This window comes from Mucilaginibacter sp. CAU 1740 (genome assembly GCF_039839285.1).
GTDB lineage: Bacteria > Bacteroidota > Bacteroidia > Sphingobacteriales > Sphingobacteriaceae > Mucilaginibacter.
In genome coordinates, this window is sequence record NZ_JBDOQS010000016.1 from 1 (window position 1) to 57,671 (window position 57,671).

At 43.8% G+C, this 57,671-nt stretch carries 35 protein-coding genes; 15 read left to right on the forward strand and 20 right to left on the reverse strand.

Going from position 1 to position 57,671, the window contains the following annotated elements; translation table 11 throughout:
- Nucleotides 1-39: 39 nt before the first annotated feature.
- Complete coding sequence (locus tag AAFN85_RS27255; RefSeq protein WP_347531115.1) at nucleotides 40-309, reverse strand: helix-turn-helix domain-containing protein; 270 nt, start codon at nucleotides 307-309, stop codon at nucleotides 40-42.
- A gap of 211 nt (nucleotides 310-520) precedes the next feature.
- Nucleotides 521-1,282: a hypothetical protein gene (locus tag AAFN85_RS27260; RefSeq protein ID WP_347531116.1), complete on the reverse strand. Its 762-nt coding sequence runs from the start codon at nucleotides 1,280-1,282 to the stop codon at nucleotides 521-523.
- A 361-nt stretch (nucleotides 1,283-1,643) separates the two neighbouring features.
- Between AAFN85_RS27260 and AAFN85_RS27265 the strand changes: the two genes are divergently transcribed.
- Entirely contained in the window at nucleotides 1,644-2,021 is a 378-nt protein-coding gene (locus AAFN85_RS27265; RefSeq protein ID WP_347531117.1) for a hypothetical protein, read from the forward strand.
- 346 nt (nucleotides 2,022-2,367) lie between these two features.
- On the opposite strand, the gene AAFN85_RS27270 is transcribed toward AAFN85_RS27265, so the two are convergent.
- Nucleotides 2,368-2,715 (reverse strand): helix-turn-helix transcriptional regulator, encoded by a 348-nt coding sequence (locus AAFN85_RS27270; RefSeq protein ID WP_347531119.1) that lies wholly within the window; start codon nucleotides 2,713-2,715, stop codon nucleotides 2,368-2,370.
- Between the two features lie 72 nt (nucleotides 2,716-2,787).
- A complete protein-coding gene (locus AAFN85_RS27275) occupies nucleotides 2,788-3,042 on the reverse strand; it encodes a helix-turn-helix transcriptional regulator (RefSeq protein ID WP_347531120.1) in 255 nt (84 codons plus the stop codon).
- A 202-nt stretch (nucleotides 3,043-3,244) separates the two neighbouring features.
- Here AAFN85_RS27275 and AAFN85_RS27280 point away from each other — a divergent pair, with 202 nt between their 5' ends.
- Together AAFN85_RS27280 and AAFN85_RS27285 are read left to right on the forward strand one after the other, a co-directional pair.
- Nucleotides 3,245-4,486, forward strand: coding sequence for a sodium:proton antiporter (locus AAFN85_RS27280; protein WP_347531122.1), 1,242 nt, complete (start codon nucleotides 3,245-3,247; stop codon nucleotides 4,484-4,486).
- The gene (locus AAFN85_RS27285) at nucleotides 4,479-5,819 is read left to right on the forward strand and encodes a TIGR00341 family protein (RefSeq protein ID WP_347531124.1); all 1,341 of its coding nucleotides are present in this window, start codon (nucleotides 4,479-4,481) and stop codon (nucleotides 5,817-5,819) included. Before AAFN85_RS27280 ends, AAFN85_RS27285 begins: the two co-directional genes overlap by 8 nt.
- Nucleotides 5,820-5,864: 45 nt before the next feature.
- Here AAFN85_RS27285 and AAFN85_RS27290 read toward each other — a convergent pair whose 3' ends face one another.
- Nucleotides 5,865-6,161, reverse strand: coding sequence for a DUF6799 domain-containing protein (locus AAFN85_RS27290; protein ID WP_347531125.1), 297 nt, complete (start codon nucleotides 6,159-6,161; stop codon nucleotides 5,865-5,867).
- A gap of 533 nt (nucleotides 6,162-6,694) precedes the next feature.
- Here AAFN85_RS27290 and AAFN85_RS27295 point away from each other — a divergent pair.
- The 5 genes from AAFN85_RS27295 (at nucleotide 6,695) to AAFN85_RS27315 (ending at nucleotide 11,266) form a co-directional block, all read left to right on the forward strand.
- Nucleotides 6,695-6,943: a hypothetical protein gene (locus AAFN85_RS27295; protein ID WP_243481449.1), complete on the forward strand. Its 249-nt coding sequence runs from the start codon at nucleotides 6,695-6,697 to the stop codon at nucleotides 6,941-6,943.
- A 103-nt stretch (nucleotides 6,944-7,046) separates the two neighbouring features.
- Nucleotides 7,047-7,295 (forward strand): hypothetical protein, encoded by a 249-nt coding sequence (locus AAFN85_RS27300; RefSeq protein ID WP_091207773.1) that lies wholly within the window; start codon nucleotides 7,047-7,049, stop codon nucleotides 7,293-7,295.
- 75 nt (nucleotides 7,296-7,370) lie between these two features.
- Nucleotides 7,371-7,601, forward strand: a complete 231-nt coding sequence (locus AAFN85_RS27305; protein ID WP_347531127.1) for a hypothetical protein — start codon at nucleotides 7,371-7,373, stop codon at nucleotides 7,599-7,601.
- Nucleotides 7,602-7,726: 125 nt separating this feature from the next.
- Nucleotides 7,727-8,923, forward strand: coding sequence for an HlyD family efflux transporter periplasmic adaptor subunit (locus tag AAFN85_RS27310; RefSeq protein WP_347531129.1), 1,197 nt, complete (start codon nucleotides 7,727-7,729; stop codon nucleotides 8,921-8,923).
- 3 nt (nucleotides 8,924-8,926) lie between these two features.
- Nucleotides 8,927-11,266: a peptidase domain-containing ABC transporter gene (locus AAFN85_RS27315; RefSeq protein ID WP_347531131.1), complete on the forward strand. Its 2,340-nt coding sequence runs from the start codon at nucleotides 8,927-8,929 to the stop codon at nucleotides 11,264-11,266.
- Here the strand turns inward: AAFN85_RS27315 and AAFN85_RS27320 are convergent.
- On the reverse strand, nucleotides 11,263-12,699 hold the full coding sequence (locus AAFN85_RS27320; protein WP_347531133.1) for a TolC family protein: 1,437 nt from the start codon (nucleotides 12,697-12,699) through the stop codon (nucleotides 11,263-11,265). The two genes, AAFN85_RS27315 and AAFN85_RS27320, sit on opposite strands and share 4 nt — an antisense overlap.
- 755 nt (nucleotides 12,700-13,454) lie before the next feature.
- Here AAFN85_RS27320 and AAFN85_RS27325 point away from each other — a divergent pair.
- Nucleotides 13,455-13,691: a helix-turn-helix transcriptional regulator gene (locus AAFN85_RS27325; RefSeq protein WP_347531134.1), complete on the forward strand. Its 237-nt coding sequence runs from the start codon at nucleotides 13,455-13,457 to the stop codon at nucleotides 13,689-13,691.
- A 471-nt stretch (nucleotides 13,692-14,162) separates the two neighbouring features.
- On the opposite strand, the gene AAFN85_RS27330 is transcribed toward AAFN85_RS27325, so the two are convergent.
- Entirely contained in the window at nucleotides 14,163-17,861 is a 3,699-nt protein-coding gene (locus AAFN85_RS27330; RefSeq protein WP_347531135.1) for an ATP-binding protein, read from the reverse strand.
- A 628-nt stretch (nucleotides 17,862-18,489) separates the two neighbouring features.
- On the opposite strand from AAFN85_RS27330, the gene AAFN85_RS27335 reads away from it, so the two are divergent.
- Entirely contained in the window at nucleotides 18,490-18,885 is a 396-nt protein-coding gene (locus AAFN85_RS27335; protein WP_347531137.1) for a response regulator transcription factor, read from the forward strand.
- Nucleotides 18,886-19,644: 759 nt separating this feature from the next.
- Here the strand turns inward: AAFN85_RS27335 and AAFN85_RS27340 are convergent.
- The gene (locus tag AAFN85_RS27340; RefSeq protein WP_347531138.1) at nucleotides 19,645-20,544 is read right to left on the reverse strand and encodes a flavin reductase family protein; all 900 of its coding nucleotides are present in this window, start codon (nucleotides 20,542-20,544) and stop codon (nucleotides 19,645-19,647) included.
- Between the two features lie 149 nt (nucleotides 20,545-20,693).
- On the opposite strand from AAFN85_RS27340, the gene AAFN85_RS27345 reads away from it, so the two are divergent.
- Nucleotides 20,694-21,809: an exo-alpha-sialidase gene (locus AAFN85_RS27345; RefSeq protein WP_347531139.1), complete on the forward strand. Its 1,116-nt coding sequence runs from the start codon at nucleotides 20,694-20,696 to the stop codon at nucleotides 21,807-21,809.
- Nucleotides 21,810-21,957: 148 nt separating this feature from the next.
- On the opposite strand, the gene AAFN85_RS27350 is transcribed toward AAFN85_RS27345, so the two are convergent.
- From AAFN85_RS27350 to AAFN85_RS27400, 11 genes are all read right to left on the reverse strand, one after another.
- Complete coding sequence (locus AAFN85_RS27350) at nucleotides 21,958-23,694, reverse strand: trypsin-like peptidase domain-containing protein (RefSeq protein WP_347531140.1); 1,737 nt, start codon at nucleotides 23,692-23,694, stop codon at nucleotides 21,958-21,960.
- Nucleotides 23,695-23,799: 105 nt separating this feature from the next.
- Nucleotides 23,800-25,809 (reverse strand): hypothetical protein, encoded by a 2,010-nt coding sequence (locus AAFN85_RS27355; protein ID WP_347531142.1) that lies wholly within the window; start codon nucleotides 25,807-25,809, stop codon nucleotides 23,800-23,802.
- Nucleotides 25,810-25,817: 8 nt separating this feature from the next.
- Nucleotides 25,818-32,255, reverse strand: coding sequence for a carboxypeptidase-like regulatory domain-containing protein (locus AAFN85_RS27360; protein WP_347531143.1), 6,438 nt, complete (start codon nucleotides 32,253-32,255; stop codon nucleotides 25,818-25,820).
- Between the two features lie 3 nt (nucleotides 32,256-32,258).
- A complete protein-coding gene (locus tag AAFN85_RS27365; protein ID WP_347531145.1) occupies nucleotides 32,259-33,953 on the reverse strand; it encodes a hypothetical protein in 1,695 nt (564 codons plus the stop codon).
- A gap of 628 nt (nucleotides 33,954-34,581) precedes the next feature.
- Nucleotides 34,582-35,784, reverse strand: a complete 1,203-nt coding sequence (locus AAFN85_RS27370; RefSeq protein WP_347531147.1) for a DUF4998 domain-containing protein — start codon at nucleotides 35,782-35,784, stop codon at nucleotides 34,582-34,584.
- Nucleotides 35,785-35,806: 22 nt separating this feature from the next.
- Nucleotides 35,807-36,985, reverse strand: a complete 1,179-nt coding sequence (locus AAFN85_RS27375) for a DUF4959 domain-containing protein (protein ID WP_347531148.1) — start codon at nucleotides 36,983-36,985, stop codon at nucleotides 35,807-35,809.
- A 48-nt stretch (nucleotides 36,986-37,033) separates the two neighbouring features.
- Nucleotides 37,034-38,980, reverse strand: a complete 1,947-nt coding sequence (locus AAFN85_RS27380) for a RagB/SusD family nutrient uptake outer membrane protein (protein WP_347531150.1) — start codon at nucleotides 38,978-38,980, stop codon at nucleotides 37,034-37,036.
- A 21-nt stretch (nucleotides 38,981-39,001) separates the two neighbouring features.
- A complete protein-coding gene (locus AAFN85_RS27385; RefSeq protein WP_347531152.1) occupies nucleotides 39,002-42,181 on the reverse strand; it encodes a TonB-dependent receptor in 3,180 nt (1,059 codons plus the stop codon).
- A 764-nt stretch (nucleotides 42,182-42,945) separates the two neighbouring features.
- Nucleotides 42,946-44,454, reverse strand: a complete 1,509-nt coding sequence (locus AAFN85_RS27390) for a RagB/SusD family nutrient uptake outer membrane protein (protein ID WP_347531154.1) — start codon at nucleotides 44,452-44,454, stop codon at nucleotides 42,946-42,948.
- A gap of 45 nt (nucleotides 44,455-44,499) precedes the next feature.
- Nucleotides 44,500-47,574: a TonB-dependent receptor gene (locus tag AAFN85_RS27395; protein ID WP_347531155.1), complete on the reverse strand. Its 3,075-nt coding sequence runs from the start codon at nucleotides 47,572-47,574 to the stop codon at nucleotides 44,500-44,502.
- Between the two features lie 207 nt (nucleotides 47,575-47,781).
- Nucleotides 47,782-49,080 carry a hypothetical protein gene (locus AAFN85_RS27400; protein ID WP_347531157.1) on the reverse strand — a complete coding sequence of 433 codons (1,299 nt, stop codon included), beginning with the start codon at nucleotides 49,078-49,080 and terminating at the stop codon, nucleotides 47,782-47,784.
- Between the two features lie 406 nt (nucleotides 49,081-49,486).
- Here AAFN85_RS27400 and AAFN85_RS27405 point away from each other — a divergent pair, with 406 nt between their 5' ends.
- From AAFN85_RS27405 to AAFN85_RS27420, 4 genes are all read left to right on the forward strand, one after another.
- Nucleotides 49,487-50,221: a GntR family transcriptional regulator gene (locus tag AAFN85_RS27405; RefSeq protein WP_347531158.1), complete on the forward strand. Its 735-nt coding sequence runs from the start codon at nucleotides 49,487-49,489 to the stop codon at nucleotides 50,219-50,221.
- Between the two features lie 73 nt (nucleotides 50,222-50,294).
- Nucleotides 50,295-52,097, forward strand: a complete 1,803-nt coding sequence (locus tag AAFN85_RS27410) for a class I mannose-6-phosphate isomerase (RefSeq protein WP_347531159.1) — start codon at nucleotides 50,295-50,297, stop codon at nucleotides 52,095-52,097.
- 53 nt (nucleotides 52,098-52,150) lie between these two features.
- Nucleotides 52,151-55,033, forward strand: coding sequence for a glycoside hydrolase family 38 C-terminal domain-containing protein (locus AAFN85_RS27415; protein WP_347531160.1), 2,883 nt, complete (start codon nucleotides 52,151-52,153; stop codon nucleotides 55,031-55,033).
- Nucleotides 55,034-55,040: 7 nt separating this feature from the next.
- Nucleotides 55,041-56,447: a sugar porter family MFS transporter gene (locus AAFN85_RS27420; protein WP_347531161.1), complete on the forward strand. Its 1,407-nt coding sequence runs from the start codon at nucleotides 55,041-55,043 to the stop codon at nucleotides 56,445-56,447.
- Between the two features lie 160 nt (nucleotides 56,448-56,607).
- Here the strand turns inward: AAFN85_RS27420 and AAFN85_RS27425 are convergent, their stop codons facing one another.
- Complete coding sequence (locus tag AAFN85_RS27425; RefSeq protein WP_347531162.1) at nucleotides 56,608-57,477, reverse strand: AraC family transcriptional regulator; 870 nt, start codon at nucleotides 57,475-57,477, stop codon at nucleotides 56,608-56,610.
- Nucleotides 57,478-57,671: the final 194 nt, after the last annotated feature.

Here is a 57,671-nt window from a genome sequence, read left to right on the forward strand (position 1 = left end):
TGTAACCGGCAAGTTCACTCACCGCAATTTTATGAGTGCTCATTGCAAACCTCCTTCCAGCAGCTTGTTGATGTCGTCGAGCTTGTAATACATAATACTGCCGATACGGGTAAAACTCAGTGTCCCGTTGATGCGCAGGTTCTGTAAGGTGCCCGGTGATATTTTGAGCAGCTTTCGGACCTCGTTACTTTTGAGCCATTTTTTGGATTGTCCCTGGCCGTCCAGCTGAACCAGTTTCTTGATTTCTGTTAACAGTTCGCTTTTAAATTCATTCAGATCTCCTTTAGTGATCAGTTCACTTGCTTGCATAATCGCCTCCTTCGTTAAATCATTACTTAATAGTTGTACCGCCCATACCGGGTACTAAGCAAAGGTGTAGGCAAAGCGACATCTTTCATTACCACAAGCCAAGCTATGGTAATGGCAATCAAAGCATAGTGCTGAAAAACAGCGTGCTGAATAGTTTCGCGACAATTGTTAACGTTTGCCTGCAAAAGAAAAATGAACCTAAAATCCGATCTTAACTTGCCCTGCGTTTTGCCGGAATGATGCTAAAATGCTGATTTTCGGAGGGAATAGAAGAAGACCTTCCACTCGGGTTACCTGCGTCACGCGGGTAATAGCGCCTTACACGGTCTAATTTAATCGGTTCACCGTCTTCCTGAAAGTACCGGCAAATTAGTTTGGCCCAGGTGATGGGCATCTGCGAAAATACCAATTCTTTATCGCCTATTTTTAGTGCTTCAATCTTCTTAAAAAGGTCCACCACAGTGAGGAAATGACCGCTGGCAATATTGATCGGGTAGTCGGTATCCAACTTCTCAGCCTCCCTGCGCTCATCCATCAGGCGTTGCACCTGTTCTTTGAGTATCTTGATCTGGCCTTCCTTTTCTGCAATGATCTCAGCCTGGGTACGGCCGAGGTTCCACTCATCGATACTTTGAAGATATTCTGAAAACCGGTTGAGGTGAAATTTATTCCGGAAGTTAAGGGCATGGCTGGAGGTGTATCTCTCCTTATGTCTTAATTGTGCAATGGCATCCTGTATAACCTCCCACACATACCTGAAGAACTCCTGTTCGGTTGCATCATCGTATTCAGAAAGGAAAAATTGCAGGTGATATTTATACAGTTCATCGAACTGTTGTTCACTTTTGCGATAAAGCAGGTTAAGAAAGTGGTTGTCCTCAACTTTTTTATTCCAAAAAAATGGGCGACCTATATCGTTAGAATCGTTATTAAAATCGAACGGTGCCCGGTGTTTAAAGTATTGTTCGCGCATAGTTTTGTCTTTACCTTAAAGTTAAGAACTCAGCTGAAAATTTGCATTCATAAAAACTAACCGCAACCTAATATTTCAAATATTAGGTCAATATAAGTGTGATTATTTAAGCTAAAGGATATTGTCAAAAGTTGATTAAAACTTGCCGATTCGCTCTTATCGTTAATATATTTAGGATTAGAGTGATAAAAAATAGCTTTACTAACAATGAAACTTTCGGAATGAACGATTAAGAGATAATTTTCAAAACCAATTTTATAGCTTGTAGTTTTAGTTAATATAGTCGCTATATAATGTCGGCTTCAAATTATTTAACGTTAATCAAATCAACTATACAAACCTGAAAAATAATTATCTTGTTATGAAATTGCTGTTGACACCTGAACTGCTTAAGTTCCTGAATAAACAGGGGTTTAAGTATTGCCTTTCTAAAACAACACTTTGTGAATCAAAAGATGCTGATCATTTAAATATTACGCTCACACCCGCACGATCACGTCCCAAATTGAAGCATCTTTCTCTGAAATATGATACCTATTTTTCCATAAATCGTGAACCGGCTCAGATGGCAATGGGAATTGATGACACTTTAGTACTTGTCCAGATGGATAAACAGCTGATTGTTGAATATTTGAACTCTATCCTTCTACAACAAGCCCCGGATAGTAAGCAGATGATTCAACGCAATTTTTATGTCATTACCGGATCGAAAAAGTATCAAAGGGCTGAAGATCGATAGCATTAGTGGTCAATTGGAGTGTCGAAGTTCTATTGTCTAATACAGGTTACATTGAGGACCTTGCCCGGTAACACATTGCTTTTATAAGAAGTGAATTCTTCTATTAAGATTGAATCATATAAAGAAAAATCGACTTCTTAAGCAATAAACATCTCAACGCTCTGACTCTCGAAAAGAGGCATCAAATCGAGCGACCTAAAAGAAATTACGAAGCTAACAAAACCAAAATTCGCGATAGAAATAATACTTAGCAAAGCGTTGCTGGAGGATCGCTTACAGGTAAAAACCGATTTTGGCCTTACTTATCAAGCTAATTGCCAGATTGCGTCATAGCGTATAACGACTATTAAATACTTTCATTTAAGCTATTTTGACGGATTTCTTCGTGAAGCTGAATTACTTTCTGTTGTAACTCCATTACCTCCACGTCCCGTGCCACCAACCGTTTGCTGATTAGTTGTACCTTAACTGCATCTGAACTTATTTCCATATCACTGTTGACATCAATCAGTTGCAATAAAGAAATCCCGAAAACATTGGCGATCTGTTCCAGGCGGGAGAGGTTAACATCAGTGACGCCGGTTTCTATTTTGGAGTAAGCGGGTATTGATATGCCTAATTTACCGGCAATATCGCCTTGGCTGCAACCTGCTTCGCGCCTGATTTTCCTGATGCGTTCGTTAAGTGCTTTCATTGTTTAATATTATTTTCTAAATAAATGGTTCTAACTGCGCACTTATCGGTTCTATTACTTATTGTGATTTTATTATTGCGATATTGCCAAGACTTGGGAATTATCGGAACACAATAAGTCATGCACGTCCACTTCTAATACTTCGGCAATCTGGATCAGTCTTTTGACTGTTAGTTCCACATGACCAAGTTCAATTTTACTGAAGGTATTTTGCGACATGTTCAGTTTCATGCCCATGTATTCCTGTGAATATCCTTTTGCTATCCGCAGGGATTTTATATTCGAAGCAATCCGGTTTATCCTTAGTTGTAAATCATAGATTTTCATTACCTGTAATTACGGATAATTTTAAAATTTAGATTTATTATTAATTAATAATTATTCATAGAATGATAATTTATTAATAGTGATATTCTGCAAACATTTTTGATAGATAGCACTTGTTAAATCTGTCACGGGCATCTCGTTGCTAATTTTATTTTATTATTGTTTCTACAAAGAAGGCCGCCATAGCTAACACCAATATTTCATGCAGACACAAGAGATTCTCACCATAACCATTGTTCTCGCGGCGCTGTTCGCTTACATGAACAATAAACTGATCAAATGGCCCCCTACGATAGGCATCATGGCCCTTTCACTGATATCATCAATATTATTGGCTACGCTCGGGTCGAGGTCAATCCTTTCGGATAAAGCAATTTTGCTGGCCTCCTCTGTCGACTTTCAGGATATCCTGATGAATTTTATGCTGAGTTTCATGCTTTTTGCAGGTGCCATCCATATCGACGCGGTTAAATTAAAGAAAGAGCGCTGGCCGGTATTGCTGCTGGCTACGCTCGGTATCCTCATTTCTACTTTTCTGATCGGCGGGGCGGTATGGTACCTGTTTCGTTTGTTTGGGCAGCCTATCCCTTTTATCTACTGCCTGTTGTTCGGTTCGCTGATATCACCTACCGATCCGATAGCCGTATTGTCGATTTTGAAACAAGCCAGGATCCCGGAATCGCTGGAGTTGAAAATCTCTGGGGAATCCCTGTTTAATGATGGGGTTGCAGTAGTTATTTTTATCACCATTGCTGAAGCAGCTCGCCCAGGTGCCGGTGATTTCTCCATGATAGAAACCGGTAAACTCTTTTTGCAGGAAGCAGCAGGAGGCCTGGCATTTGGCGCGATTTTAGGCTACCTCGGTTTTTGGGCATTACGTTCGGTAGACGATTACAAGGTAGAAGTACTGATCACACTTGCGCTGGTTATGGGAGGATATTACCTGGCCGGAAAACTGCATATCTCCGGACCGCTGGCCATGGCGGTGGCGGGTATTGTAACTGGTAATAAGTCGCGAAAGGAAGGGCTTTCGGATATATCTCGCGATTACCTGAATAAGTTCTGGGAACTGATCGATGAGATCCTTAACGCGGTGCTGTTCATGTTTATCGGGCTGGAAATGCTGATCATCAAAATAAACCCTGGTATTTTTCTAATCGGGATGATTTGCATCGGAATTTGTCTTCTGGCCAGATGGATATCAGTCATTTTTCCCGTCTTTCTTTTACGCTATAAGATCAGGTTTGAACAAAATGCTGTAGCCATGCTAACCTGGGGTGGCTTACGCGGTGGCTTGTCCGTAGCCATGGCCCTATCATTAAGTTCGGCCATGCACCGGGATGAATTTGTACTGATCACCTATATGGTGGTTGTATTTTCTATTATTGTACAGGGATTGACCATTGGTAAATTAGCCAAAAAATTACAGCAAAAACATGCCTGAGTTTATCGATAACATCCGGGAGTTCCTTTCATCCCGGTTTAACCTACAGGAAGGAAAAGCTGAAGAAGCGGAGATCACCGCCTCCGTAAGAGGCAATGTAGATTTTAAGGGGGTAAACCTGTGGACACTTATCTTCGCCATTTTTATTGCATCTATAGGCTTAAATGTCAATTCCACAGCAGTTATCATTGGGGCTATGCTTATTTCTCCCATTATGGGCCCTGTGATGGGCGTAGGACTTGGCGTTGGAATCAACGACCTGGAATTGGTGAAACGCGGGCTCAAAAACCTGTTAGTGGCTACGGTTATCGCCGTGCTTACCTCCGCCATTTATTTTCTTGTTACGCCCCTGCATGAGGCACAATCTGAATTGCTGGCACGCACTTCTCCCTCTATCTGGGATGTTTTTATCGCTTTCTTTGGTGGTGCGGCCGGTATGGTGGCCGCTTCCAGAAAAGAAAAAAGTAACGTGATCCCCGGAGTGGCCATTGCCACGGCACTGATGCCCCCACTATGCACTGCGGGTTTCGGCATAGCTATGGGTAACTGGTATTTTGTACTGGGTGCCCTTTACCTTTATTTCATCAACAGCGTTTTCATCGCGATCTCTACTTTCCTTGTATCCAGATACCTGCGCCTGAAAAAAAGGCATCTGGAAGATGCCGGGCAAGAGAAAAAAGTAAATCGCTATATTATCATTATCGTGGTCATTACCATATTGCCCAGTATCGTTATGGCTTACAGGATTGTGAATAAAAGTATTTTTGAAACCAATGCCCGTAAATTTGTTGACGAACAGTTTAGTTTTAACAATACTCAGGTAGTATCAAAAACATTTAGGTATACCAATAAAGAACAAGCCATAGAATTATTATTAATAGGAAAGGAACTCGACAAGAGTCAGATCGATTCACTGTCGCGAAAACTGGATGCTTACCGTTTAAAAGGAGTTCAGTTGTTGATAAAACAGGGCCTCAACGCAAGCCAGCACATCGATCTTTCGCAAATCAAAGCCAGTATTCTGGAGGATGTATATGCCCATCAGCCTAAACCGGATACAATACCGTCACTTGTCACTTCGCAGACCGCAGCCACTATTCCCGATAGTATTGTATTTTCAGAACTAAAGGTACTTTACCCGGAAATCCGTTCATTCGGATTGAGCAAGATGAAGATTTACCACGCCGGGAAACAAAAAAACGACACCGTAAAAATAGGTTTGGCAATATTTAAAACACCACTCAAAAAAATAGAGGAAGCAAAGCTGAGCGGTTGGTTATGCTTGCGTTATAAAGATCCTTCGATCAGAGTTGTGCAGGAAAGGGAAAAATAAAAGCACAAAAAAGGGGCTTTCAAAGCCCCTTTCAAAAAATCCTGATTACATCTTCATGGATGTATCCTTCATCATCTTCTTATGTTTCATTTTCATTGACTTTTCGACGGTGCCGTCCATATTTACGCATTGCCCGTTTTTAAGCATCATGCTTTTGCCGTCCTTCATTTTTACCATGCCGTTGGTCATAACCATGGTTCCGTTAGACATTGTCATGTCCTTATCCATCATCATGGATTTACCATCCTTCATAACCATCATTTTCCCGTCTTTCATCATCACTCCATCCTTCATTTTCATTTTACTTTGTGCCATAGCACCAAAGCTAAATAGCACTGCCATTAAGGCGATCAATAACTTTTTCATATTTTTTTGATTTTACAGTTTTAGTTTAAACCGCCAAAAAGGGAAAAAGTTAGCTTCAAAGCAACACTTATTTAGGGTAATGTGCCTGTTAATCAAAATGAACCAGATGCACGCTTTACACTATAAATAATTAAATTGACGGGATTTTTGGTTTTAATTAACATTACAATCATACGTAATGCATCAGGATTTCTAATAAACTGCCCAATAATTAAAGTTTCGCACAACCAAAAGCGCTGAAAAAAAATGATTAAATACTTCGTAATTCTTCCTGCTGATTTTTGATTCTAAGTGTAAATACACAAATCTCACATGCGCGTTTAACATGATTTTTTTCGGAATGTTTAGTCTTTTATACAACCTTTAGCAATAAAAACATTCGTTTTGGTTGTTGTTTTTTAATCCTCAATTAAATCCATTACCTAAATATCGTCGTTAATACTTTCAAACAACAACTAAGGGACCGCCGAAAACCTTTAACAGAGTAGGCAAAACTAATCTACATAACCATGAAAATGCAAGATCTGAATGAAATGGAATTAAGAGAAGTAAATGGTGGCTCACTTTTAGGCCTGGGCGGTGCAAACTCATCAAGCGGCGAAAGCGGCCTGTTAGGTAGCCTGGGTATCGACAACCTTTTATCATTTAGCAGCGCGTCGAAAAATGGGGATCAAAGCAGCTCTACATCATTCTCGTTAGGTAATGGCATTACGTCATCGCTTGGCGGCATTTTAAACTTTGGTTCAAAAAGCGTTTAAGCTTTATTGAATTAAAACCTTGCAGCATCGCTGTAATTATTAGTACAAAGGGACAGCCGAAAACCTTATAACAGAGTAGGCAACACTATAAATTACTGACACTATGAAAATGCAGGAATTAAATCACACTGAATTACAGGAAGTAAACGGTGGATCACTTTTAGGTTTAGGTGGAGCAAATACATCTGGCGGCGAAAGCGGCCTGTTAGGCTCTTTAGGAATATCTAACCTGCTGTCGTTTCAACAAGGCAGCCAAAACGGCGACCAGGCACAAGCCAGTTCCTTTACATTAGGTAACGGCATTACATCAAGCCTGGGCGGTATCCTGAACTTCGGTTCACAAAGCGTATAATTTTTCAATTATATACCGGGCGCGGGCATTTTAATTAATGCCCGCGCTTATTTTTTAAATTAAATATCATCTATCATGAAAACCAACACAACCAATATGCGAGAACTGAGCGTAGCCGAGCTTATCACCGTAAACGGCGGCGCAGCCAATGGTGCAAGCATGAGTTTAAGCGCGGGGACAGACAGCCTGCTTTCGATAGAATTTAAGTGGCAGCAGGGCGATAATTACCAGGATTATAAACTGGAAGCCGGTAAAGGTATCAACCTTAATTTTGATGCTTTTTTGAACGGAACTCATTTAGGGTAAAACCTATACAATATATAATGAGATGGCTGCGGTTGTCTCATTTTTAGTTTAGAGGATTTGGGAGTAAACCAAAACACTTTACATCGCTTTGCTATTAAACCACTAACCCTAAGGCGGAATTTATAATGGATAACAATAATAAAGTTTTCCCGGCGGGGTTCCTATCGTCCACTGCCGAGTACCATTTCAGAAAATATGATCCGAAAACCAATATTATTTATAAAATGGTTTTGGGATTTACGTTGCTGGCCTTGGTATCCATATTTTTTATCAAGGTTAATATCAACGTAAAAAGTTTGGGCACTATTAAATCATCAACCGAACATAATGAGATCAAACCCCTTGTATCCGGCCGGGTAGATACCATGCTGCTGAAAGAAAACATGCATGTTACCAAAGGCCAGGTTCTGGTTACTTTAAAGGCGGCGGCCATAAACCAACAGGACCTTGCCGCTCATACCCAGCAAACAGAATACGAAGCGCAATTGGCCGATTTACAGGTGCTGGCTGATATGGTAAAACGCAATCAGTGGAGTAAAAAACCTTCCCTTACCTCCGAGTTATATGGCCAGCAATATGTGCTTTTACAACAAAAAGCCCGTGATGCCAACGCCAACCTGTCCGCCGCCCGTCGTAATGAGGAGCGTTACAGCTATCTCTTTAAAAACAAAGCTATCTCTGCTTCTGAATATGATGTTGTTCATCTGGCCTATCAAAACGCACTGAGCGCGCTGCAATTAATTTATGATGACCAGGGCAGTAAATGGCAGGCCGAGTACACCAGCCTCAAAGCGCAAATGCGTAACCTGCAGTCGGAAGGAAAATCTATCGAACAGGAAAAAGACTTATATACCCTGCGCGCGCCCGTTACCGGTACAGTGCAAAACCTGCGCGGCATACAACCCGGCAGCGTAATTGCCGCTAACGAAATAGTGGCCGAAATTTCGCCCGAAACAGGGATGATAGCCGAGATTTACGTATTGCCAAAAGATGTAGGCCTGATCAGGCCGGATATTAAAGTGAATTTCCAGGTAGATGCATTTAATTATAATCAATGGGGATTGCTTACCGGCAAGGTGCTCACAGTATCTAACGATATATTTACCGATAACGGGCAACAACCGTATTTTAAGGTGAGGTGCCTGTTGGATAAAAACGAACTGAAACTGAAAAATGGCTATGTGGGCCGCATAAAAAAAGGCATGAGTTTACAGGCCAATTTTTATGTTACCCGCCGTACGCTGTTCCAACTATTATATGACAAAACCAGCGATTGGTTAAACCCCGGCAGGCTCCCGGCTAAAAGCACGGCCCAATTATAGGTTATGGCAAATTTCGATCAATTTTTAAACCGGACCGAAGCCTGGTATAACAGGCTTGCTAAACGGATCAACAATAACAAGCTGTACCAAAAGTGGCAGTCACTTACCGAAAGTAAACGCTTAAAAAAACGTGTACAGATCAGGCAGCATGATATTATGGATTGCGGCGCGGCTTGCCTGGCATCGGTAGCGGCGTATTATAACCTCAGCATGCCTATAGCCCGCATCAGGCAACTGGCATCAACCGATAAAAAAGGTACTAACCTATTAGGGTTGATAGAAGCCGCCAACCAGATGGGTTTCTCGGCCAAGGGTGTAAAAGGCGCTTTCGAAAACCTGTTCGAAATTCCTACACCAACCATCGCCCACGTGCTGTTGGGAAACCAGTTGCAGCATTATGTAGTAATATATAAAGTCACCGACACGTTTATAGAAGTGATGGATCCCGGCGATGGTTACCTCCACCAACTAAGCCATGATGATTTTAAAAAGATCTGGACGGGGATATTGGTGCTACTTGCGCCGAACGAACAATTTATTGCCGGCGATAAAACGGTATCTGTAGAAAAACGCTTCTGGCAATTGTTAAAGCCCCACAAAGGCATGCTGCTACAGGTATTGTTGGGCGCGGTCGTTTATACCATATTGGGCCTCTCCACCTCCATATTTCTGCAAAAGATAGTAGATAATGTTTTGCCCGAGGATAACCGCAACCTACTTAACCTGATGGGTGTGGTGATGGTAGTGATCATTTTTTTACAGGTTTTTATTAACCATGCCCGCACATTGATCACCCTTAAAACCGGCCAGCAGATTGATGCCCGGCTCATACTTGGTTATTATAAACACCTGCTTAAGCTGCCGCAGCAGTTTTTTGACAGCATGCGCGTTGGCGAGATCATATCAAGGATAAACGACGCGGTAAAGATCCGCTCGTTTATTAACGAGGTGCTGGTGATGTTCGCGGTGAATATTTTTATATTGATCTTCTCGTTTGCGCTGATGTTCACCTATTATTGGAAATTGGCGCTCATTATGCTCACCATTGTGCCGCTGTTCGCGCTGATCTACAAGCTATCCGATAGATTGAACCGCACCACCCAGCGTAAACTGATGGAAGACGCCGCTGACCTGCAAACCCAGTTGGTTGAATCTGTAAACGCGATACCTACCATTAAACGTTTTGGGCTGGAAGATTTTGCCAACTTCAAAACCGAAACCCGCTTTATCAATATGTTGAAAACGGTTTTCCGTTCGGCAACCAACTCGCTTTGGGTTGGTAACTTCAGCAGTTTGGTTTCTACTTCTTTTACGGTGATTTTGCTTTGGACAGGTTCGGCATTTGTGCTGGATAAGATCATTACTCCCGGTGAATTGTTGTCGTTCTATTCCATCATCGGCTATTTTATGAGTCCAGTTGCCGGGCTTATCGGCATGAATAAAACACTTCAGGATGCTCGTATAGCGGCCGACCGTCTTTTCGAGATCATGGATATGGAACAGGAGCCTGCCGAAAACCGGGCAGAGCTTACCCCGGATATGATAGGCAATATCCATTTTAAAGATGTTCATTTCAGGTATGGTAGCAGGGCTACGGTATTTGAGGGCCTGGACCTTAACATTACCAAAGGCAAGATCACAGCTATTGTTGGCGAAAGCGGTTCAGGCAAAACAACGCTGTTATCGCTCATGCAAAATATTTACACATTGCAATCCGGTTCGATATTTATTGGTGATTTTGATATCCAATATGTTACTAATGAAAGCTTGCGTCGAATGGTGAGTGTTGTGCCTCAGGATGTACACCTGTTTGCAGGCAATGTAACCGAAAACATAGCGGTAGGCGATCTGGAACCTGATTTGAAACGGGTATTACAGATTTGCCGTCAGCTGGAAATAACCGATTTTATTGAACGGCTGCCTAACGGCTTTAATACCTTTTTGGGTGAGAACGGCACTAACCTTTCGGGCGGGCAACGGCAGCGTTTAGCTATCGCCCGTGCACTTTACCGGGATCCGGAAATCCTAATCCTTGATGAGGCTACCTCATCACTCGATTCGGAGTCTGAATCGCACGTACAAAATGCTATAGCTTTACTTCGCGAAAGACAGAAAACCATCATTGTGATAGCACATCGCTTGAGTACCATTATGCATGCCGATAAGATTATTGTACTACAAACCGGAAAACTGGTTGAAGAAGGTACACATCATGAACTGATGGCGCAACAAGGTCAGTATTTCAAGATGTGGCAAAAACAGTTTCCGGCCGAAGATGTGATCCTGGCCAGGCAAAGCAAACAACGAAAAAGCGTTAAATCAAAAGCATCCGCAGAAAACTAAAAACTGATCTTATTACCCAGGTAATAATCAATGATCTTGCTTTTTAATATCAATTCGTAGCGTGTTTGGATCAACGAGAACTCGGCGATATTCCGTTCATTCTCTGCAACATTTATTTCCAGACTGTTAGCCAAACCCACTGAATAACGTTGCTGCATCACCTTAAAAGCGTCCGCGGCCGATTTAAATGTGACCTGTGCCGATGTGTACTTTTTCTGTGTAGCATGTATATCCCAAACGGCTTCGGCCACGGTTTTACGCATATTGTTTTTTGCTAATTCCTCAGTAGCCAACGAGTTTTGGTAATTGAGTTTAGCCTTGCGCACGTTGATATTGGCACCATTGCCATTAGATATTGGGATAGCCAGTGTAAAACCTACTGCTTGATTAAAGTTATTAGTGATCTGATCTCCAAAGGATACGTTTCGGGTTTGATAAACCGGTGCTACAACCGCCGCATTGGTATTTTGAACCACACCAATAGGTACAGCGCCCGTAATTTGTGTAGCCACTACGGTGCTTTGGCTGCTGGAATAGCTGGTATTCAATCCGCCGCCAAACGAAAGGCTGGGGTATCTTAATCCTTTGGCTACATCAACACCACTCTCGGCAGCAAGGCGCTTGTTAACAGTTACCTGGATATCGGGATTGGTTTCGAGGGCAGTTTTGTACACCTCATCATTAGTATAGCCGGTATTGAGTTTTTCAATCGCATTTTTAGGCGGATCAACCACTAAAAATGGCGTTTTTTCGTCCCGTTCCATAAAATGGGTTAAGGTAAGATATGAACGCTCCAATTCGTTTTGGGCATTGGTTTGATTAGCCTCGGCATTAGCTACCTGCGATTTGGCCTGCGACAGATCAGCAAGGGTTTTCTGGCCTACTTTATAAAACTTCTGCTGGCGGGTAAGCTCCTCGTTAGCTATTACCAGTTGTTGTTTGGATGCGGCAAGCAGATCGCGATTGGTTAGCACCTGAATGTAAGTGTAAAGCACAGACAGCGTAAGATCATTTTTTATCTTATCAACATTACTTTTATTGGCATCAAGCAAGTATTTATTTTGCTTAATGGTGTTCATTTTGGCAAATCCCTGAAACAGCGTAACATTAGCGTAAACGCTACCCTGGGCAACATTAGCAGCGGCATTGTTGTATTGATAAGTTGTAGGGTCGAGCGCCCGACCAAAAAGGCGATAAGCTGCGACGCTCCCGTTTAAAGTTGGCAATGTTGCCCCCTTAGCGGCCTTCAGGTCTTCAGCGGCAATGGCCTCATCGAAGCGGGCCTGCCGTATTTCGATATTATGGACCATAGTGCTATCAATCGCCTCTTCAAGCGTAATCCTGGTTTGCCCTTGTGTTTCGCAACAAATAAATATTAAAAATAAGGGAACAAGCCTCCTGCCTGTCGCTTTGATAGATAAATTTCCTGACATATGGTAGTGTCGTTACTAAACAAACAGCCAGGCTACAATTGTTTTTCGCTGATATCTAATATCGTATAGCGTCAGGTTTTAACTATCGTCAATATTCAATGTTATAGTGATGTTCTGAATTTTATTGCTTATTCATAGTTTAATAAAGCTATTTTTTTGATTGTTAAGCATTTTTCCGGGTATGGTAGCTTATAAGATAATAATAATTTCCGAAAAAAACTTTTTGATATTTATATTTGTGAATATGAGTTACTGATAAAAATGAGATTCCTAACGGCCTTTCACGTAATTTCCAATATCCGCCGTATTCGCATGCAAAAAAATATCTCAAAAAGTTTCATTAGCCGAAAATTGGGGATGACCTTGCGCAGCTATAGCTTAATGGAGCAAGGAAAGAAAAAAATAACATTAGAGCACATCTTCATCATCGCCCCCTTGCTTCAAACGGATGTGTTTTCTTTATTATGTCCATCTCATATGGTCGTAATTCATAGTTCCGGTCTCCTAAAATCAAGGGAAGCAGTTTAGTTTCCAATACATCACAAACTTTTCTGCGCTAAAAATTTATTTATGAAATAATTAATATTAAGTACGACCATTCGGGTAGCATTTACAAATACCGCTTGAGACACACAGAATCTGAGTCACTTTTCGAAACTTGATGAGTTTATTTGATACATTAGGAAATATAACTTGCTTATCGAAAAACCACCCTCTTCTTATCTACGTTTATTGATGTATATATCAATAGCAATATGCTAAACGAGAAAGTCATTGCCCAACGCATTAGAGAAATAAGAGAATCTAAAAACTACAGCCAGTTTTATGTTGCTTATAAATTAAAAATCTCACAGAATACCTTCAGTAAGATAGAGTTAGGATATGTAAAGCTGACACTCGACAGATTCATCAAGATTGCCAGTGTATTAGAAATATCTCCTTCAGATCTCTTAATGGCCGACGATAATATGGAAAAGGCAGTTGCAGTCTAAAAATAATAGCAAAATCAAAAAACATAGCATCGTCAACTGCTGCCGCCCAAAATTGCCCCCTTGCAAAGCAAATTGGCAGTAACTGGCAGCTAAATTAAAAGCAGCCGGAGTGCAAACCGACTGTAAAACTATGATCGCCTCACTCACCATTTTTTTGGTATGGGTGCTATAGTGCCTAATCCAAGGATTCCGAAGGTATGCTGCAAGTCAGCTTAAAAAGAGGGTGGCGATATTAAACATTCGGAGCCAAAAACTTTAGGAACTGATCCATATTGATGCACTATACTAAACGATAGGTCGTCAATCTTTCGCTAATAGCTGTACATCTTGTCACCTGCTATTTTAATGGAAATAAGATTATTAATTTCTTTAGGAAATAAAATATTTTGTGGGCTCGAGGTTAACCACTTGTCGATCCTTCAAATTACCTGCATTGCGAAGAAATTTTAATTCGGCTTATAAAGTTTTAATTCATATTTCCGTATTGAGCATTGGCAGCGTAAAATAAAAGACAGATCCGTTACCCAATTCACTTTCGGCCCAAATTCTACCGCCATGCCGCTTCACAATTTCAGCACTCAGATATAAACCGATGCCAAATCCCGCAATATGCTGGTTTTGATGATTTTCCACGCGGTAGTACCGCTCAAATAAACGGTTCAAATCACTTTCCCTAATGCCAGCACCTTTATCACGTACACTTACAATCACACCCTCTTTACCTGTTTTACAGCTTACAGATACCTGTTTGCCTTTGGCATACTTGATCGCGTTACTAAGTAAATTGGTTAGTACTGTCCCGATTTTTTCCTGATCGGCAGTTATAGTTATTTCTTCACAGTTTACATCAATGCTTTGTTCTCCCTCAGTAACGCTTGTCTCGACAATTATTTCCCGGATCAATTCATCCAACCGGAAACTTGTATTATTCAAATGGATCTTGCCGGATTCAAACCTGGAAACATTCAAAAACCCGTTAATGAGGCCGGTCATTTTACGTATCTGGCTATTCATCTTATCAAATAATCCCTCCGTATAATTATTTGCTGTTTGCCGGGCATGCCGCAAACCAAGTTGTGAGAATCCGCTCAAGGTTGTTAGCGGTGTTTTTAATTCATGACTTACCATTCCGATAAAATCATCTTTCCGCAAATCATCTTCTTTACTTTCCGTGATGTCAAAAATGGTACCGACTACTGAAATTGGTTCTCCCTTGGCATTCAGCTCTACTTTACCTGTCGAATTCAGCCACCTGCGCTTGCTGCCATCAAAAGGCTGAATCTGGTAATCCTCACTGAAAATATCTTTTGTTTCGACGGCCTTATTGATCGCGCTTTTAAACCGCTCCCGGTGTTCAGGGACGACGACGGATAAGGTGTTTTTATACGATAAAACTTCTTCGGGCGGAATAGCATGTATAGCCCTGGCCTTCGGCGATATCTCCAGAAGATCGGAAGCCAAAGTAATCCGATAAATACCCATTCCCGTAGAGTCCATGGCCAGCCGCAGCGTATCACTTACTCTTTCCAGTTCTAAACGGGAGGTGACCTGGTCACTTACGTCCGCTGCAACAGCGATCATTCCGTTAACCAGTCCATTTTCATCTTTTAAAGCCTCAATCGTCAGGTTAACATAGGCGGTTTCTTCTTTGCCAAAGCGGTTTAACACAACAGGTGTTTCGCTGGCAATGAAACGTTCGCCGGTTTGATAAACCGTATCCATGATTTGCCGAAAACCTTGGGTATCCAATTCTGGGATTGCTTCAAAAAGCGGGCGCTTAACTGTCAATTCTTTACTTCGGCCCCAATAAGCCAGCATTCGCTGATTAGCTAATTCGATAATATGGTTTGGACCGCGATAAATCGCCATGGCCACGGGCGCCTCCGTCAGCAACGCCCGTAATTGATCTTCTGCATGGCCGCGTGCTTTACTAATGTTGATCTGTGCACGGACCTTTGTTAATAATTCCGCGGCAGAGAATGGTTTAACCAGGTAGTCATCAGCTCCGGCTTCCAGTCCATCAATGCGGGCTTCTTCGCCTGCCCGGGCGGACAGAAAAATAACCGGTAATCGGTAAAGATGCTCGTCATTACGAATATGCTCCAATAAAGTTTTACCGTCCATCACGGGCATCATCATATCGCTAAGTACCAACGACGGGGTCGATTGTTTGATCTGTTCCAGTGCTGCGGCACCGTTTGGCGCGGACCGCACTGTAAAGTATGGCTCCAGCAAGCGTTTCAGGTAAGCCCGCATGTCTCCATTATCATCCACGATCAAAATGTGTGTATCTTTCTGAACAGACTGGTCCTGACTGGTCACCTCATCGCTCGCCGTTCGCGTTACTTCGTCATTGGCTAAACCGGCCTCATCCTGTAATAAACTGTAGGCCTCCCGTATGAAGGAAGCGGCAACTATACCACTGTCATTTGATTTTTTGCTTTCAATAACTTGTGCTTCAGGCAAGTGGGCCTTTCCCAAAGGTATTTTTACTGTAAATGTGCTGCCTTTTCCTTCGATACTGCTGACACTGATCTCTCCGCCATGTAAATGAACCAGTTCACTGACCAGAGAAAGTCCGATACCCGTTCCTTCGTGGGTGCGCCCGGCTGCATTTTCAACCCGGTGGAAACGTTCAAACATGTGTGGCAACTCCTTATCAGGGATACCGATCCCGGTATCTATCAGTCTAAGTATCCCGAAGTTCCCTTCTTGTTGAAGGTTAACTTCTATAGTTCCTTGCAAGGTATATTTAAAAGCATTGGACAACAGGTTCAATACTATCTTTTCCCACATTTGTCGGTCGGCATATATCGCGCCGCTGATAGGGTTGCAGTTTACAATCAGTTCCATGCCTGCTTTTTCAATAATAGAGCGGAAACTACTTGCCAGATCTGTCGTGAGTTCGCTTATATCTAACAACTGGTAGGCAGCCTGCACACGCCCGGCTTCGACACGGCTGTAATCCAATAAATTATTTACAAGTTTCAGCAACCGCATGGCGTTGCGATGGGTAGCTTCCACCTGGAGCTTATTGTGGGTACTAAGATCGGTTTGCTGTAGCAGGTCTTCCAGCGGCCCCAGCATCAGGGTTAGTGGTGTTCTGAACTCGTGACTAACATTGCTAAAAAACGCAGTTTTTGAGCGGTCGATTTCCGCAAGCGCTTCAGCACGTTTTTGCTCCTGTTCGTATGCGTAAACATTAGAAACAGCCGTATTGAATGTACCGCCCAGTTGTTCATAAAAATTCAGATAGTTTTCGTCGAGGGCACGGCAGACACTGACCCCCGCAATGATAAATCCAAATAAATCCTTTTGCCCGGAAATTCTCACCGGCAAAAGGATTGCAGTATGCGGCGGGGTTTCATAAGGGCCGCTGTGAAAATCACCAAACGATTCTTGTAAATTATTAACTTGAAGCAATTGGCCAGATGTAATTACAGATTGTAAAGGCCAGTTGCTGTCGCTGAGTGCAATAAAATCAGGTGCAAGCGTAGTTGATTCGACACCCGAAGAACTGATCAGATTTGCGCGATCACCTGCAAATTGATAAAAAAGCAGGAATGGAACATCCAGATCATAATTACTTTGCTGGGCGGTAGTCAGCTCACCGATTTCTGTTACTGATTTGGCCTGCGCGAGCGCCGCGCCAAGGTCTTTCAAAACCTGGGTTCGCCTGCCTGCCAACATTTTTTCAGTTGTTTCCGTGATCGGGTGAAATATTCCGCCTACTCCACCTGATTCGTCCCTGATTGGCGCGAAAGAAAAGGTCATCCATGCTTCTTCCAGGTAACCATAACGCTCAAGGAACATTCGCTGGTCGGTAATATAAGTTCCTTCGCCTTGCTGTCCGCGGGTGAACTTGTCGCCCACTACTTCCAGTGCAGATTCCCAGCAAATTCGAAAATTCATTCCCATAGAACGCGGATGCATTTCGCCGCAGATGGGGCGGTAGCTGTCGTTATAGATTTGAATTGTTTCCGGCCCCCAGGCTATAAGGATCGGAAAAGTAGAAGATAAGCATAAACTTACGGAGGTTCGAAGACTTTGCGGCCAGCTTTCTACCGGTCCCAAAGCTGTTTTCGACCAATCCATCGACCGGATCAATTTGCCCATTTCCCCACCACCGGATAAAAATTGCTCGCTGCTTTCAGCGTTGCCTGCACTCATATGAATAGCTTAATACAATGGTAAATATAAAGATTTTGTAGATTAACTACTGATCATGGAAATATGGGAAAATATTGATATTAAAATGAAGGACGGTGCGCAATCATTCCCGATTAGAAAGTGATAAAGCAATTGGCGGTATTTCGATGCCTAGCCTGAGACCATTTGATCCTCCTGTACCCGGTATAAAAAGATTTAGGATTGGTGTAAGCCACTGATAAAGCAAGCAATACGCCTGCTAAACTGGTGTAAATCAGAAGACGGGCATGTCCATTTTTTTAGGGAAAATGTCTTTAGCATGAACCCATTCGATCATGGTTAAATATTTTGGGAGGATTCCCAAAGATATAATCCGTAGTTATTACTATACATCTTTCTGGCTAATATCAAATTCTATACATGAAGAGTTTCGTGGCACGATATTTACCCCATCTTGATAATAAGCTATAAAAACCTGAAAGCAAATAGAATAGCAGCTATATTATTAACGGCTATTGGTACGTAATTGCTGGATTGAAAAAGCTTAAATCAAAAGCTGTGAAAAAAGCAGCTGAGCGTATGTTTTATATACTATAGACGTCTACCTATAAAGATAAAGCGCCTTTCATGCGCTTTTTTAATTAGTGTGATGGAAGTAGCACTAATTAAAAACAAAATGGAACAATTAAAAAAAATACTTGTTTTGGACGACGATGCGGATATTCGTAACGTGATCAATTTTATTCTTACCTCTGAAGGATACCAGGTTAAAGAGCTTGCTGATGGTCACGATGTAGATTTTACCATTGCCGACTCCAGGCCCGATGTCATTTTGCTCGATGTTATGCTTGGAGATATGGATGGTAGAGATATCTGCCGCATGTTAAAAGAAGCTCCGGCAACTAAAGAGATTCCGATCATTATAGTTTCCGCCACGCATGCATCGATTGACCATGAAAAAGGATGCCATGCAGATGACTACCTGCCCAAGCCATTCGATATAGATATACTCCTGCAAAAAGTTAATTATTATTCCGCAGCATAACAGCACCAAACAGAAAATGTAGCAATATGTATCACGCGAAAGTATCACCTCGTTGGCCGCAATTAACAGCATCCACCATACACAATTTGCTTTGCTTTTGCTTATGCCTTTCAAAGTTCTAAAGTATTAGTAAACAGGTTGAAAAATTGGCGATGGTAGGTATTAATGGGAACGTAATGAATGGTTTTCCTGTTTAATGTGTTAAAATTCTTTTCATGAAATCACATCGAAGAAGCTAAACCTCAAAGATTATTTCGACGTTAAAAATATAGGCCTTTTCTTGCGGCATAATGTGTTTAAATAGGTATTATTGACTTTGCATGAGGCATCGGAGCACTTCTCTATTCTTTGCAAATATCGGTATATGTGTTTTTCGGCCTGTGTAGATTCAAATTTTTCAAGATTACCAATACCTTCCTGACATTACCATCTCACCTATATTTCAAAAATCAACATTATATGACCATCATAAAATTTTCAATAAAAGCACTTTTAATTTCATTGAAAAATAGATATTTCATACATTTGAGTTATAACGATTTATGGCCAAATACAGCTTTTGTACAAATCGTTGAATGATCTTTTGAGAATCTATAATCTATTATAATTTAAGGAGTTACAAGCGAGGTTCGATTCCCGCTCTGAGTACTTAGACAACAAATCGACACGAAGCCTGATATGAAAATATCGGGCTTTGTTGTTTTTGAATGGCGCGGTGATAAAATCCGTCACTTCGCTCCATGCCGAATGCTAACAAAATTACATCAACAACACTTTCCAGGCATCAATTACCCTACCGCTATCTAACAATTGCTTAGCTTTTAAATGCAAGTGCTGAGTTCGGATACGGCTGTCACCAATGATAACATCAACCAATTCTTTCATTTCGTCGGTTTGGCTAAAAGCTTCTACCTCCTCATCGGATGGTAGTGTTTCAACAAGGCCTAATAATCCCAGATTAATCCCGGTTAGTATTTTGGAGTTTTTGACATCTTGAGGAAAAGCATCAACGCCGATACCTATTCCGGCACTGCCTGCTGGTTTGGAAATTTTAAACAAATTATCGCCGGTTACCCTACAATACCAATCGCCGCCTAAACGAGCTACCAGGTCTATTTTATGCGGATCTATTTTATCGTTATCATCCAAAATAGCTTCATCCATATGGATCCGTCGCACCTCGGCAATAACCAAATTACCTGCTCCTCCGTTTTTCCCTAACGATATCACATCATTCACTACACATTCCAATTGAATGGTTGATTCCGCTACCCTCGGTGGTTTTACAGTCTCCGAAGCCAATTCAGTAAACCCCGCTTTCGAAAACTCATTTACCCCTTTTTTGTAATCCATACTGGTTAAATAGGTCTGTTGCACCATATCGTAATTCACAATATTAATTACACATTCAGGTACTTCTAAAACGTTTTCAAGGGTATGTTTTGTAGTGTTATCCCGCGCCCTGCTTGTGGGTGAAAAAACACAGATCGGTGGATTTATACTAAAAACATTAAAAAAACTAAACGGACTTAAATTAACCTCACCTCTTTTATCAATAGTGGATACAAAACATATTGGCCGGGGTGCAATTGCATGGTGTAAATAAACCTGCATTTCGGCCGGCGTTAACGATGATGCGTCAATGGTTTTTAACTTCATTTAGATCTTTTTTTAAGGCTTTCCGGCTATCAGGGGTAATAACTTGGTTTGTAATTTGATTATTTACAAAGTTTACATTTTAATTTACAATCCAAATTCCTTAAGCCGAAAATCATCAAAGTAGATTTGCTGCATCAAACTAACGGGACATGAAAAATCAAAAACTGAAAAAATTATTTGTGTTTATTCCGGCCTGCCTACTGGGATTATTTCTACTAAATTCTTTTGTGTTAAAAGAAAAGGAAGCGAAAAAAAGCGCAACAGCAGTGGCCAAATCGGCACCTTTGAACATCGTTTACAGATCTGCCAATGGCGGGGCAACATGGCAGAACATTAGCGAAGGACTGCCTGAAAATTTGCAGAAAGGAGGCTTGTGGAGCCACGGTTTGTTTGCAAACAACCGTGGACTTTATTTACGTACCGGCAACAGCGTTTATCACAGTGAACCAAATTCAACAACTAATTTTTGGGCAAAAGAGATTTTCCCTGGTGAGCAACGAGAAATCACTCCTGCCAGGAATGGAATATTGGCATACAATTTCAGGGGGCAATTTTTACAGAAATTAAACGGCACGAGTGCCTGGTCACCTGTTTACACAAACTTTCAGGAGCAAGCCGTGCGCATAGATAAAACGGTAGATTGGATGTACAATAATTATAAAGAGCGGGAAGTACGCAGCGTTTTTGAAACTGCCGGAGGCACCGTTTTCATTAGCTCCAACAACATGCTTTTCAGATCTGCCAACAGTGGAAAAAACTGGAAACAAGTGCATGTTGGCGATGGAAGGATGAAATTGACAGAGTCGAACGGTGTGTTGCTGTCTACCAGTTATGAGGGCATATTAAGATCGACCGATGATGGCCAACACTGGGACCGTGTGATCAATGAAGGCGGGGTTGGCATCGCTGTAGAACCTATTGAGGGAGGATTTGCTGCTATAGTAAACAACACCATAACCCAAACAAACAGCTTACATATTTCGCTGGATAATGGAAAAACATGGAATGCCATAGGGGAAGAACTTCAACCATCCTGGAGTAGTTTATTAATGAAAAAAATAGGCTTAGTTCAATCTTCATGGGATATTGTATCTATCAAACAAGCGGGCAAATATTTAATATGCAGCCGCCCGGATGGTGCATTCCGATCATCTGACATGGGCAAGACATGGGAGAAAATGCCACTTCCGTCTGTAGAAAACAAGGGGTTCAATTTATCTGTTTCAGGGAATGTGATTTATGCCATGCCAAATAAGGGGTGTTAAAATCCCAAGCCCTATAATATCATTGATTAAAAACTGGGAAAGCCAGAAAATTAGGCGATTAGGTAAAAGAAACTAATCGCCTAATTTTCTTTCAGGTGAAGCGATCCCTCAAACAATCAAGTAGAAAAATTGATCCTTTTTTACACCCTCATTTTTCTGCAACATCCTCAACCACAAGCCGTTCAACCGCCGCCACAGGCATCACAACCGTACCCGTCCTGCTTAATCTTGCCATATTGATCCCCATAAAATAACCGGAGGCATCAAATACCGGCCCTCCGCATTCATTAGGTTTTATACGGGCATCATGGGCAAAAATATTGTTAAACCCATCCCTTCGCAGGCTTTTCCCTCCGGGAAAGCGCTCAACAGGGTGATTGGTTATTTTTTGTGGCGGATATTTCAACACTACGATTTTATCAAGCTTTATGCCCTTGCTCATAATAGTAAACATAGTAGTATCGCCAGCCCTGTATTTCTGAAGCGATTTAAGTACGTCCAACTGATCGTTAACCGCTTTACTATCCACCGCCAAAAGCTGGTCGCCCATACTGATGTCGGCTTGCTCTGCCGCACTTTTCGGTTGGATATAGGTAAATACCAGCTTGTCATCTTTCTCGGCGGTAACCGCACCTAAATATCCGTAGCTGCTTACTTTGGGCAGATTAAAAAACATACTGCCTAAAACACTGATACTGGCAGCAGAATCGGGCAATGGCGAAATCAGGAAGTTGCCCAGATCACTAAAACCAACACTATCGGCATGCAGGGCCTTTAAACCGATTCCTTTAATTTTACTATCCGAAGCTGGAAGTAACAAAACAAGATCGTTGGCTTTATCGCGGGCTAAAACTGTACTTTTAACTACTTCCCCACTGGGCAGTGTAATAACAGGGGCTTCCCCTAACATCGAGTTCTTAGATACCACGATGCTTTTTCCGTTAAAGGGGGCTTTCAGATGTTCAATGTCCAGGTTAATAACTGTACCCAATATGTGCTGTACCTGTCCATCAACATTGCTTGATATTTTAACGCATGAACCTTTCACCGCTTTATCAACAGCTTTAAATTCTTTGTTCAGATCATTTGCCGCGGGGATGTTTTTGGCTGTTAAAGGAGATGGACCTATACCAACAACATCAGTATCCTTAGGCAGCGATGCATAATCTTCCTCGCGGTTCAGGGCGGTAAGGTATTTACGATAGGTATCTACCGGTATTTCGTAATTGATATCTTCCTGCTGCTGGATGCCGCTATGCAAACCGATGAGCCTGCCCGACAGATCAAACAGCGGACCGCCCGAATCGCCGGGTTCCATCAAACAGGTCGATTCTATAAAACCGTGCTCATTTTTCAAAACGCTCACGCGACCAAACCTGACGTAAGGCTTGCGTTGTTCCTGGCTTTCGGGATAGGCAATGCTGATGCAAGGCTCATTAATCCAAACCGATGAAGACCAACCCAATTGCACAAATGGCCAATTACCCTTATCTAATATTTTTAAAGCAGCCGCATCAGGCACCATATACGAAGGCGCGATAGCTATCCGCCCTAATCCCTTCGCTACGCATTTACGTCCGTCCGGAAACATAACTTGGTAACTTCTGCCGGGGCGCACCACATGCGCGGCACTAAAAATCTGTCCCTTCGCGCTCACCACCACACCGCTAAACTGGGCGCTCATCCGCTGACCGCTTTCGCCATCTATTTCCCACATCAGCACCGAAGCAGGGTAGCATTTTTTTACTGCCGATGATATCGCGTTGGAAAGTTTTTCAATTTTAGGGTTTGCGTGGATCTTGTTGTTTTGCTGCGCCGTGGCCGGTGTAACATAAATTAGTACCTGTAAAATAACGGCGAGCCTAAATAGTAGTAGTTTATTCATTAATCTAATTATAAGATCCGTAGTGCTGTATCTTATAATTAGAGTCGCGAATTGTCAATGAGCCCATCGCGAAGCATATAAATACGAATATTTTTTCAATAAACACTACTTCGTCCGCCTGATCGCTTTTTCCTGTCCGGTATTGCTTTCGGTTTTATTAAGCAGGGCCGCTATTTTATAAACGTATAAAATGCCTGGCTGCGCTGTTTTATCTAAATAAGTAACCGCGCTTTTTACATCGGATACCTTGGTGAAACTTTTATCAGCCACCGCTTTACGGTAAACCACATAATCGTTCCCTTTTTCATTTCCGGGCCAGGTTAGCTGGATGCCTTCGGTTTTGTTAACCAGGTAAATATCAGCCGGTGGCGAAATAAAATCCTCTGTTGATACAGTTATAGAAGTAAGCGGCGACAACAAACTTTGATTAGCAAAAGCATCTACCGATGTAACCCCATATTCATAAGTTTTACCCGGCACAGCCAGCGTATCCCTAAAAAATGGCTGGCGGTGCAATTGGGAGATCACTTTAAACAACTGCTCCCCTTTTTCGCGGCGGAATACGATATAACCTATCACATTATCATATACGCCCATAGTATTTTCCCACTTAAGGTTAACAGCATGATCGGCCCAGCGGCTTTGCACACCAGCCGGGGATGCAACATATGACGCTTTTAGCGGGCGGATCCCAACCACAGGCGAAACATCGCTCATGTTTTGCGCCAGGTTCATTACCTGTACGGCATAAACGTACTGGGTTTCTCCGCTCAGGTATTTCAATGAATCGCGATAAACGGTATCACGGATGGGGGGCGATATGATCTTCATGTCTTTTTCAGAAGTTCCGCGGAGTACGTAATAAGCAAACAGATCAAGTTCTGGGTTTCTATCCCATTTAAGCACAATCGAGGTTGTACTATCCTGAGCGGCTTTTAAACCTGAAGGTCTTGAAGGCTTTTCATTTTTAACCTGCAACGAGCCATTGGCTGTGGCGGTGGGCAACATTTTGAAGCCTGGATAAGGCACCAACAAAGGCCTTATCTGATAATAGTACACCATATTGGGTAACACTTTCTTATCAAAATAAGTAGTGGCATAGGCCGGCAGCGTATCTGCAACCACATAATCTTTTTGTGCCGAGCGCGATTTAAGGATCTGGATGCCCGAATAAATAGCTTGCCTTGGCAAGGCGTTCCAGCTAAGGTACAGCGCGTTGGTTGTATCCTTAACCTTAAAATTAGTAATGGCGGCTATGCTTTTAAATGATTTGGTTAGATGGCTTGTAGGATCAGACCCTGCCCCCCTGTTACCTGCCATATCATAAGGCTGTACATAGTAAGTAAGCAGTTCGCCGGGTTTTACCGGTTCGCTGAAATATATGTGCAGGCTATCATCGCGCTTATAAACTACCAGGCGCTCGGCAGCTACAATAAAATTTTTGCTTTGGGTTGATTTTTTATAAACCGCAGCAAAAACAGCCGGGTTAGCAGCAGGTGCGGGGATTGACCAGGTAAATTGCACCGAACTATCAGCCACTAAGGCCCTTTTTAATTTAAACTTAGGAAAAGGCACACGCTTTACCGCCGAGATGGCCTCGGTATAAATTACCTCCGCTTTCCCATCAGCATCAACACCCGAAATACGATATACAGTCGATGTCGAGTTACCTTTCACATCGGTATCCGTCCACATCATACCTATGCCTTCCAAAAATTCTTTCGAGAGGAAAAAATAGCCTATCTTTTGAATATCGCCGCTTTGTATTACCGCCCAGGCTTCGGCATCGTCTTTGGCGTTTACCTGTACTTTAAATTCATCGGCAACCGAAGCACCGGCACGTTTTTTAAAATCATTGTATGATGATGGAAAAGTAACCGTACCTCGCTTTTTGAAATCGCCGCTTCCGTTTTGGTCCTTGCTTATTTCGTAGCTTTTGTATTTACGGTAAATATTGAGCGATCTCGCACCGGCATCGGGCGCGTTCACCATCACCAACACCTGCTTATCCGAAGGTAAAATATGACCGCCTACCACGCCCGTTTGTATTTGTTGGGCATTAACGCAGATGGCGGTTATCAGTATTAATATGATTAAACTAAATCTTTTCATCATGTTATAAATTATGGGCATACATTACGGTCGCCGCCTACTTGAATACCAAAGTTAAGTCCGTTGCGCTGCGAGTAACCCAGAACTACACTGGCTGTGGCGCAGACCTTAGCACCGGCTGGCGGCCAATCCCAACAGGTATCTATCGAGTTACAGCTCGGACTACAGCCGCCTATGCTAAAATCGGCCCTCCCCCCCGCATATCCTTGTATAGACCAGCCATCCGTATCATTCCGGCCTCCTCGTATATCATAGCAAGCCTGAAAATCAGCCCCTACACATAAACCTATGGCACAGGCTTTTGCACCGCCCCCAAATCTGCCGGATAATCCTAGAAGGTAGCTATTTTCAGCAAAATTGAGTAGCAGTGTAGATTTGGATTCGGTGTAACACCAAATGCTTGCTTTGGCTATGTAAATATCAAACCCGATAGGCTTATTTTGAGGGATCCCCATCGAAGCCGTACTGTTCAAGTACACACCTGTAAACTCGTTATTGATATATTCGGGTGAGGCATTCGCAAAGTAGTACGACAGCCTATCGGTACGGGTACGCGGATTTGAAAGACCTATAGCCATAGCGTAATCAGCCCTTGCGTTAATGAGGCCTAACAAAGAGATATCCATTCCGCATCCCAGGAAAACGTAGCGATCGGTGCTTTTACCACTCACCACTAAATCGCCCTGGATGTGGGCTTTGGCCAAACCTTTTATTGGTTCAATATCTGAGGTAATAGCTACCGTAAAATATTGGTTAGGGATATCGAGCACCAGGTCGGCATGGGCCAGGTTCAGGTAACTGGCTACCTGTACGGTAGCGTAACCTTTTATAACCGGCCCGCTCTCTACGGTCAGCCCAATCGGGTCGAGTTTAACCAGCGTACTGGTTCCGGTAAAGGATAGCCCGCCGTTAATATCTATCTTAAATTTCTTCTCAGCGCTATTATAATTAAATCCACCGCCAACACGATCAATGGTAATAATACCCACCGGGATCACCGTGCCCGCACTAAAGGCCGCCCCCACATCAATGCCCCCCGTCACCTTATAATAATGGAAATTGACCGAGGCATTTATCGGCGTTCCGGGAATTGACAGCGACCCTGCGCCATCAAAGCCATTATCCTTTATCCCTACCTCTATCTCCGATTTCATTACCGGGATATCAATAGTAGCGCCAAGCTTACTTACCGAGGCATCAATGCCTCCCCCTGCTTTAGCTTTAAAGCGGATATCACCTGCCGTAAACTTGATCATCGGTACATCAACCGTAAACTCACCCTGTACGCCTATGTATGGGATCTGATCAGTAGTATTAAACTGGATACTTTGAACCTTAAACTGCGCAAAAGCAAAGTCGGCAGAGAAATCGGTCGGCGCATCTATCATGAAACGGCCATCGGTTTGCACTTCAAACACCGGCAGGTTGATCTCTTTAGTGATGAAAGTATCAAACTTGATCTTACCCGATCCAGCCAGTTTATAGGCCGACGAACCCGGCGCTTTACCAAAGCTAAGCGGAGTAGCACCCGGCATCAGCTTCACCACATTTAGCAGGTTTAAGCCAGTTTGCGGGATGGTGAAACTTCCTCCGTAAAAAATATCTTTCCCTACTTTCAGGTCGGCAAAGGTTATGGTAGATGGAGTTGATTTAGGGATCTGGACGGTGATACTGCCGCCAAAGCTGAAACCATCCTCCGTAAATACCAGCGATGCCAGTGAAGCTTCCCAGGTGCCGATGGATAGTTTAGGCAGATCGGTTGCTACAATTTTCAGCTTGCTGATCTTCATTTGCGGACTTAGCACAAAATCTTCAATTTTCACATTGATGGATTTGATAATATCCAGATCGGGCGTGTTTACCGATCCCTGTAAATGGATCCCCTGCTGATCGATGTAACTGCTCCCGAAGGCCAGTTTGGTTTTAAAGCCATACACTTCAGCCTCCCAATCGGTTATGCCCGCGTCGGCACCGGTAAACTTCAACTTGCTTAGCGTGCCGGCTACACCTGCCGAGTTGAAAAGCGCAAAATCTGGCGAAGAGGCATTATCCGGCATTAGCTGTGGTATATAGCTTTTAGCAAGTACATAGCCCTGGTTACCACTAATGCTACTCATATCAAGCGAGAGCTTACCTTTTATCTCACCTTTACCGCCGGTGGTTCCGGTCACTACCAAACCAGCATCGGCTTTAAATACTACCGGTAAAAAGTTGAATACTTTAAGTGATAACTGCACGGCATCAGTTTGTATCTTGTTGCCATCGGGGACAGGATTATTCGAGGCATCAAACGTTACCTTCACATCTGTAAATTTCAACGCTATTTTTTCCTTGCTGCTCAGCGCCGGGAAAAGCGGGTTCAGATCATTGAACGATCCGCTCACTAAATAGGCATTTCCACCCGCCGGCGTCATCTTATCCAACGCCACCGGGAAGCCCAGCAGCTGACTGATATTTTTGCCGCCGCCATCGCCAAGGGTGAAATCAACCGTCTGCGCGGCATCTCCTATTACCTTGTTTTGAGTTGAGGATATGTAGCCCGATTTTGATGCCTTGATACTAAAATTACCGGCAGGCACACTGATCTGGTAACGCCCATCGGCAGCGCTTACCGCGGTGAGGTATGGCAGGTCTTCAATCACAACATTGGCTCCACCAACGCCATGCCCTCCCGCGGTAACCGTACCGCTTATTAATGTTCCTTTTTGCAGTTTAATTACTTCGGTACGTTCTGTACCATCTTCAACAACATTTATAGTTTTTTCAATTGCAACCAATCCCGAATTTGCGAGCGGCGTAACACTTACTTTGGCATTGCCACCAAAACCTTCGTATAACCAATCGCCGGTTGAGGCCACGTGAGTAGTATCGAACAGGGCAATGGTGGCGTCATTTACCGGGTTATTATCCGGGCCTACAATATTAAACTTCACGCGACCAGTACGGCGTACCAGGTTACCGCAATCGCCCAGATCAATAGTGCGTACTGCCGATTGTACCAGCGGGTTGTTATGCAGATCTTTCGAAAAAAGATCGCTAAACTGAATAGCCGAAGCTACCAATTGCCTATTACCAAGTACCGTTTGATTGCTTATAGGCTGATTAATAGTGACAACATTTCTTAATCCCCCTTGCGACAGGCCGCCAATAGGAATAGGTGTATTAAATTGATTGATGTTGTTAATTACAGGCGATGTAACCGCTGGTGCCACCGGCCCTGCAAAGCCAAACATCATGGTATTATAAGTAAAGCCCCTGCCCAATGATGCCTGTATGCTTGGACTGGCAAAAATATTAGCATTAAGCTGATTAAGTTTCGCCAAATTATCGCCCGGATTAATTACCGGGTTAATTATTTTATTACCTATCGAGATCACATTGCCCGGGTTTTGTATCACTCCCGCGTTCCCTGGTGTTGGGTTGGTGTTAGCCTTTGGCGGCGCGGGAATAACAACATCGATGGTTTGGGAGATGTAGCCTTCCTTTTCGATCATCAGCTTATGGGTACCCTGGTAGTAACTTGTTTGGAATACCCCATCCTCGCCCGAATTGAAATAGGCTGTGGAATTAACAAAATGCAGACGGGCATTAGGTATAGCTTGTTTTGTAGATGATATAGCGCGGCCCACCACAGTTACAATATCCGGCTTGATGCCAAAAATAACTTCTTTGTTAGTTCCGTTAGCCAGCCCCTGGAAAGTTTGCACAGTATCAGGCGTAACCTCCAGGTCCTGAAATTCACTGCTCACCTTAATGAGCTTTACCTTAAAGCTTGCGCCGGTTTTTAGCTGCGGAAGATTCGGGATGTTAAACCGGCCAAGCGAATCTGTTTTTGCACTAAAAGGGCCATAGTCCGCAGATAAAGCCTTGATCAGGTTTATCTCATCTACCTTACTTAAAACACTTTGCGCCACCACCGGGCTTGGCCTGTTCAAATCACTAATAACAGTGCTGGAGATAGGCGTGGGTGCGGGAGGCGCACCTACAACGGTAGGCATTGGCCGAATAGTAGTGGGGCTACTAAGCCCCATACTGCCAAATGAAAGAGAATTAAGCATCAATGGCCTTGCCACAAGGCCGCTTGAGATAGGCACCTGGTTGTTATTGCCGCCTCCACCTGTAAGGAGAGTCATTCTTGAAGTCTGCCTATTTAAATAATCAATTACCGAACCTGTAAGTGGCGGCGGACCAGGGTTCAACAAATCGCTGGTATTGTATTCAACCTTAACTATTGCACCACTTACCGGCACAAAACCCGTTGGCAATGACATCCTCACTTCGCCAAATACATAGGCCGGTGTGGCTGTTAAGCGGTAATCGGCACCAACATTAAGCACCAGGTTGGAGGCAAGGTTCAAATCATGCGCCTGCAGATCGGTTGTTTTGCCGTTAAAGCGTTGGTTATGGCTATCAACTACCACCGTATATCTGCCGCCATAAAACAACCTGCCAAATTTTAAAGTTCCCCCACCAATACCCATCTGTACGCTATCAGTAGCAACTTCAACAACGCTGCGCCCGTTAAGGGTAATGCCATGTTTGGAATCAAACGGCACGTTGCCCTCATGGTACAGGTAATTGCTGTTTTCAAAATCTACCTTATCCCGGTAAATATGCACCACGGCTACTTTCTGCTCGGGGTTGGCATCATCAACAGCATCTAAAGTAAGCTTAGGCGTGAAACGCATGGTGCGGGCCAATACCAGGATCTGCCCTATATCGCGCACCCCCGTCGAATCCAGTTTACTGATCGGGATCTCTACACTTTTTTGTTCAAAATCCGTTGATTGGATGCCTATGATGAGCTTATTGTATTTGGATAAACCCATGTACGATGGATGGGTAAAATCGATGCTAAAGTTACCTGCACCATCGGTTTTTCCGCTGGTTATTAACTCTTCAACCGGCGGCGGGTCCAGGTTATAGTGGAAGCCGAAACTGAAATCGAACATGCCACTTTGAAAACTCATCGACGGGAAGGAGTACATGCCCAAATACGAATAATCTGTTGTAGTATAGCTAAACTGTGTAATCGCTGTAGTGGCCGAAAAATCATTGGTCGATTTCCAGTCTTTATCTACAACCCCCTTTATCGTGATCTGCGTATTGGGCAATGCATACCTATCGGCAGCGCTATCAACCGTGATCGGATCTTCGGTGTATGATAAACTGGTGCCGCCAGATGAGGTAATTACACTCGCTGCACTTGGCGAACCAGATGGTTGGGCAGGTAATAATGGTATTAAAGTAGGATCTATCTGGGCAGCAGCCGCTATCCTCGAATCAGTTAAAATATTAGGGGCATTAAATATAGGGCTTCTCAGTAAACTCGTTACAGGCCTTGAGGCAAGACCACCTATAGGCATAGTATTAGTTATTACAGTTGGGGGCGGCGTGGCCTTTACTACAGTATTGCTCGGAACAGGAATAGGGGCGGCTGCAACGTTTAGCTGGGTTGAGCCGCTATACTGAGGCTCTGTTTTTTTGAATGTCCAAACCAGCTTACCTTTTATGGTATTGGTTGCATATTGTACTTTTTGAGGTTTATCCTGCGTTTGCCCGTTAGCTGATGTAGTACCCGTTGTAGTACCAGCCTGCCCGCCATAGGTAAACGACCGCACTTCGCTAAGCCCGTTATTGCGAAACGGGGTATGATTAAATGGATCAGAAGCTTGCACAACAAGGGCGTATTGCCTGCCGGGGGTAAGCTGCGGATCGGCTGGGCCATATACATAGGTATTGCCAACAACCTCCCGCTCAAAAAAATAAGGTTGTGCTGCCGACATGATGGCGTTATTGGGGTTCCTGCCGCCAAGTACCTCCACCATCCTGATCTTATACCTTACCGCCGACATGATCTGCGGCGACGTACCGGGCGGCGTACTCCACTGCATGGTAATAATTTGCGGACCATTGGCCGGAAGCTGCGCTCCATCCATAGGCGTTACTATGGTTGGCGGCTCTAAACTACTAATGATAAATGAATTACTACAACCTATCGGCTCATCAGCACTGAGCGAAACGTTGGTATCATAATCATACGCGTGCAAACAAAAACGGTAACTACCCTCGGGCAAACCATTTTTGTTAATAAAATCGGCCTGGGTTATGCCCGTATAATTTACTTTGGTATAATCAAAAAACTTGCTGATATCATTACCGTTGAGGCTACGGGTTTGCCCCGGCTCCAGCTCAATTACCAGTGGACTTTTATAGTTCGGTTTTACGGCTATAATAACACCATTATCGCCGGAGATACTGCCCCGCAGCTGGATGCGTTGCCTTTTGGTTGATACGTTGGTGATGCCTATCACCATCAGCTGCGGCTGCGATGAGTAATCGGTAATTTTACGTGGATACGGAGGCAAGATCTGGATGGATACGTTTACCTGGGCTTTTAATGGTAACCACGTTACACAAATAAGTAAAAAAAGATATAGTTTTTTCATGTTTTAAAAGCTTAGCAGGTAACTTAATTCCCCCCGGGTTTCTCTAAAATTTGGTTGTAGTTGCGGCCCTGATGTTTTGGCTTTGTTATTGGTCAGGAACATATTGAACGACAGCAATTGCTTGGTGGTAACCCGGTAACCGAGGTTGCCGGTTGCGTTGATGATAAAAGCATCCTCGCCTCCTTGTGATTTTGTATCAGTAAAAGTGCCGCTGAGGCCTGTTTGCAGTTTCTGGAAAAAGATCTTGTTGGCTCCCACCGTTGCTGATTTGTAACTATTTTCCATCCCTTGCCCGTTCAGTTTAGTATTTGATAGATTGATGTAGGCGCTCAGCATTTTTTTGGTAAAGTTGATGTTGTAGCTCAGCATGTACTGATTGGTTGTTATGCTGCGCGATGAGGCATCGGTACTGTAAAAAGTGTTATAATCGTTCATGCTATTGCGGGTGTACGAGCCGGAAATTACATGGATAGCATCCGTACCGATGATCATGTACCGGGGCATAATAGTGATGGTTTGGGTAGTTTGAACTATCTTCAATGAATCGGCAAACAGGGCGGTTTGCGCTTTTTGATTATCGGAGAAGTTGGTATAAACCGCCTCTACCGAAAAGGATTTGGTAAAATCGACACCGGCATTTAGCGAGCCTATTATACGGTGATTGGTAGCCCGTTTTTGCTTTTTCACGTTATCGTGCTGAAAGCCCAAACTACCGTTAAACCTTATTTTTCCTTTATCAAAATTTCCGGAAGGGTTGATGGTCCAGTTCTCATAATCGGAACTGAAATAATACGCACCCATGGTTTGAAAATCCGGGTCTACACGTTTGTATTTTACCTTCATGCCGTAATTTTTGTCCTTGTAACCAAGCCCGGCCGAAAAGGCGGTATAGTATTCAGATGTTCCGTTCAACCCGAAAGTTGTACGGAGTTTATTGAGTATGGTACTGCTCCCGTTATCCAGCGAGATTGGCGAATTAACATCATTGGTATATAAACTTAAAGCGCCATCGCTCTCAAACACAAAATGCTTTAAAAAGCTAAACCGTGATACGTAACCCATCACATCATTTTTTGCCGGGCTTACATAGTTTTGTTCCGGTTTTAGTCCCGCCGGTTTAACCGTATCGTCCTTAGCGGTTAAGTAACTTAGCTCGAAAAAGTTGCGTTCGGTACCGTAACCCAATTTGGCGGCGTACGCTTTCCGTGAAAATGAAAACGGAACAAGCGCTTGTGTGGTGGTATCGATAGTGGTAGCCCGGTTAAGCCGGCCATACATAAAGCCAACACGCAGTTTACCGGGGTTTAGTTCAACACCCGCCCCCAGCATGGTATGTCCGCCAAGCGTGTAAGGAGAAAAAGACAGATCGCGATAGCCAACATGTAGCGTAACCCACTTATAAGTGGGGCTTAACCCAAACTGGTTAAACGGCTGCCTGAATGATTTATCGGCCTGGCTATAGGCAAATGAAAACGGGATATCCAAACCGTATAAACTAATGGTGGGATTGCCCGAAAGGTAATAAGTAAACGGTGCCCTCCGATCTTGAATACCGGTGGCATTATAAAATATGCCCTGCGCCTGGATACTCCCCGAAAGGGTTACAGGCTTTTGCTGACCAATATTGTCGAGGTTTTGGGCATGAAGCCTGTATTGCCAGCAACAGATGAGGGCTAATAACAGTAAATATTTTTTCATTGCAGCAAGGTTAACCAACCTTAACCCGGCGACCGGCTAAGAAACCGGCGCGCGGGTTAAGGGATAAGGTATGAGTTAATAAGGTACTTGCGTATTTTTTAGTTGGCAGTTGGGTATTGCTGCATGTAGTTAACTGCTTTGTTGGTGTGTGTCATAGGTGTTCGGTTTTGATAGTTGTTATAGTGATAGATTTTGTGGTACTGCCGGATACGCCAGGGCGAAATCCGTTTTACAAATAAACAGGGGACGACAAAAAATTACTTTCGAGTTTATTGCAGATACTTTCGAGTTTGTTGCATGGCGGCAAATAATGAGGGTATTTGTAGCGTTTTGGCCATAATTAGCCCATAAAACAAATAAGGCGACCAGGATTTTATCCTGATCGCCTTAATAAGCCCGGTGTACAATCAAACCGAAAAACCGGGTTTGTGGTTATGCTCCCGTTGTTAGTGCGTGGGAGTTATTTTTATTCCCTCCCTCGGGAGAGGTGCGATGGAAATGTGAAGTGGCAGGGAGGGGTTTGTACGCCATGCTTATTGATTAGGCATAGCGAAGAAACCCCTCCCTACACCCTCCTAGGGGAGGGAATCGCACTACCCCCGCTTTTTATCTCTTAAGAATATTACGGCTACTTATCATGCGTATAAAAAGTAATCTCCTCCATCGTCATAAAATCCCCACCGTAGTTAGATAGCAGCTTAAATCTGTAGTACCTAAACTTAGGCGTTGAAGCAGGAACAGAAAACTCTTCGCCTGCTAATGCAAAAGCTACATCCGCGTCAGAATTTTGGCCTACCGGGAGGCCGGATGGTTTAACCGAAGCGTAGGAGCCTACCTTGATCCAGCTTGCCCAGCTGCCGTCTGCGTTGGGGCTGTTGCTACCGTATAGTTCGAAGGTTTTTACGCTTTGCAGGTTGTAAAGCCTATCGTTAGCCTGCCAAACCTTAAACCGGCTTAAGGCGGAAGATGTACCGGCATCAAATGTAAACCAGCACGGAATTGTTGATTCGGTAGCGAAACCCGGTGGGTTGTAGCTTTCATCCCATAAATACTCTTCCAACCAGCCATAGCCGCCTTCAAGCACATCTGTAGGTAAAATCTTCACCGCAAATTTCGATTTATCAAACTGCCGCTCAAACTTGGGCAGGGTAACCGATGAAGCCTCGGGCGAGAATGTTTCGAACGCTGTGGTATCGGGCTTGTATAATGATTTGAAAGTAAGCACACTGCTTTCTTTATAGTCCGGCAGTTCGGTATTGGTTTGATTTGCCGAAACGGTGATTTTTTTGGCAGCTCCGTTGGCCCCGGTGTAGTTTACCTCTATGCCTAACTCTCCGCTTGCGGGTTCGCCCCAGGTCAGTTCTATCTTGTTACCATCTGGCGATTGCTCTACGGTTTTTAGCTTCCTGTTGATCAGGGAAGTTAAATAACTCGGCCCATAAACCACGCCCGAAACATTGATCCCCACAGATTTCCGGCCTTGGGCATCATAGGTATAAACATCAAAACTATAGTTGCCTTCGGTCAGTTCATCGATGATCACATTTACAGTATCCTTGCCCGGAATATGGGTAACAGCAACCTCCCTCGAGTCGTGATGGTTATTGTAAAACACCTTCATTTTGGTTACCAGCGGATCGTTGCCAAGCGTGGCCGATAACTGTACCCTGTTATACCCGGAATGCACCAATACGGTATCCAACCTGCCGGGATAGGTGATCTCACCGCCCGCCATGTACTTTTTATAGGCATCGCCGCTTTTGGTGCATGAGCTTAGCATTGCGATAACAGCAACGAGGCACAGCAGCGCGAAATATTTTATTGCTTTCATAAACTTTTATTTGTGTTCAGTTTTATTTGGTATCCCCCCACATCATTATCTCATTAAAATTCACATACGATCCGTTCGACCAGTTTTTCAGCGTCCGGAACCTGATGTACCTCACCTTAGGGGCATCCAGTGGGAAGGTTATGGTTTCGCCTGCATGCGCGGCATCAATATCATCTTGCGAGAGCTGACCTTCGGGCAATCCTGATGGTTTTATTTGCGTGTGCGATGCTAAAAGTGTCCAGCCGTTGTAGCTGCCATCGGGGTTTATAGTGTTGGTGCCCCAGATCTCCACCACGCGCGGGTTGTGTAACGAATAGAAGAAGCCCTCTCTCATAAAATAGCTTAAGCGACTAAGTTTGGCAGGAGCGCCCATATCATAAGTAAATTGCTGGGGCATTTTTGATGCGTCGCCTGTGTGGTAATAGCCACCGGCGTTGGTTACATCGCCATCAAAAAGCTCATCGATACCGCCACCATATTGCGGGCCAAGCGGGGCATCGGTTGGTAAGACTATGCCTTTCATCTTTGTCCTATCCAACAGTTCCTCAAACAGGGGCGTAACCGTTACCAGCAGGGTATCAGATAAATTGCCCCACCTATCGCGGGTATAAATACCAAATTTGGTTGGCTTGGCGGGCAGGTTCCGGGTGGAGAAATTACCTTTTTGCAAGTTGGTGTAGTTGGTAAGGATAGGCGCAAACTCACCCAACGAATCGGTAGCTAACACCACAATAGCCAGGCTGGCCTTGGTGCTATTAGTAAACTTAACGTTAATGCCCCCAAAATCGGGCGTTACGGTTAAGGAATCGCGGGTAAGATTTAGAGGCGCGGTAAGTGGATGAACGGTAACCTCTACCGGGGTGGATACGTTTTCGCCTTTATCTACAGCATATAATTTTACCTGGTAAGCAACGGTATCGCCAAAACCATCAACAGTAAGATCGCTGTTGTAGCGGCTTACTTTGGTTTCCCTTGTATCGCCTTTTTTGATAGAATATACTGCTTTAATATAAAGCAGGTCGCCATCGGTAGGTATAGTATAGCTTATTTTGGCAGCACCGTTAAGGTTAGTTACCGTAACATGGCTTACCGGCCCTGGCGCTGTATGATCGTTAACAGTAGGTGCAAGCTCGTCCTGCTTACAGGAGTTAGCCATCAACATAACCAAAGCCGCGAAGCAGGTTAATAATATCTTTTTCATTATCTTATCTTTTAAAATGATCTCCATTTTTAATCTCGTTTAAGCCAGTTACCATCCGGGGTTTTGTACCAGGTTGGGGTTAACCTGCAAATCGGTTTCTTTTATCGGCCAGAAATAGTCTCTCGGGGCAACAAATTTTGGAGTGAACAGCAATACCCTGCGGTTATAGTCTTCATAGGTAGATTGCACAATGTCCCAACCATATATCGGCGCGCTTAAAACCTGCGGAGCGGTTTTCCACCGGCGCAGGTCCCAGAAGCGGCTTCCTTCAAAGGCCATTTCTATCCCGCGTTCCTGGCGAATGATATCCCGTAAACCGGCAACTGTAGTGTATTTGGTGGGATTGGTTGAGTAAGTAGCCCACGAGCTTTCAACCGATTTTAACCCCGCCCTCGCCCGGATCTGATTAAGGTAAGGCAAAGCTGCGGCAGGGTTACCCGTTTCATTCAGTGCTTCGGCGTATAGCAGGTACAGATCGCTGAGGCGCATAACCGGCCATGGGTACGATTCGATAGTGGTGTTTGTTTTTGAGAAAACCAGATTCCAGTTAACTACCTTTTTGGTGTAATACCCGGTTATCGAATACAGGCGACTTTGCTTTTTACCGGTATATTGTTCCGATTTACTTTGGATGTTGTAATTGCCATTATGCATAAACCAGGTTGAGCCGTCAAAGGCCATATCGGCATAAAAACGGGGTTCGCGCTCAAAATGGAGGCCCACGGTTTGATAACCTTCCTGCATCCCGGCATCCTGATCGGTAACGGTACGCAGTTTAAAGCGGTCGGTATAGTTCCAGGTTTTGTCTTCCTCTATCGGCACGCCATTTTTGGTATAAAAAAGCTCGGCCATTTTTAACGGCGGGGCCAATTTACCTTTCAGGCTCAGGTTAATATTATCCGGATCGATCTGCGGACAGGCATATTGTTGCAACCAGAAGGTTGAAGCCGCCGCTTCTGAGGTAAGGCCCCAGATCAGTTCATTGTTCCATTTTTCGCAAATAGCATTGCGGATGTTCATTTCTATTTTGGTAGCATCGTTAACCGCTACATCCGTACTCGAAAAATAGTACAGCTTGCGGCCCGCGGCTGCGGCGGCATCAATGGCCACTTTACAGGCATCGGCTGCCCTTGTCCATTTCTTGGCATCGTATTGCGGGTTAAACAACAGTTTGCCGTCGCCCCCCTTAAACCCGGCAAAATCATTATTACCATTAAAAAGCGGACTGGCAGCGGTTACCAATACCCTGGCCTTAATGGCTAAAGCAGCTACTTTGGTAATACGCCCCAACTCGGTAGTGGTACTGGTAATTATGCTTGGCAAACCGGTGTTGGCATCGCCGGCGGCGGCCTCATCTATCAGTTTAGAGATATAGTTCACCACCGAATCGGCAGGTTGCCTGAACACTTTAAACTCTTCCGGATTGGCTGTGATGGCCGGGTTTTTATCAAGGATAGGTATAGGCCCGTACATCCTGAACAGGTACCAATGCAGGTAAGCTTTAATAAACTTAGCTTCGGCAACCCACCTTAATTTTACATAAGGTTGCAGATCAACCACTTTATCAATGTTCTCTAAAAATATATTACAGGTTCTTATTCCTTGCCATAGGTTGCGGCCATCAAATTGGTCCCAATAGTTCATGTAAGGGTCTGCCCTGTTTTGCTCGCCGCGGGCTATATTATAGGGATCCAGGAAAAAGTAATCCTGTGTCATGGGCCAATAGGTCCAGGCTTCGTCACCACCACTAAAACCTGGGTTTTTATCGGGGTTACCCTCCTGCGGAAGGTACGAATAGCAAGTGAACAGGTATTTTTCGGCCTCGGTGCGGTTGGCAAATACGTTATCAAGGGTGGCTACGTTATCGGGCACCACATCCAGGTAGCTTTTTTTGCAGGAGGCTATCGCGGTAAGTAATACAACAAACAATAAAAGCCTTACCAACCTCCGTGGCAAATGCCCTAAAGACCGGTTATATATAGATAAAATTTTCATGCGATTTGATTTTGAACTGGTTTAGAATGTAATGTTCGCGCCGATGTTAAACACCTTTTGTACCGGATAGCCAAGACCGTTGCTCCCTTGCTCGGGATCCCACAGTTTAAAGCTGCTGAGCAGGAAAAGGTTGGTGCCGTTGAGGTAAAGGCGGATAGAAGAGATATGGTAACGTTTGAGTGTTTTTTCGCGGATGTTATAGGCCAGTTCGGCGCTCTTCATCCTCAGGAACGATCCGTTACGCATCCACCAGTTTGATGATTGGTTGTTATTACTGTTTTGCGTTAAGCTAAGCCTCGGCCAAAAAGCATAAAGGTTGCGGTTATCTTCCGACCAGTGATCTTTAGCTATCACATCCAATAAGCCATGCTGATCCGGCCCGTTGGCAACAAATGGCGAGATCTGACTTGGGTTAATAAAAAATGACGACCGCGCCGAACCTTGAAAAAATGAACTCAACTCCCAATCGCCATATCCGTAGGTAAAACCAAACCCGTAAATGATCTCGGGCGTGGTAGGATATCCCAATCCGTTCACCATATCCAGATTGGTGATTTGTCCGTCACCGTTGAGGTCGCGGTATTTGATATCGCCGCCCCTTACTTCGCCAAAGTTTTGTTTAGGCGAGTTTTTTACATCCTCATCATCCACAAACAAACGCTCGGCAATCAGTCCGTAAGCCTGTGTAAGCGATTGGCCCACCCGCGACAGGTATTGCATATTGGCCGGATATTGCGGCTCTTCGTTCACAAGTAACTTGCTGGTAGCATAGGTAAAAGTACCGCGCATTTGCAGCCAGGATTTGCCAAAGTTTTTATTGTAATCCATGGCAACATCCAAGCCTTTTGCCTCGGCAACACCTACGTTGGCACTAACCGGGGCGGTAAGCCCAAGTGAGGTTGGGATATACGCCCTATTCATTAAAATATTGCTCCGGCGTTCTTTATAAGCATCAACAATAAGGTTTAAAGCATCAAACAAACCGAGATCCATACCTAAGTTTAACTTTTTCGACCGCTCCCAGGTGATGCCTTCGTTAGCGTACCTTGAAATGGATACCCCATTTTTGGTATAGCCGCCGTTTTCGCCAAAAGTGGCACTATAGGCCGGATCATTCAATGTTACGTTTGATAGGTAGAAAAACCTGTCGCCGGCGTTACCTATCTGATCGTTACCAACAAGGCCGTAGGTAGCGCGGAACTTGAGCTTGTTGATAACACGCTCCAGCGGTTTAAAAAACTTCTCGTTGTTTACATTCCACGCTACGCCCACAGATGGAAAAAATCCATACCTGTTATTTTGAGCGAAACGCTCAGAACCGTTATAACCAAAGTTGGTTTCGAAAAGGTAACGGCTATCAAAGCCATAAGTAAACCTTCCTGATACTCCCTGGTTGCGGAAAGGCAAGGATGCTGTAAGATCGCCGGCGTTACCGTTGAGGTAGTTACGCCTGATGCCGATGAGCAAACCGCTTACGTTATGCAGTTTATTAAAAGTGCGGTTGTAGTTTAAGGCAAGCTCGCCGTAGGTGGTGGTGTTTACCAACTTATCGCCCTGTGAATAATTAAGGTATTCGGTAGCAGTACCTTCATTCAGCAACGAAAGTGTGTAACCCTTAGGGTCACTTACCGAGGGACTTGCCGCATAGAAAAATGGAATATATTGCCTGCTCAGGTTAAAGTATGAGTAGCGTTTGGTATAAACCATTCCCCTTGCCGAGAGGCCTTCGGTAATAAATTTCAGATCTTGCTTTAACTCCAGCTGAACGTTAAGCGTTGAGGTGCTGTACTGCTGAAACCCCGATACCATAGATGCATACGGGTTGGTATAAACCTCGCCGTTGGTACCACGCGCGGCATTACCGAAAAGTGGATGTTTTATAAAGGGCAGATCTGCCGATGGAAAAATAGCCGGAAAAAGCACCGGGTTAGCATTAAGCGTACTGTTAAACACCTTTGTACCACCGTTAACATAGTTACCATCTGCATCATATCCCCCTACCGGACCGGAATAGTCATCAAAATCGCCGGAGGTACGCAGGATAGCTTCGGTAGTTGGGGTTAGTTTAACGTTGATGTTCGACCGGATCTCGTAACTTTTCAGTTTAACATTATTACTGAAATTATTGAGGCTTTGATTTTTTAAAACACCGTTATCCTGGTTGGCAGTAGCGGCAATGTAATATTGCGCCTTGGGGCCGCCACCGGTAAGGTTTAAGTTAAACCGTTGGTTATTGGTGTACTTTTTTATCAGCGAGCCTATCCAATCATTATTAGGATATAAAAGCGGGTTATCGCCTGCAATAGTATGATCTATCTTGTTTTGCGAATAAGGTAAAGGTGCAACAGGGTTCCTGGTCAAAGCGGCTTCGTTGGCCAGGTTCATATAAGTGATATTATCGGCAAGCCTGAAATTTTCGGTATTGGTTGAGGTAGAATTTTCAAGGCGCACATTGAACTTGGTATCGCCGCTTTTGCCCGATTTGGTAGTGATCAAAATTACCCCGTTGGCACCGCGCGCACCATATAATGACGATGCAGCCGCATCCTTCAAAACCGAAAAGGCCGCGATATCATCAGGCTGGAGGCGGGCAAGTTCATTCGCTGCCGATTCCATACCATCTATCAAGATCAGCGGGTCGATCTTTCCCGAACCAAACGAGGTGATCCCCCTGATAAAAAACGAGGCGTTATCATAACCAGGTTCCCCACTGCGTTGGTAAGAGATCAAGCCCGAGATACGCCCGGCAAGCATAGTGGTAAGGTTACTGGTTGGGCCTTTGATCTCTTTAGGATTGATGGTAGTGATAGAACTTACCATACTTTCCTTTTTTTGCGTACCGTAAGCAACTATCGCTACCTCGTTCAGGTCGTTTTTGTCATCAAGTAATACTACGTTGATGGTGTGGCGTTCGACGGGTACAATTTGCTGTTTAACAAAACCGAGGAAGGAGAATACCAGCGTATCCCTGCCCTTGGGTAAACTGATCACATAATCGCCGGCGTTATCACTCACAGTTCCGCGTGAACTGTGTTTAACGGTTACGCTAACTCCCGGCATGGTTACGCCTTTGGTATCTGTTATTTTACCCTTAACAGTAAATGAAGTTTGGCCGCGTACCGCCATCCCCGTAAAGAGCATTAAAAGGAAACAAGAACCCAGGAATTTTAAACTTTGATAGGTAAAGATTTTTTGAATCATAGAACGATTTTGGTTTAGTAGAAATTATCAATCAACTTGTATGTACATAATTACATATTTAAATTTAGATTAACAAATTGTGTTGTTTAATATTTTTCAGGGGAATACGTTTATTTTTAAGCGATTGTAATAAAACAACCATTTAGGCCTACATCAGTAATTTTAGGCGCTTTTATAAAACAAAACTAAAATCAATTAAATTGTACGGACATTTAAATTATGTATGGTCAATTTATTAAATGAAATAGATTTTGATTCTTTATCAGAAGCTGCTTAAAAACAGATGAAGATTTTTTATGTAGAGACGCATAATTGCGTCTCCCGTAGAACAAGCGGCTTTGCAGGTTATCAACACAGGTCATCTTGCCACCGTAAATTGCATGCGGGAGACGCAATTATGCGTCTCTCTAACATAGACCGTCATTGCGAGGAACGAAGCAATCGCACGGAAGCCGAGGGGCTATGCAAGTCCGTCCTGTACAGTTCGCGATTGCTTCGTTCCTACCCATGACATAATTATAAAGTGGGTCATGCTGAGCCTGTCGAAGCATGGTGGGTAGGCCTCTGCGCGCGACTCTTCGACAAGCTCAGAGTGACAGGCCCACCCGCCAAATGTCATATACCCTTCAGAGGTGAACGCTTTTACTTACTCGCAATGACGTTAAAGAAATAACATAGTTCAAAAACCAACGGGCTACCAACAACAAAAGGCCGCTTACGCGGCCCTTTGTTTGTTATTAATAAAAATTCAGGTTGTTATCTGATTAAAAACCCGGGTTATTAGGCAACAACTTAGGATTTACATCCGTTTCCTGTTTAGGTAGCGGGAACAACAACTGCTTGTCAGTAAACGTAGCACCGAATACAGTTTTATGCCCTACAAAATTATCCCAGTTGCCGGTTATATCGTTATGAACTTTGCGGGTGCGGAGCATATCGAACCACATTTTATTTTCAAAGCAAAGTTCAAAATAACGCTGCAACCATACCTCCTGCTCAAATGCCGATTGGGTTAACGAGCCTATAGGAGCCAGTTTGGCCCTTGAGCGGATATTGTTAACCATCAAAATTGCGGTTGCATTTGGCGAACCATCGGCCTCGTTTTGTGCTTCGGCATACATCAATTCAACATCGGCCAGGCGGTAAAGCGTGTAGTTCAGATCTGATTTTAACGTAGTATTAACCGCTGTAGAATCAAACCACTTATAAATATAAGGACTGCGGAAAGTGATCTTTTTACCTGTTTTGGTATTGGTATAGCTTGAGTAAAAGAATTGCTTTTCCTGTACCCTTTTGTCGCCAGCGGCAAACGAAGCTAAAAACTGCGTTGAAGGATACACCGAACCATACTCATCCGAATATTGCGAAACTCCCGAAAAGTTTGGAATAGTAAGTGGTGTTAACGGGTTTGACGAAGGCACCGAAGCTGCGTATTGCACCTGGAATATAAACTCACCCAGGTTTTTATTTGCAGGCTTGATCATATCGGTATATTCAGGGAACAGCGTATAACCACCATTCTGGATCACGTTAAGTGAACGTTTGGCCGATTCGGCATAAAATGTTTTACCGCCATTAATGGCCGCGCCGGCATAGGTTAGGTAAACATCGGCCAATATAGCCTCAACAGCACCCATCGATACTTTGCCTGTATTATCCTTCCATGGCAGTGTCGATTTTTCGGCAGCCAACAGGTCGGGGATGATCACTTTATCGTAGATATCCTTAGCGGCTGTGCGTGGGATGTTAAGGTTCAGATCCTTTGGGGTTTCTACAACCATTGGCACCGCACCGTACATACGTACTAATTGGAAATAATAAAGCGCACGCAGGGTTTTCACCTCGGCCAACATGTTGTTCTTTACCTCATCTGTTAAGCCAGGAGCATTAATAGTGGGGATTTTACCAATAGCGAGATTACACGCGCCTATACCAAGGTACATTTGCTGCCACCAGGTATCAAAGTAAAACGAGGTGGTACTGTAACTTAGGTTTTGATAATTCACATAACCGGTTTGCCCAAGGTCGCTGCCCGATTTACCTGTCATAAATTCCATTAAGTTCCAGGTGTTACCACCGTATGATCCATTTTGGCCTGACAAAAAGCCCTGCAGGTTTTGATAGCCCGAATTGGCAAAAGCCCTGGCCACCTTCACACTCGATACGTCCGACTCGGGCGTAAGGAAACTGGTAGGCTCCTCCTTTAAAAACTTTTTGCAGGAGCATGCAAACAGCACCAAGCCTACAAGCATTATATTTTTTATAGTTTTCATTTTTATATCATTTAAATTAAACTGTCAATCGTTCCTCTAAGCCTGTTAAAAAGTAACCTGTAAACCAAGGTTCCATACACGCGGACGAGGGTTTGAGAAGAAATCTAAATTTTGTGAGAACGAACCGTTTGATCCGTAGCTTGAATTAAAGGTATCCACCTCAGGATCGTAACCGGTGTATTTGGTTATGATGAAAGCGTTTTGAACACTCGCGTAGATCCTGAAACGATTGGCATGAAACTTTCTCAGCACCGGTTGCGGCAAGGTATAACCCAACGTAATGTTCTGGCCGCGAATAAATGAGCCATCCTCAACCCACCAGGTATCGAAATGCGAATCCTGCGCAAATTTGTAGTTACGCACCTGCGAGATATAGGTATTTTGGTTAGTAGGCGTCCAGCCGTTTAGCACGGTAGCCAAACTGTTCGAAAGGGTTTGCCTGTCTTCGGTAGAGTGCTTGAAATTGGCAGCTGTATTTACACCCTGAACAAAGCGGATATCGAACGAAAAATCGAAAGCTTTGTACCTAAAACTGCTGCTGAAAGTACCTGTCCATTTAGGGTATGCCTGGCCAATAATGCTGTAATAGTTACTACCATCTGGGTTGTAAATATATTTCCTGTCGCCCGGCTTTAAGCTGTGTTTTGCGGCTTCAGCCACATCCTCGGCCGAAGTACTGTAAGTGCCAAGCCTTGTCATACCATAAAACGAACCGATAGGCTGACCTACTCGGATCACAAAGTTTTGACCAAGGAAGTTAGGGCCAGGGAAAATATCCGCGCCATTATCGTTCAGTTTTAATACTTTGTTTTTGTTGGCAGTGAATATAAAATTGGTACTCCACTCAAAATCGGATGTTTTAACGTTGAGAGTATTCAAGCTGATCTCCACACCCGAGTTACGTACCGATCCTACGTTTTTATAAACGTTGGCATTGGTTTCACCTGCCGACCATGGAATTGGCGCCTGCAACAACAGATCTTTAGTGGTACGGTTATAATAATCGAGGTTCAAGTTTACACGATCATGAAATAAACCTAACTCCAAACCCGCATCAAACTGAACAGAACGTTCCCATTTTAAGTTGGGGTTACCGATATAGCTTGGCAGCAAGGTTGATTGGGCAGCACCCCCCAAAACCGTAGTATTCGGCTGTATCTGCGCAAGCGAACGGTAGTTACCAATTTCCTGGTTACCTGAGGTACCATAACTGGCCCGCAGTTTCATGTTGGTGATGGTATGGTTATCCTTCAGGAAATTCTCCTGTGATACCCTCCATGCTGCACCTACCGAAGGGAAGAACGCGTATTTATTATTCACCCCAAACCTTGATGAACCATCGTAACGGCCTGTAGCTGTGAACAGGTATTTTTCGTCGAGGTTATAGGTGATACGGGCGTAGTATGAACTTAATGACGATTTTTCATCCTGGGTTTCGTTGGCACTCCTTACAGAACCGGCCTGCTCATAATGATATTGGAAAATATCATCAATAAAGTTCTGTGTTTCTGAACGTACCCTCGCATAACCTTGTTGCTGGAACGAGATACCTAACAAGGCGGTAAAACGCTGCCTGTCGTTGATCTTTTTGTTCCAGGTAAGGTAGTTTTCTGTTTGCCAGTAGTAATTATTATAAGCGTTTACGTTAGCCACGCCACCCTGATCCTGCGATAAGTGCGGCAGATCGCCTGCTGAGTAGAAGTCATTTTTTTGAGAGCTTAAATTATAGCCGAAATCTGTTTTGAAATCCAGTTCCTTGGTGATATGAAACAATGAGTAGATGTTGCCTAACATCTGCAGGTTATTGTTAAGTGTATAACGCTCGTTAGCAACCTGCACCGGGTTGGGTGCACCCTCAAGACCGGCAATATCATAGTTACCAGCCCATGTACCATCTGGATATTTAACAGGTACAATTGGCACTTCTTCTGATACGTCCCTCGGTACGTTCAAAGCTCCGTTGGCATCTGTAACCAAACGTTGCCTGCTGTTGATGAGGTTGATGCTTCCACCTATTTTAAGCCAATCCTTCACATCGTTATCCATGGTCATTTTAATGGTGTACCTTTTAAAGGCGGATGTTGGCGCAAGACCATTCTGGTTAAAATAACCAAGCGATAAGCTATAAAGTGATTTTTCGCTGCCTCCCTGAATATTCAACTGGTGACTTTGTGAAAACGATGGTTTGTAGGTTTCTTTTTCCCAATTAGTATCATAAATAGGGTTATCATTAACATCAAACAACTTAGGGAAGTTGGCATGGTTCAATGCTACTGGCGGTGTCCATACGCCGCCAGCCGGGTCAAATTTTTGGCCGTTGGCGAATGATTCGTTGTAAACTTTAACAAACTCGGCAGAGTTTAATGTGCGTAAATGGCGGTACAACTCGCTTACGTTAAAGTTATCATCGTAAGTGATAGTGGCAGAACCCGTTCTACCGCGTTTGGTGGTGATCATAATTACACCGTTAGCACCACGCGAACCGTAAATAGCTGTCGATGACGCATCTTTCAACACCTCGGCCGAGGCAATATCCAGCGGATTGATGGAGTTAGGATCAACACCAACCACGCCATCTACTACATATAATGGGTCGATATTGGAATTGATAGAGCCGATACCCCTGATCCTTACTTTAGCGCCTGCACCCGGGGCTGTGCTGTTAACGCTAACTTCCACGCCGGCAATTTTACCTTGCAGGGCCTGCGTTACGTTGGCAACGGGTTTATCATTTAGCTGATCGCCTTTAATACCGGTAACGGCACCGGTGAGGTCTGATTTTTTGACCGTACCGTAGCCAATCACCACCACCTCGTTAAGTGCGCTGGATATTCCGGCTAATTTTACGTTGATAACTGTTTTGCCAACGGTTGATATTTCCTGGCTGGCATAGCCGGTGTATGAAAATATTAGCACGGGGTTTGCACTGGGAACCGAGATGGTAAAATTTCCGTCCAGATCTGTTTGTGTGCCGCCCTGGGTACCTTTTATTTTGATACTTACACCGGGTAATACGGAATTGTCTTTAGCATCGGTTACCTTTCCGCTGATCTTGACCTGAGCCATCGTGTGCAGCGATAGCAAGGTGAGGAGAATTGAGTAGATAAGATTTTTCTTCATAACATTGTTTAAGTAGGTTGTTTTTAAACTGGTAATTGTAGGAATGCTTCTCAATAGCATATTCAGGGTGGTTTGTAACCACCGCAAGGCCGGAACCTGCCGCCAAAAAAGGGCAAAGCAATTCCAGTTGCCTTTATGGCATCATTTTTTTTCATGAATTTGGATTATAGTTTGTTTTTAGTTTATCTCAACTTATTGGTTATCCGGCTACTTGTTTTTAGCAGCCCACTGCTTTAAAGCAGCAATTGCATCATATAAGACGCCCGCCTCTCCCCTAAAATCGCCCGAACCTTTTGGCGCGCCGGTTTGCACATCGTACCATTCAAAAAAGCCCTTGTTGGTAAGCATCCTGTCAAGCATCGGTGATAACTCGGCGTAGGCTTCCTTCGGGTGTCCATAAGCTATTAGCGGCGCTATCATTCGTCCGCCAAACCATGTCCAGTCGCCGCCGTTTTGATAGTTATAAGGTTTCATGTTCGGGTACTGCTTTTCAGGATAAGGCGGATAAACCGTTATACCGATAGTAGCATGTTTTTCTTTAGCGGCAGCAGCGAGCATTTGTTTGTTTATTTCCGAAACCTCGGCCGGGGTATTAAAACCTGCTATGATAGCGCATATCGATCCGCCTGTGTATAAGATCTCTTTTTCATTAAAATCCGGAGAGAAAGGACTGCCGTTAAGGTAGATATGCGGGATATATTTTTTTGTGGAAGCATCCCAAAGGTATTTACGAACATTGGCGGTAACTTTTGCAGCTACGGCCTTCCAATCGGTTTTGGCTTTGTAGCCGCGTGGTGCCATGGCCAGGAAATCATGTACAGCCTTTACAAACATGGCATTATCATAAATATCCAAAGCCCATTTGGTTTTATCATTAATAGCCACGCCCCAACCACTTTCCGATTGCACATCGCCCCAATCAATGGTGGTAGCACCTGTTATTAAACCATATTTTGCCGACCAGCGATCTTTTTGCAAATAGGCCAGCGCATCCTCCATCCGCTGTAAAATCGTTTTACCACCAACACGCTCGTTTAAAATGGTTTTATCACCGGTAAAATCAATGTACTTTTTCACAGCCTGGATCAATGAGGATTCCTGGTCAGTCTCTACCGTATTTTTGTGGGCTGCCCAACCGGGAAGTAAAGGCGAGTAACGGTATTTGTAGCCCACGCTGGCTTTCGCGCTGTCAACCACGCCATCTACAATATCTCCCCCATCGCCCTGGATGCGGAAAAACATCAATAGCTTGGTTTTTACTTCTTCTTTAGGATGTACTTTTAATGAGCCGTTGATAAAAGTGTTAAAATCGCGGATCCATACCTCGCTATACGATGTACCGGCAGAAAAACCGGATAACAGCTTTAAAGCCCGCGCTTGCACGGTATCCAACCGGGTATCGGCAAGGATCTTCCCGGCCAAAAATTTGGTAGAGGGCTGTTGCGCCCCGGCAATTGAAAAAATAAGGCAAGACAGTGCCGTAGAAATGAGTAAGCGTTTTTTCATGCAGGTAAATTATGTAATTAGGTTACTGCCTTACCAGATAGAAATGGGAGGCAGATTTCGTTATAGTATGTACAAACATACTACCATATAACAATATTCCAAAGCTTTTTCTAATTATTTTATTAACTGTGATGAAAAAATGAGAGGAGGTGAGAAAATTGTGTTAATGAACAGGCATCGAAAGACAGTTAATATAAATAAGTGAAACAGGCGACACGGCGACCTATCTCTTTGTCATCCTGAGCGATAGCGAAGGATCCTTTTCGCCCTGTACAGCCGCTATGCAAATTGAAGAAGATCCTTCGCTATCGCTCAGGATGACAACCGCTTTCAATCTGCCTTTGGTAGCCACTGCCTGTTTTCCTGATAAATTATTACCTTGCCCCACAATTCACCTCCTGTTCAAATGAAACTAACCATCGATCACAAAAGCGCTGTTCCATTACATATCCAGGCCGAAAACCTGCTGCGGGAACTCATCCGCGAGCCTGAATATCAAGCCGGTAAATTATTGCCTAACGAGGTTGACCTTGCCAAAAAGCTGGCTATATCCCGCACCACTTTACGCCAGGCCATCAACAAACTGGTGTACGAAGAACTTTTGGTGAGAAAAAAGCGATTGGGTACTAAAGTGGCCCATACCAAAATGAGCTCGAAATCAATGAATTGGTTAAGCTTTACCCAGGAGATGGAAGCCCGCGGCATCACCATAAAAAATTACGAGCTACATGTGAGCTGGGTTTTTCCTGAAGACCATATCGCCAACTTTTTTGATATCAAAACAGATAAAAAAGTTTTGAAAATGGAGCGGTTGAGAGGCAATACCGAAGAAGCTTTTGTATATTTTATTTCGTATTTTCATCCGAGGATCGGGCTAACGGGCGAAGAGGATTTCAAGAAACCACTTTACGAAATGCTTGAGAGTGAACATTCTGTAGTTGCCGATCTATCCAAAGAAGAAATAAGCGCCAAGGCGGCCGATAAATTCATAGCTGGTAAGCTGGAGATAGATCCGGGTTGCCCGGTTTTGATCAGGAAACGATTTGTTTACGACCAGGGCGAACGACCAATGGAGTATAACCTGGGCTACTATAAAGCCGAAAGTTTTGTTTATACGGTAGAAAGCAGGCGCAGCTCCTGATTTTTTATTTTTCGCGCTTGTTTGAAATATAAATGAAATAAAATATGTTTGCACATTATAACATATATGTGCAATGAATAGATCTGTTTTATCGAACGCGGTTAATATTGAAACGATGAGGAACACCCAACAGTTTCTGCTTCCGGATTGCAAGGAACCTGCAAAAAGTCAGGAGTATGATATTTACCCCACTTTCAAAATTGCCGGGCCGATATTTACCGGTCATAAAACTTTAGCCGATTGGATCATTGCAGGCAACCAGGATATTGTTATAGATGGCTATTCGGGCGTATATTGGGATATACTTATCCGCAACCTGAATGATGAATTTACCGCTTTAGGCATCCAGCCAAACTGGATAAATGTAAATAAAGCCTTAAAACCAGAAGAGTTTATCCATGAAATTACGGCTGATTATGATGGCGGTAACGACCCCTTATTTGGCAAGATCTACAATGGTGAACTGGTTGATTTTTTCGATACCGAAAAACTTCAGGCCCTGAAACCCGAACCAAACAAACTAAACATATTGTATGGTGCAGGTGCCGCCCTTGCGGGCTGGAAATGTTCATTGATCTATTTTGATGTTCCTAAAAATGAGATCCAGTTCCGGTCGAGGGCTAATGGTATCTGTAACCTTGGCGAAAACCAGCCTTCCGATCCTAAAAACCAATACAAACGCTTTTATTTTATTGATTGGCCGGTACTTAACAAACATAAAAAACAGCTTTTGCCGGTGATAGATGTGATCATCGATGAGCAAAGGATCAACGAAATATCATGGGCAACGGGCGATACGCTAAGAAACGGACTAAAAACAATGTCCACCCACATGTTCAGGGCCAGGCCATGGTTTGAGCCAGGAGTTTGGGGAGGCCAATGGATCAAAAACAACATTGATGGCTTGAACAAAGATGTCGTAAACTATGCCTGGTCGTTTGAATTGATCGCCCCGGAGAATGGCATCCTGCTGCAGAGCGGTGGTAATATGTTGGAGGTTTCGCTGGATACTCTGTTGCTATTAGATAACGAAGCCATTTTGGGTAAAGCAGCTGAGCGCTTTGGCGACGCCTTCCCTATTCGATTTGATTTTCTGGATACATTTGATGGCGGTAACTTATCACTGCAATGCCACCCATCTGTTGAATACACCAAAAACAACTTCGGCGAAGATTTTACACAGGATGAAACCTACTACATCCTCGATGCCGAGCCTGATGCAGAAGTTTACCTTGGTTTCCAGGAAAACATCGATAAAGAACACTTCAGGGCTGTTTTAGAGAACAGTTTTGAGCAAAACGAACCAGTAGAGATCAAAGACTACGTGCAAACTTTCCCGGCAAATAAACACGACCTGTTCCTGATCCCCAATGGCACGGTGCATTGCTCGGGCAAAAACAATATGGTACTGGAAATCAGCGCCACGCCGTACATTTTCACCTTTAAAATGTATGATTGGCTCCGCCCCGACCTCAGCGGAAACCCGCGAACATTGAATATTGACAGGGCTTTTGAAAACCTCAATTTTGATAGAAAAGGTGATGTGGTAACCGATACCCTCATCTCCAAACAAACCACTGCCAAAAAAGGCGACGATTGGGAGATCATCAACCTATCAACCCACCCCGAGCACTTTTACGCGGTTGAACGCCTTGAATTTGATACCGAAATAACAGAAAATACCAATAACCAATGCCATGTATTGAGCCTGGTTGAGGGCGAAAGCATCACGGTAACAACCAACGGACTTGAGCAGGTTATCAACTATGCCGAAACCTTTATTGTTCCGGCCGCGGCTAAAAACTATGTGCTTAAAAATACAGGGAACGCAAGGGCTAAGGTTATCAAAGCTTTTGTTAAAGATGAATGTTGCTAATCCCTTTACCTAAATCAAACTCAAAAAACGCATCCTATTAAAACCTTATAATAATGAATAAGATTTTCTCCATCCTGTCGGCATTCATTTTCATATGTGCCGCTGCCATGGCGCAAAAAAGTGATAAGCACTTTAATGGCATCACCCTGCAACCAACAATTGCATATATCAATTACCAGGGCCAGGCCCGCCGAATGGTGCGGTTATCATTTCGTGAGGGTAAAAACTTCGCGCCTACCGAGGCTACCGTTTCATTTAACGGCCAAACCGATCATGTTAAAATACCGGCAAATAAAGATGGTATAGATGTTTTTGAACTTCCGCTTCCCGGCGCGCCAATAACTTCGGCTATGCAGGCAACAGTTAGCTTAAATGCTGATGGCCAGACCTATTCTGCCCGCTGCATCGTTGAACCCGCCCGCAACAACTGGACTATGTACATCCTACCCCATTCGCATGTGGATATTGGCTATACCAATACACAGGCTAAGGTTTTAAAGCTGCACATGGATAATATTGATGAGGCTATCGAGCTGGCAAAAAAGACTGCTAATTATCCTGCCGAAGCCCGTTACAAATGGACCACAGAAGCCATTTGGGTAGTTGATAATTACCTGAAATTAGCAGATGAAGCCAAAAAAGAACGCTTTTGGGATGCCGTAAAAAAAGGATGGATCAGCCTTGATGGTGCGTATGGTAACATCAATACCAGCATGACAGATTCGTACCAGTTAATGCAGATGTTTGCCAAATCGCAAAAACTGGCTAAGGCACATGGGGTTGAGATCCATACAATGTTCCAAGGCGATGTACCGGGCGCAAGCTGGGGTCTTGCAGCACAAAGCGAACAAACCGGCATTAAATATTTTTTATCAGGCCCCAACGCTTCGGATAGGATAGGTAACCTTGCCAAGTGGCAGGATAAACCTTTTTACTGGGTATCGCCATCTGGCAAACAAAAATTACTGTTTTGGCAGTGTCAGCCCTACTCAATTGGCTACGCGTTGAAAGGCACCAAGATCCCGAACTTTTTTACTATAGAAGATCCTAAACCCTTTTATACCGGCCACCCGTCGGATAATTTCCTGAACCCGCACCTTTTCCAATACCTTGGCGGGTTGGAGCAAAACAACTTTCCTTACAACATGTCGCTGTTAACCTGGGCCATGAGCGATAACGCGCCTATTGACCCTGAACTTCCCGACGCAGTTAAAAACTGGAACGAGCATTTCGCCTCGCCAAAACTGGTGATCACTTCGGTAAAACAATTTTTCCAGGATTTTGAAAAACAGTATAAAGACAAGATCCCATCATTTACCGGGGATTATACCGAGTACTGGACGGATGGTGTATCATCAGCAGCAAAAGAAACAGCCATTAGCCGCCAAACATCTGATAAGTTAAAACAGGCATCGGCTATCTGGGCCATCCGCAATCAACCAGCCTACCTTGCCAATGATTTTGACGATACATGGAAAAACCTTTTGCTTTACAACGAGCATACCTGGGGTGCCTACAACAGCACTGATGATCCTGATGATGCTAAAGTTAAAAGCGAATGGGCCATTAAAAAAGGCTACGCTTTAAACGCTCAGAAACAAACTGATTCGCTCAGTAACCTGGCATTATCGGTTAAAACAGCTACTGCAAATAAGGTTGATGTTTACAATACCCTATCATGGCCACGTACCGATATTGTTTATGTACCTGCCGATTTAAGCAAAGCAGGCGACCTGGTTAAAGATGCCACAGGCAAAGCCATCCCATCACAACGTTTAAGCTCGGGCGAGTTGGCCTTTGTTGCCACCGGGATACCGGCTTTTGGCAAAACAACCTACAGCATTAACCGCGGCAAAGCTTTTTCAAATGGCAAGGCCACAATTTCGTTAAACGGATTAGCTAATGGCATATACACCGTAAGCATCGATAGCAAAACCGGTGATATCAGCAAACTGGTAAAAACCGAAGGCGCCAAACAACAAGTATTGGTAGATAGCAGCGGCTTTAACAAATACATTTATATGCCCGGCGATTCGCTGCAGCGCCAGCAAACCAGTAGTGATGCGGTTGTTAGCATTAAAGAAAAAGGGCCGCTGTTGGTGAGTCTCTTGATTACTTCGAAAGCACCGGGAGCTTTTGGTTTAACCCGCGAGATCAGGCTGGTTAACGGGCTTGATAAAATTGAGCTGATCAATACCATCGATAAAGAAAGTATCCGCGCTAAAGAGAGTGTTCACTTCGCGTTTCCGTTCAGTGTTCCTGGCGCGCAGGTGCGTTATAGCATCCCATGGGGAAGCGCTACAGCTGAAGCCGACCAGTTGCCTAATGCCAATAAAAACTGGTTTACCATGCAGCGCTGGATTGATGTTTCTAATGCCTCGTTCGGTATTACCTGGTCAAGCCCGGATGCTCCTTTGTTTGAGATAGGCAAAATTACTACTGCCGATCTGCTGGGTGGCTTGCACCACGCACCGCAATGGTTAACGTTTACGGCACAGTCGCCTAACATCTATTCATGGGTGATGAATAACCTATGGCATACCAATTTCCGCGCCGAGCAGGAAAAAGGGCCGGCTATTTTTCATTACATCTTCCGTTCGCACGCGGCAGGATATGATAGCTTTGATGCCAACCAGTTTGGTCTTAGCAATCATCAGCCATTAGTTGTTTCTGCTTCGGACAGCCAGAACGAAGAGTTGTTTTTCAATATCGGCGGCAAGCAGATCTATGTAGAATCATTAAAACCAGCCGACGATGGCAATGGCGTTATAGCGCAGATAGTAAGCACCGGCGATAGCGAAGTGAGCATCACTCCAAAAACAAAAGCAGCGATTAAGATCTGGAAAAGTAACCTGAGCGAAGAAAAAGTAGCTGCGCTTGAAAGCAATTTTAAGTTCCCGGCAAAAGGAATAATCACCGTACGCATCGAAAAATAAGATAGCTATGAATCAAAAACTATCATCGGAGACCAAAACCTCCGCCCTATTTTTAACAGGCGTAACCATTATTGCAACGCTGGGTGGCCTACTGTTTGGTTTTGACATGGCTGTTATTTCGGGCGTGCTCCCATTTGTAAAAAATCAGTTCGCGTTATCGGCCGCTACTGAGGGCTGGTTTGTATCCTCGGCACTTATCGGTTGCATTATCGGGGTAGCTTTTTCTGGTGATCTAAGCGATAGGCTCGGCCGTAAAAAAATGCTGATGTTATCAGCCGTATTGTTCCTACTCTCTGCTGTGGGTTCGGCATTATCTTCGGGTTTTACGCTGCTTATTTTAGCTCGCATGCTGGGCGGTATGGGCGTTGGTGTAGCATCAATTGTAGCACCGCTGTACATTTCAGAAATTGCACCTGCGCAGATCCGTGGTCGCCTGGTTACTTTTTATCAGCTGGCCATAACGGCGGGTATATTGGTGGCTTACCTTACCAATGCCGGTCTGCTCAATTTTTCATTACACTATAAGGGCGATAGCTTAGGCAAAATAACCGACCTTGTGCTGGTTAAAGAAGTTTGGCGCAGCATGCTTGGCCTCGGTGCCATCCCAGCCTTGCTGTTTTTTATCGGCCTGTGCTTTGTACCCGAAAGCCCGCGCTGGCTTATCCAGAACGGGAAAACCGACGAGGGCATCGCTATCCTGTCAAAAATAACTGACCAGGCAACTGCACTGGATGATGCCATCCTGATCAAAAATACCCAAAGCCAGGAAAAAGGCACCTACCGCGAGATCTTTGCCCCCGCTATGCGTAAACCTCTGTTAATTGGTTTGCTGCTGCCCTTGTTCTCACAATTCAGCGGTATTAACGCGGTAATTTACTACGGCCCAAGGATCTTGAGTGATGCAGGCATCAACATCAGCAATGCCCTGCTTGGCCAGATCATATTTGGTATCGCCAACTTTATTTTTACGCTGATTGCCATTTGGAAGGTAGATAAAATGGGGCGCAGGCCGCTATACATCGCAGGCGCATTAGGCGCTACCGTTTGCCTGTTTTTTACGGGTGTTTGTTTTTATGCGGGCACTACCAACAGCATAGCTCTGGTGATTAGTATAATCTTGTTTTTAGCATGCTTCGCGTTTTCGATAGGCCCGCTAAAATTCGTTATCGCATCAGAGATCTACCCTACCAGGATCCGTGGCCGAGCACTGGGCTTAAGCATCATGACAATGTGGGTAGCCGATACTATTGTGGGCTGGCTTACGCCAATATTTTTAAGTTCGGTTGGACCTGCAGTTACGTTTTGGTTCTTTTCGGCCTGTTGCCTTTTATCGTTTTGGGTGGTATACAAAATGGTGCCCGAAACTAAAGGAAAATCGTTGGAGGAAGTGCAGGATATTTGGGTGGGGCATTGATTGATATTCCGTTCAAAAATAAATCACGATAAGAAATTTCTACACGAATTGACTTTCAAATCGCCCACAATTAAACGAATTACACGAATTTTTATCGGCATAGATTTGAGATTCGTGTAATTCGATAATTCGCAAAAATTCGTGTAAAAATTCTTCCTTCCTATAAAATATAATTTGAACTGCGATAAGCTGTTGGGGTTGTTTGTTTGATTTTTTTAAATACCCTGTTAAAGTAAGGTATATCATTAAAGCCGGTAGCATTACATATTTCCGCGACTGTTAAAGTTGTTTTTTGCAACATTTGAATAGAAGATTCTATTCGGTACTCATTTAAGAAGGTAAAAAATGATTTACCGGTCATTTTTTTAAAAAAGGTACAAAACGAAGATCTATCCATACCAACAAAAATCGCTACATCCTCTAACGTTACCGGGTTTTGAAAATTATTGATCACAAAGCTATACGCTTTCTGCATCCTCTTATCGTTCCTGCTAACGTTTACCCGCCCTCCTATTTCTGTTTTATCTTCTGTTAGGGCAATTACAGATAGCAACCTGAAAAGACTTGCCAACTGTTCAAACTGGCCCTCGTTGGTCATTGAGCGCAAAATTATTTGCATCTGCTTCAATGCACCGTTATTAAAAACAATGGCCTCTTCGATATCCTTAATTTTCAAAATATCTGTGTAAAGCTGCGGCGATGTTGTGGAAATAGCATCAAGCAGTTCAGGCAAAAAAAATATAGAAATATTTTCGATTGTCCCGTCCCCATGAGTATCATATTCATCAAACGACCAGCAATGCGGCACATTTGAGGGGATAAATACGATCTCGCCCTCTAAAAAGGGCTGCATCGTATTTCCCATCACCCTGGTTCCCGAACCTTTAATGATATAAGATATCTCCAGCGCGTCGTGCTGATGAAAAGTGATCTGTTCATTTGGCGGTATCCGGACATGATCTACCAATAACGATTGTTTTTGATCGCCGGGAGGTGGACAATATTTTAAAACCAACGCGTCTTTTTTCATCCAATTACACCTTTTATACAAATATAGAACAATCAATTTCAATGATACGACAATTCAGGTATTGCCATTACCAATATTTTTGTCCGCCGGGATCTGATAATTATAGCCAACAGTTAGCTGAAAATTTTGATCACCAGCTGTATTTGCCATGATTCAGAATGCGGCATCGATTACCAGGCTTTAAGTGATGACGG

What these genes read in the sequence shown, in the direction of transcription:
- AAFN85_RS27320 (WP_347531133.1), bottom strand. Translation starts at nt 12,699, where the DNA reads ATGTCAGGAAATTTATCTATCAAAGCGACAGGCAGGAGGCTTGTTCCC.
- AAFN85_RS27305 (WP_347531127.1), top strand. Translation starts at nt 7,371, where the DNA reads ATGAAAACCAACACAACCAATATGCGAGAACTGAGCGTAGCCGAGCTT.
- AAFN85_RS27285 (WP_347531124.1), top strand. Translation starts at nt 4,479, where the DNA reads ATGCCTGAGTTTATCGATAACATCCGGGAGTTCCTTTCATCCCGGTTT.
- AAFN85_RS27335 (WP_347531137.1), top strand. Translation starts at nt 18,490, where the DNA reads ATGGAAGTAGCACTAATTAAAAACAAAATGGAACAATTAAAAAAAATA.
- AAFN85_RS27260 (WP_347531116.1), bottom strand. Translation starts at nt 1,282, where the DNA reads ATGCGCGAACAATACTTTAAACACCGGGCACCGTTCGATTTTAATAAC.
- AAFN85_RS27280 (WP_347531122.1), top strand. Translation starts at nt 3,245, where the DNA reads ATGCAGACACAAGAGATTCTCACCATAACCATTGTTCTCGCGGCGCTG.
- AAFN85_RS27330 (WP_347531135.1), bottom strand. Translation starts at nt 17,861, where the DNA reads ATGAGTGCAGGCAACGCTGAAAGCAGCGAGCAATTTTTATCCGGTGGT.
- AAFN85_RS27380 (WP_347531150.1), bottom strand. Translation starts at nt 38,980, where the DNA reads ATGAAAATTTTATCTATATATAACCGGTCTTTAGGGCATTTGCCACGG.
- AAFN85_RS27410 (WP_347531159.1), top strand. Translation starts at nt 50,295, where the DNA reads ATGAATAGATCTGTTTTATCGAACGCGGTTAATATTGAAACGATGAGG.
- AAFN85_RS27340 (WP_347531138.1), bottom strand. Translation starts at nt 20,544, where the DNA reads ATGAAGTTAAAAACCATTGACGCATCATCGTTAACGCCGGCCGAAATG.
- AAFN85_RS27385 (WP_347531152.1), bottom strand. Translation starts at nt 42,181, where the DNA reads ATGATTCAAAAAATCTTTACCTATCAAAGTTTAAAATTCCTGGGTTCT.
- AAFN85_RS27355 (WP_347531142.1), bottom strand. Translation starts at nt 25,809, where the DNA reads ATGATGAAAAGATTTAGTTTAATCATATTAATACTGATAACCGCCATC.
- AAFN85_RS27365 (WP_347531145.1), bottom strand. Translation starts at nt 33,953, where the DNA reads ATGAAAAAATATTTACTGTTATTAGCCCTCATCTGTTGCTGGCAATAC.
- AAFN85_RS27300 (WP_091207773.1), top strand. Translation starts at nt 7,047, where the DNA reads ATGAAAATGCAGGAATTAAATCACACTGAATTACAGGAAGTAAACGGT.
- AAFN85_RS27345 (WP_347531139.1), top strand. Translation starts at nt 20,694, where the DNA reads ATGAAAAATCAAAAACTGAAAAAATTATTTGTGTTTATTCCGGCCTGC.
- AAFN85_RS27360 (WP_347531143.1), bottom strand. Translation starts at nt 32,255, where the DNA reads ATGAAAAAACTATATCTTTTTTTACTTATTTGTGTAACGTGGTTACCA.
- AAFN85_RS27295 (WP_243481449.1), top strand. Translation starts at nt 6,695, where the DNA reads ATGAAAATGCAAGATCTGAATGAAATGGAATTAAGAGAAGTAAATGGT.
- AAFN85_RS27350 (WP_347531140.1), bottom strand. Translation starts at nt 23,694, where the DNA reads ATGAATAAACTACTACTATTTAGGCTCGCCGTTATTTTACAGGTACTA.
- AAFN85_RS27265 (WP_347531117.1), top strand. Translation starts at nt 1,644, where the DNA reads ATGAAATTGCTGTTGACACCTGAACTGCTTAAGTTCCTGAATAAACAG.
- AAFN85_RS27405 (WP_347531158.1), top strand. Translation starts at nt 49,487, where the DNA reads ATGAAACTAACCATCGATCACAAAAGCGCTGTTCCATTACATATCCAG.
- AAFN85_RS27425 (WP_347531162.1), bottom strand. Translation starts at nt 57,477, where the DNA reads ATGAAAAAAGACGCGTTGGTTTTAAAATATTGTCCACCTCCCGGCGAT.
- AAFN85_RS27395 (WP_347531155.1), bottom strand. Translation starts at nt 47,574, where the DNA reads ATGAAGAAAAATCTTATCTACTCAATTCTCCTCACCTTGCTATCGCTG.
- AAFN85_RS27315 (WP_347531131.1), top strand. Translation starts at nt 8,927, where the DNA reads ATGGCAAATTTCGATCAATTTTTAAACCGGACCGAAGCCTGGTATAAC.
- AAFN85_RS27375 (WP_347531148.1), bottom strand. Translation starts at nt 36,985, where the DNA reads ATGAAAAAGATATTATTAACCTGCTTCGCGGCTTTGGTTATGTTGATG.
- AAFN85_RS27255 (WP_347531115.1), bottom strand. Translation starts at nt 309, where the DNA reads ATGCAAGCAAGTGAACTGATCACTAAAGGAGATCTGAATGAATTTAAA.
- AAFN85_RS27270 (WP_347531119.1), bottom strand. Translation starts at nt 2,715, where the DNA reads ATGAAAGCACTTAACGAACGCATCAGGAAAATCAGGCGCGAAGCAGGT.
- AAFN85_RS27390 (WP_347531154.1), bottom strand. Translation starts at nt 44,454, where the DNA reads ATGAAAACTATAAAAAATATAATGCTTGTAGGCTTGGTGCTGTTTGCA.
- AAFN85_RS27400 (WP_347531157.1), bottom strand. Translation starts at nt 49,080, where the DNA reads ATGAAAAAACGCTTACTCATTTCTACGGCACTGTCTTGCCTTATTTTT.
- AAFN85_RS27420 (WP_347531161.1), top strand. Translation starts at nt 55,041, where the DNA reads ATGAATCAAAAACTATCATCGGAGACCAAAACCTCCGCCCTATTTTTA.
- AAFN85_RS27310 (WP_347531129.1), top strand. Translation starts at nt 7,727, where the DNA reads ATGGATAACAATAATAAAGTTTTCCCGGCGGGGTTCCTATCGTCCACT.
- AAFN85_RS27325 (WP_347531134.1), top strand. Translation starts at nt 13,455, where the DNA reads ATGCTAAACGAGAAAGTCATTGCCCAACGCATTAGAGAAATAAGAGAA.
- AAFN85_RS27415 (WP_347531160.1), top strand. Translation starts at nt 52,151, where the DNA reads ATGAATAAGATTTTCTCCATCCTGTCGGCATTCATTTTCATATGTGCC.
- AAFN85_RS27370 (WP_347531147.1), bottom strand. Translation starts at nt 35,784, where the DNA reads ATGAAAGCAATAAAATATTTCGCGCTGCTGTGCCTCGTTGCTGTTATC.
- AAFN85_RS27290 (WP_347531125.1), bottom strand. Translation starts at nt 6,161, where the DNA reads ATGGCAGTGCTATTTAGCTTTGGTGCTATGGCACAAAGTAAAATGAAA.
- AAFN85_RS27275 (WP_347531120.1), bottom strand. Translation starts at nt 3,042, where the DNA reads ATGAAAATCTATGATTTACAACTAAGGATAAACCGGATTGCTTCGAAT.